This window comes from Spirochaetota bacterium, from assembly GCA_004297825.1.
GTDB lineage: Bacteria > Spirochaetota > UBA4802 > UBA4802 > UBA5368 > FW300-bin19.
Genome location: SCSX01000051.1, coordinates 1 through 57,671 on the forward strand (window position 1 = coordinate 1; position 57,671 = coordinate 57,671).

General features: G+C 59.9%; 38 protein-coding genes (1 of these 38 running past the window's edge). 23 read left to right on the top strand and 15 right to left on the bottom strand.

Annotated features, from left to right (window positions below; all coding sequences use genetic code 11):
• The first annotated feature begins 147 nt into the window (after positions 1-147).
• From EPN93_10490 to EPN93_10510, 5 genes are all read left to right on the top strand, one after another.
• Positions 148-528, top strand: coding sequence for a HEPN domain-containing protein (locus tag EPN93_10490; GenBank protein TAL35310.1), 381 nt, complete (start codon positions 148-150; stop codon positions 526-528).
• 29 nt (positions 529-557) lie between these two features.
• The gene (locus EPN93_10495; GenBank protein ID TAL35311.1) at positions 558-800 is read left to right on the top strand and encodes a nucleotidyltransferase domain-containing protein; all 243 of its coding nucleotides are present in this window, start codon (positions 558-560) and stop codon (positions 798-800) included.
• Between the two features lie 736 nt (positions 801-1,536).
• Complete coding sequence (gene tusE / locus EPN93_10500) at positions 1,537-1,854, top strand: TusE/DsrC/DsvC family sulfur relay protein (protein TAL35312.1); 318 nt, start codon at positions 1,537-1,539, stop codon at positions 1,852-1,854.
• Between the two features lie 27 nt (positions 1,855-1,881).
• Positions 1,882-3,297 (top strand): cobyrinate a,c-diamide synthase, encoded by a 1,416-nt coding sequence (locus EPN93_10505; protein TAL35313.1) that lies wholly within the window; start codon positions 1,882-1,884, stop codon positions 3,295-3,297.
• Positions 3,294-4,115, top strand: coding sequence for a nitrilase (locus EPN93_10510; GenBank protein ID TAL35314.1), 822 nt, complete (start codon positions 3,294-3,296; stop codon positions 4,113-4,115). Before EPN93_10505 ends, EPN93_10510 begins: the two co-directional genes overlap by 4 nt.
• 51 nt (positions 4,116-4,166) lie before the next feature.
• Here EPN93_10510 and dsrB read toward each other — a convergent pair whose 3' ends face one another.
• Together dsrB and dsrA are read right to left on the bottom strand one after the other, a co-directional pair.
• On the bottom strand, positions 4,167-5,225 hold the full coding sequence (dsrB, locus tag EPN93_10515; protein TAL35315.1) for a dissimilatory-type sulfite reductase subunit beta: 1,059 nt from the start codon (positions 5,223-5,225) through the stop codon (positions 4,167-4,169).
• A gap of 20 nt (positions 5,226-5,245) precedes the next feature.
• Positions 5,246-6,412, bottom strand: a complete 1,167-nt coding sequence (gene dsrA / locus EPN93_10520; GenBank protein ID TAL35316.1) for a dissimilatory-type sulfite reductase subunit alpha — start codon at positions 6,410-6,412, stop codon at positions 5,246-5,248.
• A 181-nt stretch (positions 6,413-6,593) separates the two neighbouring features.
• On the opposite strand from dsrA, the gene EPN93_10525 reads away from it, so the two are divergent.
• Genes EPN93_10525 through EPN93_10560 form a run of 8 tightly spaced genes read left to right on the top strand, consistent with a single transcriptional unit; the run spans position 6,594 to position 14,531 of the window.
• Positions 6,594-7,100, top strand: a complete 507-nt coding sequence (locus EPN93_10525; GenBank protein TAL35317.1) for a hypothetical protein — start codon at positions 6,594-6,596, stop codon at positions 7,098-7,100.
• Complete coding sequence (locus EPN93_10530) at positions 7,097-8,092, top strand: menaquinol oxidoreductase (GenBank protein ID TAL35318.1); 996 nt, start codon at positions 7,097-7,099, stop codon at positions 8,090-8,092. Before EPN93_10525 ends, EPN93_10530 begins: the two co-directional genes overlap by 4 nt.
• Positions 8,085-9,695, top strand: a complete 1,611-nt coding sequence (locus EPN93_10535) for a (Fe-S)-binding protein (protein ID TAL35319.1) — start codon at positions 8,085-8,087, stop codon at positions 9,693-9,695. Before EPN93_10530 ends, EPN93_10535 begins: the two co-directional genes overlap by 8 nt.
• Positions 9,682-10,074: a cytochrome C gene (locus EPN93_10540; GenBank protein TAL35320.1), complete on the top strand. Its 393-nt coding sequence runs from the start codon at positions 9,682-9,684 to the stop codon at positions 10,072-10,074. The genes EPN93_10535 and EPN93_10540 overlap by 14 nt, the downstream gene beginning before the upstream one ends.
• Complete coding sequence (locus EPN93_10545; GenBank protein ID TAL35321.1) at positions 10,071-10,847, top strand: 4Fe-4S dicluster domain-containing protein; 777 nt, start codon at positions 10,071-10,073, stop codon at positions 10,845-10,847. Before EPN93_10540 ends, EPN93_10545 begins: the two co-directional genes overlap by 4 nt.
• A gap of 7 nt (positions 10,848-10,854) precedes the next feature.
• A complete protein-coding gene (locus EPN93_10550; protein ID TAL35322.1) occupies positions 10,855-12,009 on the top strand; it encodes a menaquinol oxidoreductase in 1,155 nt (384 codons plus the stop codon).
• Between the two features lie 12 nt (positions 12,010-12,021).
• On the top strand, positions 12,022-12,918 hold the full coding sequence (locus tag EPN93_10555) for a hypothetical protein (protein ID TAL35323.1): 897 nt from the start codon (positions 12,022-12,024) through the stop codon (positions 12,916-12,918).
• A gap of 5 nt (positions 12,919-12,923) precedes the next feature.
• On the top strand, positions 12,924-14,531 hold the full coding sequence (locus tag EPN93_10560) for a (Fe-S)-binding protein (GenBank protein ID TAL35324.1): 1,608 nt from the start codon (positions 12,924-12,926) through the stop codon (positions 14,529-14,531).
• A 116-nt stretch (positions 14,532-14,647) separates the two neighbouring features.
• On the opposite strand, the gene EPN93_10565 is transcribed toward EPN93_10560, so the two are convergent.
• The 6 genes from EPN93_10565 to EPN93_10590 form a co-directional block, all read right to left on the bottom strand.
• Complete coding sequence (locus EPN93_10565; GenBank protein ID TAL35325.1) at positions 14,648-15,337, bottom strand: TetR/AcrR family transcriptional regulator; 690 nt, start codon at positions 15,335-15,337, stop codon at positions 14,648-14,650.
• A 139-nt stretch (positions 15,338-15,476) separates the two neighbouring features.
• Positions 15,477-16,766, bottom strand: coding sequence for an MFS transporter (locus EPN93_10570; protein ID TAL35326.1), 1,290 nt, complete (start codon positions 16,764-16,766; stop codon positions 15,477-15,479).
• An 89-nt stretch (positions 16,767-16,855) separates the two neighbouring features.
• On the bottom strand, positions 16,856-18,550 hold the full coding sequence (locus tag EPN93_10575) for a thiamine pyrophosphate-binding protein (protein TAL35327.1): 1,695 nt from the start codon (positions 18,548-18,550) through the stop codon (positions 16,856-16,858).
• Between the two features lie 48 nt (positions 18,551-18,598).
• A complete protein-coding gene (locus EPN93_10580) occupies positions 18,599-19,798 on the bottom strand; it encodes an acetate/propionate family kinase (GenBank protein TAL35328.1) in 1,200 nt (399 codons plus the stop codon).
• An 18-nt stretch (positions 19,799-19,816) separates the two neighbouring features.
• Positions 19,817-21,541 carry a sulfoacetaldehyde acetyltransferase gene (xsc, locus tag EPN93_10585; GenBank protein TAL35329.1) on the bottom strand — a complete coding sequence of 575 codons (1,725 nt, stop codon included), beginning with the start codon at positions 21,539-21,541 and terminating at the stop codon, positions 19,817-19,819.
• A gap of 245 nt (positions 21,542-21,786) precedes the next feature.
• The gene (locus EPN93_10590) at positions 21,787-22,689 is read right to left on the bottom strand and encodes a hypothetical protein (GenBank protein TAL35330.1); all 903 of its coding nucleotides are present in this window, start codon (positions 22,687-22,689) and stop codon (positions 21,787-21,789) included.
• 243 nt (positions 22,690-22,932) lie between these two features.
• Here EPN93_10590 and EPN93_10595 point away from each other — a divergent pair, with 243 nt between their 5' ends.
• The 4 genes from EPN93_10595 to EPN93_10610 all read left to right on the top strand — a co-directional run bounded on the left by EPN93_10595 (position 22,933) and on the right by EPN93_10610 (position 30,487).
• Positions 22,933-23,613: a hypothetical protein gene (locus tag EPN93_10595; protein TAL35331.1), complete on the top strand. Its 681-nt coding sequence runs from the start codon at positions 22,933-22,935 to the stop codon at positions 23,611-23,613.
• A 134-nt stretch (positions 23,614-23,747) separates the two neighbouring features.
• Entirely contained in the window at positions 23,748-25,982 is a 2,235-nt protein-coding gene (locus EPN93_10600) for a formylglycine-generating enzyme family protein (protein ID TAL35332.1), read from the top strand.
• Positions 25,983-26,085: 103 nt separating this feature from the next.
• Positions 26,086-28,194, top strand: a complete 2,109-nt coding sequence (locus EPN93_10605; protein TAL35333.1) for an acyltransferase — start codon at positions 26,086-26,088, stop codon at positions 28,192-28,194.
• Positions 28,195-28,585: 391 nt separating this feature from the next.
• The gene (locus EPN93_10610) at positions 28,586-30,487 is read left to right on the top strand and encodes an SDR family NAD(P)-dependent oxidoreductase (protein TAL35334.1); all 1,902 of its coding nucleotides are present in this window, start codon (positions 28,586-28,588) and stop codon (positions 30,485-30,487) included.
• Positions 30,488-30,588: 101 nt separating this feature from the next.
• On the opposite strand, the gene EPN93_10615 is transcribed toward EPN93_10610, so the two are convergent.
• The 3 genes from EPN93_10615 to EPN93_10625 form a co-directional block, all read right to left on the bottom strand.
• Entirely contained in the window at positions 30,589-32,124 is a 1,536-nt protein-coding gene (locus EPN93_10615) for a putative sulfate exporter family transporter (GenBank protein TAL35335.1), read from the bottom strand.
• An 869-nt stretch (positions 32,125-32,993) separates the two neighbouring features.
• A complete protein-coding gene (locus EPN93_10620; protein TAL35336.1) occupies positions 32,994-34,301 on the bottom strand; it encodes a HAMP domain-containing histidine kinase in 1,308 nt (435 codons plus the stop codon).
• Positions 34,294-34,995 carry a response regulator transcription factor gene (locus EPN93_10625; protein ID TAL35337.1) on the bottom strand — a complete coding sequence of 234 codons (702 nt, stop codon included), beginning with the start codon at positions 34,993-34,995 and terminating at the stop codon, positions 34,294-34,296. Before EPN93_10625 ends, EPN93_10620 begins: the two co-directional genes overlap by 8 nt.
• Before the next feature lie 244 nt (positions 34,996-35,239).
• On the opposite strand from EPN93_10625, the gene EPN93_10630 reads away from it, so the two are divergent.
• The 3 genes from EPN93_10630 (at position 35,240) to EPN93_10640 (ending at position 41,480) form a co-directional block, all read left to right on the top strand.
• Positions 35,240-38,008 (top strand): HAMP domain-containing protein, encoded by a 2,769-nt coding sequence (locus tag EPN93_10630; protein ID TAL35338.1) that lies wholly within the window; start codon positions 35,240-35,242, stop codon positions 38,006-38,008.
• Positions 37,992-40,133: a hypothetical protein gene (locus EPN93_10635; protein ID TAL35339.1), complete on the top strand. Its 2,142-nt coding sequence runs from the start codon at positions 37,992-37,994 to the stop codon at positions 40,131-40,133. Before EPN93_10630 ends, EPN93_10635 begins: the two co-directional genes overlap by 17 nt.
• A 285-nt stretch (positions 40,134-40,418) precedes the next feature.
• The gene (locus EPN93_10640) at positions 40,419-41,480 is read left to right on the top strand and encodes a hypothetical protein (GenBank protein TAL35340.1); all 1,062 of its coding nucleotides are present in this window, start codon (positions 40,419-40,421) and stop codon (positions 41,478-41,480) included.
• 7 nt (positions 41,481-41,487) lie between these two features.
• Here EPN93_10640 and EPN93_10645 read toward each other — a convergent pair whose 3' ends face one another.
• The 3 genes from EPN93_10645 to EPN93_10655 form a co-directional block, all read right to left on the bottom strand.
• Positions 41,488-44,424: a LamG domain-containing protein gene (locus tag EPN93_10645; protein ID TAL35341.1), complete on the bottom strand. Its 2,937-nt coding sequence runs from the start codon at positions 44,422-44,424 to the stop codon at positions 41,488-41,490.
• Positions 44,425-44,585: 161 nt separating this feature from the next.
• Positions 44,586-48,488, bottom strand: coding sequence for a hypothetical protein (locus EPN93_10650; protein TAL35342.1), 3,903 nt, complete (start codon positions 48,486-48,488; stop codon positions 44,586-44,588).
• A gap of 229 nt (positions 48,489-48,717) precedes the next feature.
• A complete protein-coding gene (locus EPN93_10655; protein TAL35343.1) occupies positions 48,718-49,149 on the bottom strand; it encodes a periplasmic heavy metal sensor in 432 nt (143 codons plus the stop codon).
• A gap of 2,500 nt (positions 49,150-51,649) precedes the next feature.
• Here EPN93_10655 and EPN93_10660 point away from each other — a divergent pair.
• Entirely contained in the window at positions 51,650-53,254 is a 1,605-nt protein-coding gene (locus EPN93_10660; protein ID TAL35352.1) for a hypothetical protein, read from the top strand.
• 38 nt (positions 53,255-53,292) lie between these two features.
• Here EPN93_10660 and EPN93_10665 read toward each other — a convergent pair whose 3' ends face one another.
• On the bottom strand, positions 53,293-54,084 hold the full coding sequence (locus EPN93_10665; protein TAL35344.1) for a class I SAM-dependent methyltransferase: 792 nt from the start codon (positions 54,082-54,084) through the stop codon (positions 53,293-53,295).
• 203 nt (positions 54,085-54,287) lie between these two features.
• Between EPN93_10665 and EPN93_10670 the strand changes: the two genes are divergently transcribed.
• Positions 54,288-55,880, top strand: a complete 1,593-nt coding sequence (locus EPN93_10670; protein ID TAL35345.1) for a hypothetical protein — start codon at positions 54,288-54,290, stop codon at positions 55,878-55,880.
• A 123-nt stretch (positions 55,881-56,003) separates the two neighbouring features.
• A protein-coding gene (locus EPN93_10675) for a PAS domain S-box protein (GenBank protein TAL35346.1) crosses the window boundary here: on the top strand, positions 56,004-57,671 show its beginning. It continues 1,725 nt past the right edge of the window; only the first 1,668 of its 3,393 coding nucleotides appear in the window; the start codon lies at positions 56,004-56,006; its stop codon lies beyond the right edge, outside the window.

The window sequence follows — 57,671 nt, forward strand, 5'->3', positions numbered from 1 at the left end:
CGTACTTCAACAGCTCTTAATGAGGCTATTTCAAGCGCATTTGCGTCAGTCTCGATTTCTGACATACTTTCATGGTTCGAATCTTGCGGCTACGTATTAATTAAATCGTGAAGTGCTATATAACTAATCATGGAAGTATAGCAAAAGATAGATTACTGGATGGATATGGCCGCGTATGATCTCGATACTGCCAGGGCCATGCTTGATGCAGGCAGATATCTTTATGTGGGATTCTTGTGCCATCAGACTGTTGAAAAAATGCTCAAGGCATATTATTGGAAATCGATTCACGATGAGCCTCCATATACGCATAACCTCCTGGTGCTCGCGGAAAAATCGAATCTAACACCGTTGCTACCCGGGGGAATGGACGGTCTTCTCAACCGATTGATGCCTCTCAATATTCAGGCGCGCTATCCGCAGGACAAGGATGAATTGCTGAAAATCCTTACATCGGAAGTTTGCGGCGAATTGCTAAAACGGACGGGGAAACTATCCGAGTGGATCAATCAGTTATTGAAAAAGTAACCCGGTATGCAGGCATTGTCAGGCAAACAATGCCGGTAAAAAAAATAATTCTTTACGGTTCATATGCTCGTGAAACCGAGCGTAAAGCCAGCGATATCGACATAGCCGTTATCGTTGACAGGATAGATAGGAATTTCCTTGAGTTGAGCGCGCGACTGTTTGAACTGGTCAGGGGAATCGATGTGCGCATTGAACCTGTCCTGCTTGACGAAAACCTGGATAAAAGCGGGTTTATAAAAAGTATATTGAAATATGGGGGAGAAATTAATTAGGGCGTGTAGTAGAAAACCCCCACCCGTCACGCTATCGCCCGGAAATAGTGAAAATGAAGTCCGTAGAAAAAACGTCTGAAAAAATCACACCCCATCATGGCGTCGGCCTGAATTAACGATACTGAACCCTTCCGAGTATTGACCTGGCTGGATTAACTAGAATATTATTCTCAAGAATCATCCTGTTTCATCGAGAATAGGCCGCAAAAAGCGTGATCGAAATGGAAAAATACCAATACGCGAGGGCAGGAGGCCCGAGCGGAAGGCTGCGCGCGAGTCACACAGGAAGTGTATCGCAGCGCGCGCACGCAGACGAGATCGTGAGCATAGACCCAGCCTCCCCGGTGCCTGAGGGGCGGGCTTCTTTGGCTACTTTCTTCCCCCGCAGGAAGAAAGTAGCGAAGCACGCACTCGCAGTGTGCGAACAAAACCCGCCGTGGGGCGTCACCTATGGCGCGTATTGGCGCATCAACCCGCCGTCATGCGAACCCGCCGGGAAATAAATGTATCAATCCCCCCGGATGTTTGAGGTGTACCCACAACGTTCGATGGCCGCTATTAATTATTCACCCGCACGCGCAAAAAAATATTTCGAATAAAAACATAACAGCGCTAAATTTATCCTGAAATAAATTTCCGCCGATACGTTTTTCTTTCCAATTGCTGTTGACATGGAGCGGAAATAAATTATCGTGGAATCAAGACGAGAGTACCATTAAGCGAGGAGGACGCACTTATGCCGCAGATAGATCTCAACGGAACGATGTACGACGTGGACGAGGACGGCTTTTTACAGGAGCCGGAAAAATGGAACGAAGCGGTGGCCAACGCCTTTGCGGCCATAGAAGGCGTAGGCGCGCTCACCGATGAGCACTGGAAGGTGATCAACTACCTGCGCACCTATTTTCAGGAAAACGGAATCGCGCCCATGGTGCGCAAGCTCACCAAGGACACCGGCGTGCAGTTGAAGCACATGTACGAACTTTTCCCGCAGGGGCCCGCGAACTCGGCATGTAAATGGGCCGGGCTTCCAAAACCCACCGGGTGCGTGTAGTCGGGCGACCATCGCGTATCGAATTCCATGGACGGTCACCCATTGAATTCGTTTCGTAAGGGAATAGCGATCGCCGGGCTCCGGGGCGGAAGCGGGAAGACCCTCATCTCCCTGGGTCTGCTCGCCGCGTTCGTCCGCAGGGGCCTGTCGATCGCTCCCTTTAAAAAAGGACCAGACTACATAGACCCGGCCTGGCTCTCGCTCGCCGCGGGCCGCGAGTGCCACAACCTCGACACCTACCTGCTCGATGAACGCACCGTAATTTCATCGTACCTGTCCCGCAACAATGAATGCACCTACGCGCTTGTCGAAGGAAACCGCGGTCTCTTCGATGGTTTCGATATCGAGGGCACCTATAGTTTCGCGAGCCTCGCAAAGGTGCTCGGAATTCCGGTCGTCATCGTGGTGGACAGCGCCAAGTCGAGCAGGACCGCCGCCGCGCTCGTGCGCGGCTGCCAGGTGTTCGACCCGGACCTGGCGGTGCGCGGCGTCATCCTCAACCGTGTGGCGGGCGAGCGGCACCGTTCCGTCGCGGCGGGGGCCATCGAGAAGTATTGCGGCATCCCGGTCCTGGGGGCCGTATCCCGGATCCCGGGCCTTGATCTCTCCGAGCGGCACCTGGGACTCTTCCCGGTCCAGGAGCACCCCGATCCGCGGCGCAGCATCGACATGGTCGTCTCCGCAATGGAGTCCGCGGTCGATATTGACGGCATCATCGCGCTCATGGACCGGTATGAATATCCCACTCGTTCCGTTGAGGCGGGCGCCCTTTCCATGGAGCGGCACGAACCGGAAACCTCCGCATCGGCGCCGGCGGTGGGCGTTATACGCGACAGCGCCTTCAATTTCTATTACCCTGAAAACCTTTCGGCGCTCACCGGCCACGGGGCGCGGCTCGTCTTTATCGACGCCCTGAAGGATAAAGCGCTTCCCGATGTGGGCGCCCTGTATATTGGCGGGGGCTTTCCCGAGACGCACGCCCGGGCGCTTGCCGATAACGAATCGCTGCGCAACGATATCCGCGCGGCGGTCGAGCGCGGACTGCCCGTCTACGCCGAGTGCGGCGGCCTCGAGTATCTTTCCGAAACGCTCGAGGTTGAGGGGACCCGCTACCCCATGGCGGGGGTGTTCCCGCTGCGGTTCAGCCTCTCGAAAAAACCGCAGGGCCACGGGTACACCGCCTTCACGGTGGACGCGGACAACCCGTATTTTCCCCGCGGTACCGCGGTGCGCGGGCACGAGTTCCGCTACTCGCGGCTCACCGAATCCCCTGCGGGAATTCGGACCGCGTTCAGGATGGATCGCGGCACGGGCCTGGCCGGCGGGCGCGACGGGATCATGCATAAAAACGTCCTCGCGACCTTCTGTCACACCCACGCGCTGGGCGCCAATGTCGCCTGGCCTGGAAATCTTGTCGCGCTGGCGCGGGAAAGAAAAAAGTGAGCGGCGCGATCCGAATCGCCATGGTGAGCTGCCGCGCGGTCGTGGGCGACACGGCGGGGAACGTCGCCGAGATGGAGCGCTGTCTCGATTTGCCGGACGCGCGCGGGGCCCATATCGTCTGCTTTCCCGAATGCTCGCTCACCGGGTACCTCGTCTCGGCGGACGCGGCGGACCTGGGCGAAACGATTCCGGGACCGCTCACCCGAAAGCTCGAAGCGGTTTGCGCGGCGCGGGGGATCGTGGTGATCGCCGGGATCGTCGAGCGCGCGAAGAGCGCGTGTTTCCTGACACAGGTTGTCGCGGGGCCCTCCGGCGTTATCGGCGCGTATCGAAAAATTCACCTGTCGGCGCGCGAGCTCGAATATTTTACGCCGGGCGGCGGCGTGCCGCTTTTTTCCTGGAAAGATTTTTCCTTCGGCATCGGCCTGTGCTACGACGCGCACTTCCCGGAGCTCGCCACGCTCTACGCACTCGCGGGGGCCGATATTATTTTTTATCCGCACGCCTCCCCGCCGCCGGAGACGCGGGATGAAAAACGCGCGCGCTGGCTTCGCTACCTGCCGGCCCGCGCCTATGACAACGGGGTGTACGCGGCGGCCTGCAACCAGTCCGGCGTCAACGGACGCGGCATGGCGTTCCAGGGCGTCAATCTCATCCTGGACCCGAAGGGACGGCTGGTGAGCGAGTCGAGCGGGGAGGGCGGAACGGTCGCGTCCGCAGAGCTGAGCCGCGAGGTTCTCCAGCGGGTACGGACCTCGGATCAGGGATTTTTCCTGGGGGGCCGGAGGCCCGATATTTACGGCGGGCTGGTCGAATAAAAATGAAAGCGCGGGAGACATGAGTCCCCCGCGCCCCTGGCCGCGTGTTACCTAAAAGCGAAACTGCATCGACGACCGGTACGACTCGGTCGCCATCGTGAAATCGTCGACATGGTCCTCGGTGAATTCGATTCCCGTGAGCGTGAAAAATCTTTCCCAGCCGATGCGCTCGATCCATTCACCGATACGCTCGTACTTGCGCGAATGGGCCATGAAGACCTCGATGATGTGCTTGAGCGTATCGGTCACCTCCGGCCAGCGCGGCGGGTTGTTGGGCAGGAACGATACCGCGAGCCGCGAGAACATGGGCGACTTGCGCGCGTTCGAGACCTTGCCGCCCACGAAAATGGCGAGCCCGTCGCCGTCGGCGTCCGAAAGCGGCATCGCCGGGCACACGGTATAGCAGTTGCCGCAGTACATGCACCGCTCGCGGTTCACGACGACCCCTTCGCCGTCAGGATTCTTGCGTATCGCGCCCGTGGGGCACGACTTGATTGTCGACGGGATCTCGCATATGCTGGGCACCCGGCTGTTGTCGACCTTGGGGGGCTTGGTGTGAACCCCCACCACGGCGAGGTCCGAGCAATGGACGGCGCCGCACATGTTGATGCAGCAGGCCACGGCGATGCGGATCTTCGACGAGAGCCTGAACTCCGTGAAGTATTCGTACAGCTCGTCCATGATCGCCTTGACGAGCCCGGAGGCGTCGGTCGCGGCGCTGTGGCAGTGGACCCAGCCCTGCGTGTGGATGACGTTAGAGATGCAGTCGCCGATACCGCCCACCGGCAGGCCCAGCTTTTTCGCCGCCGCGACGATGCCGTCGACATTCTCCTTTTTAGGGGTCATGAATTCCACGTTCGCGCGGCTCGTGAATCTTAAAAAACCGTCGCACCACTCGTCCGCGATGGTGCAGAGATCGCGGACGAAATCGACGCTTATGAGGCGGGGTGAGCCCACCCTCACGGTGTAGAGCGCGTCGCCGCCCAGCGCCGTATGGCGCATAACGCCCGGCCGCAGTATTTCGTGATGCTTCCACTGCCCGTAGTTCGCCTTGATCGTCTCCGGGAGCATCGTGCGGAAATCGGGGGGGCCTATATCGGTTCGTGCCATGTGTATGTCCTCCTGGATTATTATCGGTTGTAGAATACGAACGGGTTCGAGCGCGGATGCTTTACCATCTGCGGGACGGGTTTGATGCCCAGCGCCTTGAGGAATTCCTTGAGGCCCATGCGCGCGATCGTTTCGGCGATGCGCTCGCGGTTCCTGCCGTGCTCGTCCCACCATTCCCATATCTTCGCGAGAAGGTCCTTGATCTCGGTGTAGGGCGGCTTGATCTCGATGAACGGAACCAGCACCCAGGAAAGGAACGCGCCCTTGAGGATGGGCGCCTTGCCTCCCACCAGAATGGTCGCTCCCCGCTGCTTCCCGATCTTTATGGCCTTCGTGAGCTTGTTGACGCAGTGCATGCAGCGCACGCACTCCTCGGGGCGCACGGTGAGGGTCGTGGTCTTTTCGTCGAACGAGAGCGAGCTTCCCGGGCAGCGGTCGACGAAGTCCTTCTGCATGTCGATGCCCTTGGCAACGTACTTCTTGATCTCCTCGTTGTCGATGACGATGCTGTCGCGCCAGGTCCCTATGAGGGTGAAATCGGAGCGGGCAATCGCGGCCACGCAGTCGTTGGGGCAGCCGGACGCCTTGATCTTGAATTTATACGGCCACCGCGGACGGTGAAGCTCGTCCTGGAAGGCGTGCGTGACGTCGTTAATGAAATCGAGCGTATCGAAACAGGCCCATTCGCAGCGCGCGGGCCCTACGCATCCCGTGGGCGTCCGCAGGCAGGAGCCTGATCCGCCCAGGTCGAAGCCGGCGTCGGAGAGCTCGTTGAAGCAGGGCTGCACGTTTTCCGTCCTGGTCCCCAGCAGTATGATGTCGCCGGTGGAGCCGTGGAAGTTCGTGATGCCGCTTCCCTGTTTCTCCCATATGTCGCAGATCTTGCGGAGCGATTTCGTATCATAGAACCACCCGGCGGGGTGATTCACCCGCACGGTATGGAACTGTTCCGCGGCGGGGAAGGCGTTGGGAATATCGGAATAGCGCCCGATCACGCCCCCGCCGTATCCAATGACGCCGACGATCCCCCCATGCTTCCAGTGGGTTACTTTTTCCTTGTAGGACAGCTCGACGATTCCGAGCAAATCCCTGGCGGCGGGGCTTTTTTCGGCCGCCCGTTTGATCTCTTTAACGAAACTGGGCCACCTGCCTTGCTCCAGGTCGTCTAACAACGGGGTTGTAGACATGGGCACCCTCCATTTACGATATTTGGGTAAGCATAGCGCTGATTTATTGAATGTCAAGCTTTCGATAAGGGTAGCGCCGGCATAATGAATGTCAATTAAAAAATGAATGGTATTCATTTTTTTATTGACACAAGAAATATGTGCTATAAATGCTATACTCATGCTGGAACTTCACAATGATATGGCGGTGCGCGTCCGGGAATTGAGTGGTGTCGTGTCGGCACCGTGGCGGGCTATGCTCAATGCCTCCCCGGTTTCGTCCGCGGGCGGGGGTGAATCCGCGCGGTTTCTCAACCCGCGGGGGGCGATCGTGGACGCGGCCGTCGATTCGGTACTGGGCTGCCTCGCGGGGGTAACGGATCCCGAGGCGCTCGGCAATGCGCTCGAGCCCTATATGAAGCTCCAGGCGCTGGAGGCCCAATCCGATGTCAAGGCCACCGAGTTTCTCGTTACGCTGAAGGCGCTTTTTCGCGATGCGGTGGAAATCGTCGGGAGGGCGGATATGCAGGAAGCGGCGCGCGTAATCGAACGGAGCCTGGACGAAATGATCGCCCTCGCCGCCGGGATGTATTGGAAAAACAGGCGCCTGCTGGTCGAGTTGCGGAACGCCGAGGAGCGGCGTATCGCGGTTCGCAATTTGAAGAATGAGAATGAATCGTCGCAGCCCGATGGAGCGTCGTCCCGATGATGATAGCATTCGCCATAACCGTGGTTTCCGCAATCGCGTTCGCCGCCTGGATCGGCGCCGGGCAGGGGCTGCAATCGGTCATGGGAATCGCGCTGCCCTACGCGGGGCTGTCGCTGTTCCTGGCCGGAATGCTCTACCGGGTAATCCGCTGGGTGAAAACGCCGGTCCCCTTCAACATCTCCGTGACCTGCGGGCAGCAGCGCTCGCTTCCCTGGGTTCGCCCGGAACCGCTCGACAACCCGCACAATTCCCTGTATACCTCGGCGCGCATGCTCGTTGAGACGTTCCTGTTCCGCTCCCTGTTCCGCAACACGCGTGCCGGTCGAAACGGAGCCGTCATCGTCTACGGTTCGGATAAGTGGCTCTGGCTCGGGTCGATGGCGTTCCACTGGATGCTGCTGGTAATATCGGTCCGCCACCTGAGACTTTTCATCGAGCCGGTGCCGGCGTGGATCGACGCCTTCCAGCAGGTCGATGGAATTTTCAGCCTGGGGCTGCCCCCCCTGCTCATAAGCAATGTCATTATCGCCGCCGCGCTCGCGTACCTATTCATGCGCCGCGTCGTCAACCGTAAGATCGCGTCGCTGTCGCTCTTCCAGGATTATTTCCTGCTCGCGCTCGTCGCGGCGGTCGTGCTGTCGGGCATGTACGTGAGATATTTCGGCAGGGTCGATCTGCTCGCCGTGAAGCAATTCGCGATCGGCCTGCTTTCCTTCCAGCCGGTCCTGCCCGCGGGGGCGGCGCCGTTTTTCTACATGCATGTGGTCCTGGTTTCGGTCCTGGCCGCGGCGATCCCGGCAAGCAAGATCGTGCACCTGGCGGGGATATTCTTTTCGCCCACGCGCAACAGCGCCGCCGACAGCCGGCGCCGGCGCCACGTGAATCCCTGGAACCCGCCGGTCGCGGTGCACACCTACGAAGAATGGGAAGACGAGTTCAGGGACAGGCTCGTGAAATCAGGATACGCCGTGGAGCGTGACGAACATGGCTGAAAAATATCTCCCCGGGGATCTGCAAGTAATAGAAGCGCCCTCTTCGCGCGCGTGGTACGACCTTCCCGTCCCCATGAAGAAGGGAACCTACAGCCACGCGGGTACGCCAAAACACGCCGCGTACCTGGGCCTGCCGAACGTGCGTGAGTGGCAGCCGCACAACGAGGACTGGAAGCTGCCGGATGACTGGAAGGAAATTTTATTGAAGGGAATGCGGGAACGGCTCGGGAAATTCCGCTCATTCCGGCTCTTCATGGAGATGTGCGTGCGGTGCGGCGCCTGCGCCGACAAGTGCCATTTTTACCTGGGGACGGGCGATCCCCGCAACATGCCGGTCCTGCGCGCCGAGCTCCTGCGCTCCGTGTACCGGGGCGAGTTTACCCTGTCCGGGAGGCTGTTCGGCAGGCTCGTGGGGGCGCGCCGTCTCACCGAGAGCGTGGTCAAGGAATGGTTCTACTATTTCTACCAGTGCACCGAGTGCCGGCGCTGTGCGGTCTACTGCCCGTACGGCATCGACACCGCCGAGATCACCATGATGGGCCGCGAGCTCCTCAACCTCGTCGGCGTGAACATCAACTGGATCGTGGAACCTGCGTCCAATTGCTTCCGGACCGGAAATCACCTCGGGCTCCAGCCGCACACCATCCGCGACAATATCGAGTTCGCGGTCGATGAGATAAAAGGGATCACCGGCGTCACCGTCGAGCCTTCCATAAACCGCAAGGGCGCCGAGCTTCTCTTCGTCATCCCGTCCGCCGATATCTTCGCCGATCCGCATATCTACACCTTCTACGGGTACCTGATGCTCCTTCACGAGTTGGGGATCGACTACACGTTCAGCGCGTACGCGTCGGAGGGGGGGAATTTCGGGCTCTTCCATTCCAACGAGCTCATGAAGCGCCTGAACGCGAAGATCTACGCGGAGGCGCGCCGGCTGGGCGTGAAATGGATACTGGGCGGCGAGTGCGGGCACATGTGGCGCGTGCTGCACCAGTACATGGATACGATGAACGGCCCGGCGGATTTCCTCGAGGTGCCGGCGTCCCCGGTGACGGGGACGGTATTCGAAAACGCGCGCTCGACGAAGATGGTGCACGTATGCGAATTCACGGCGGATCTCATCCATCACGGGAAGGTGAGGCTCGATCCCTCCCGCAACGACCGCCTGCGGGTCACCTACCACGATTCATGCAATCCCGCGCGGTCGATGGGCCTCTTCGACGAACCGCGCGCGATCATACGCGCGAGCTGCAATAATTTTTTCGAGATGCCCGAACAAACCATCCGCGAGCACACCTTCTGCTGCGGCAGCGGGTCGGGCATAGGTACGGATGAAAACCTTGAAATCCGGCTCCGGGGAGGGCTTCCGCGTGCGCAGGCCGTCAGCCACGTGCGCGAGCGCCACGACGTCAACACGCTTGCCTGTATCTGCGCGATCGATAAGGCGACGCTCCCCACGCTCCTGAATTTCTGGGTCCCCGGCGTGGAGGTTTACGGCGTCCATGAGCTCGTGGGAGACGCCCTCGTGATGCGCGGGGAATCGCCGCGCGCGACGACGCTCCGGGGCGAACCCCTCGCGGAGGAAACCAATGCGGGGGAATGAGCGCGTGAAGAAAATCGCAATCGTATTTTTTTGGGCGTCGATACTCTCCGTTCCCCTCTGGTGGAATCTCGTCCGGGGAACCGTGCGGGAGCTTCCCCGGCCCGAGATGCCGGTCGACGTAAAGGAATGCGTACTCCCCGCCGCCGAAATGCGGGCAAACCATATGAATCTGCTGATCGCGTGGCGTGAGGACGCGGTCAGGCGCGGCGACCGCGCGCCGATCACGGTAAACGGCACGCTATTTGAAAAAAGCCTTACGGGAACATGCCTTGCCTGTCACCGGAAGAAGGACGCCTTCTGCGACCGCTGTCACAATGCGGTCGCGTCACATCCGGCATGTTTCGATTGTCACAGCGATTCCGCGGGGGCCCGGCCATGAACAGGACACGGAGGGAATTCATACGAACCGCGCTGGAGCGCGGGCTCGTCGTTATCGGCGGGACGGCGTTCGCGGCCCTTTCCTGCAAGGACATCTTCACGGACGACGGGCTCAAAACGCACACCGGAAAACGCTGGGGCATGGCCGTCGATCTCCTGAAGTGCATGAAAAAGGAATCCTGCGTCGATTGCATCGCGGCGTGCCACCTGGGTCACAATGTGCCCGATATAAAAGAAGTAAAGCACGCCATAACCTGGATATGGAAGGACGAATTCGAGCGCGTACTGCCGAACGTGCACGACGAATACTCCCCGCCCGCCGCGCGGCACGCCGGCACGATTCTCTTGTGCAACCACTGCGCGAATCCTCCCTGCGTGCGGGTGTGCCCGGCACGGGCCACGTGGAAGCGCGAGGATGGCATCGTCGTGATCGACCAGCATCGCTGTATCGGCTGCCGGTACTGCATGGCGGCATGCCCGTACGGCTCGCGCAGCTTCAACTGGAGCGATCCGCGTAAATTCCTGGCGAAGGAGCGCATCACACCCGCGTACCCCACCCGCACGAAGGGTACCGTCGAGAAGTGCGAATTTTGCGTCGAGCGCGTCGACCGGGGGCAGGGGCTTCTCTGCGTGGGCGCCTGCAAGGAAAAGGCGCTGCTCTTTGGCGACCTGAATGACCCGAAATCCGAAGTGCGCGCGGCGATGACGGGACGCACGGCGCTGCGCCGGAAATCCGAGCTGGGAACCGGCCCGGCCGTGTACTATCTCCTGTGAGGACGGAATGTTCGAAAAAGCGTTACACGGTTCACGACGATACTGGATGCTTCTTGCCACGCTGGGAATCATAATTACGGCGGGGGCGATCGCGTACCGATTCCAGCTCCGGGAGGGACTGGCGCTTACCGGCCTGTCGAGAAGCGTCTCGTGGGGACTCTACATCGCCCAGTTCACCTTTCTCGTCGGGGTCGCCGCATCCGCGGTGACGGTGGTTCTTCCTTATTACATTCACGATTACAAGACGTTCGGGAAAATCACCATCCTGGGGGAATTTCTCGCCGTGCCCTCGGTCATCATGTGCCTGGTATTCATCCTCGTGGACCTGGGACAGCCGTTCAGGGTTTTCCATGTGATCATGTACCCGTCGCTTTCGTCCCTCATGTTCTGGGACACCGTCGTGCTGGGCATGTACCTCGTGCTCAACATCGTCATCGGGTGGACGGTGATATCGGCGGAATATAAAAGAACGGCGCCTCCCGCCTGGGTGAAACCGCTCATATACCTCTCGATTCCCTGGGCGATCAGCATTCACACGGTGACCGCGTTTCTCTACGCCGGCCTGCCCGGCAGGGACCTCTGGCTCACCGCGATCACGGGGGCCCGCTTTCTCGCGTCGGCCTTTTCTTCCGGCCCCGCGCTCCTGGTGCTCCTGTGCGGCATGTCGCGCCGATTCACCGGTTTCGATCCGGGGGAGCGCGCGGAGCGGTCGCTTGCCGTGATAATCACCTACGCGTTCAGCGCGCACGTCTTTTTTATCGTCCTCGAGTTCTTCACCGCGTTCTACAGCGGGATCCCGGCGCAGCGGGCGTCGCTGGCCCACCTGTACTGGGGATGGGGCGATCCGGGCAGTCTCACGATCTTCACCTGGGTCTCGATCGCCCTCGGGTTTGGCGCGCTCGGCGTCCTGTATTCGCCCGCGCGGCGGCGGGACGGCTGGCTCCTGGCGGCGGTAACCGCGATTTTTATTTCGGTGTGGCTTGAAAAGGGGCTGGGTTTCGTCGTGGGCGGATTCATCCCCGATCCCTTGGAGCACGTCGCCGTGTATCGGCCCACGGCCGTCGAGTCGTTCATCGCGGCGGGGGTGTGGGCGGCGGGAATTCTCGTGCTGGTCATACTTTTTAAAATCACGTCAGGGGTACGCGCCCAGGCGCAGCGGTGACACGGAGGAAGCATGTCTGAATATATCTGGCTTATCGCCACGTACGCCTCAATCGGGATTTTCGCGCTGGGAATGGCGGTGCGCGTCGTGCGCATCGCCCGGCTGCCGCTGCATTTGCGCTGGGAGCTCGCGCCCGTGCCCCATGAGCGCGATAAACACGAATACGGCGGCTCCTTCCTGGAGGAGCCCGACTGGTGGATGAAGCCGCGGGAACGCTCCCGGATGAACGAGCTCCTGTTTATGCTCAAGGAAATATTTTTCCTGCACGCGGTAAGGAAGAACAACAGGCGGATATGGCCCTTCTCGCTGGCGTTCCACACCGGCCTGTATTGTCTCTTTTTCATGGCCTGCCTCCTCGTCGCGTCCGCGGCCATGAGCGCCGCCGGTTACGCCGCGCCGGCCGCCCTCATCGAAACGCCCGCCGGCATCCTGGGCGGGGCGGCCTATCTCCTGGGAAGCATGGGCGCGCTGGGGATGCTGGTCCTGCGCGGCCTCGACCGTGACCTGCGTTCCTACTCGGGGCTTCCCGCGTATCTGAACCTCGCGGTGCTCTTTGTCCTTTTCGCAAGCGGCGGGTTCGGCATGATCATCGAGGACGGGTTCATCGGCGAGATGCAGCGATTTATTAACGCCGCGATGCTGGCGCGTCCGGGCCTCGCCTTGTATCATGCGGCGGCGATTCACCTGGGGGCCGGGTTGTTTTTCCTCGCGCTGCTTCCATTCACCTCCATGGTGCATTTCGCGGCGAAATTCTTCACGTATCATACCGTCCTGTGGGACGACAGGCGGATGGACGCCGCCATGGAAAAGGAAGTGGGCGCGCTCCTGGGCCAGCCGGTCGGCTGGAAATCGAGCCACCTGGGCGCCGACGGAACTAAGAACTGGATCGACGTGGTGAAAGGGGAATAGCGCTTATGAAGCCGACACGCATAAAGAATATCTCGAAGATTACCAGGGAGCCGCTGAGCGCGAACGAGATCGACGATCTCGTTCCCCTGCCGCCGCCCTATGACCGGGTCGAGGACCAGCCCGGGTGGAAGCAGCTCACGGGCGAACAGCGCGAAGCGTATGCGTGCGACCTGGACGGCGTCGTCGCCCTGTCGCTCCCGAAACCAAAAAATGCGGAAGAAGAAAAGCAGGTCGTCGATTCGTTCGTTTCAGGGCTGCGCAAGCTCCTCTCAAAGGAAAACAACTGGACCTTCTTGCAGCCGCTTACGCTTACCCTCGATTACTGCGCCCGCTGCCAGACCTGCGCGCAGTCTTGCCCGGTATACCAGGAGAGCGGCGGAAACGAAATCTACAGGCCCACGTACCGGTCCGAGATATTCCGCCGCCTCGTGAAGAAGTATACCAAGAGAGGCGGCGCTCTCCTCGCGAAGCTCAAGCGGGAAGACATCGATCTCAACTGGACCACCATAAGCCGGCTGTACGAGCTCAGCTACCGGTGCACCATGTGCAGGCGATGCGCCCAGGCGTGCCCCATGGGACTCGACAACGGGCTGATAACCCATGAGTTGCGAAAGCTTTTCAGCCAGGAACTGGGCTGGGCCCCGCGCGAGCTTCACGAGAAGGGAACCGTCCAGCAGCTTACGGTCGGGTCCTCCACGGGCATGAAGCCCGCCGTGGTCAGGGACAATATTTCTTTCATGGACGAGGACCTGTCCGAAGAGTTGGGCATCAAGATAGAGACGCCGTGGGACGTGGAAGGGGCGGACGTGCTCCTCATCCACAACGCGGGCGAGATTCTCGCCTGGCCGGAGAACCCGGCGGCCTTCGCGATAATCCTGAACGCGGCGGGGGTGAAATGGACGCTCTCGAGTGAAGCGCCGGCGTACGACGGCGTGAACTACGGCCTCTTCTACGACGACTTCCAGCTCGCCCGCATCGTGACGCGGCACATGGAGGTCGCGAAAAAACTGGGGGTCAAAAAGGTGATCATGGGCGAGTGCGGCCACCAGCACAAGGCCATGATGACGATCGCGGACCGCATTCTTACGGGCAATCTCAACATACCCCGTGAAAGCTCCCTCACCTTCATCGAGGACATCGTCGCGAGCGGCAGGATCGCCCTCGATCCGTCCAGGAACGATTTCCCGGTAACGCTGCACGATCCCTGCAACATCGTCCGCAACCTGGGAATCGTGGAGCCGCAGCGCAGGATACTGCGAAAAATCTGCCCGCGGTTTCGCGAGATGGAGCCGCACGGCGTGAACAATTACTGCTGCGGGGGAGGCGGCGGCGCCGCGATCATGTCGCAGCATAACTTCAAGGATTGGCGCGTGAGTGTGTCGGGCAGGATGAAATTCAGGCAGATACTCGAAGCGTTCTCGGATTCACCCGGGCCCGAAATAAAGAAATACGTTTGCGCGCCCTGCTCGAACTGCAAGGGACAGATCAGGGACATCTTCGAGTACTACGGCGCGCAGGAGAAATCCGGTCTTACCTACGGCGGGTTGGTCGAGCTCATCGTCAACGCGATGCCGGAAATAAAGACTCCCTACATCAAGTGGGACGTCACGTAGGAATTAACAGGGATATACAGGATATTCAGGATTGGTATAATGATGGGACAGGCTAATCCCTGTCCATCCTGTCAATCCCTGTTAAAATGCCTTGGAGGGTGCGTGCAGGCGGGAGGTTACTTTTTGGCGACCAGCGTGTCCATGAAATTATCCAGGGCGTACTGGACGACCTTCCGGTAGCTCTCTTTCTGTAAAATAGTGGTTTCCATTTTCCTGAACTGGATGAGGCCGTTCAGCGCGCCCCAGAGCCACATGGTATGCTTCCTGGTGTCGACCTTTTTGAATTCCCCCGAATCTATCCCCGCCTCGATTACGCCGGCGCAATACTCGATAATCCTTGCCCCGATTTTATCTATCCTGTTTTTAAGGCGTTTCGGGAAAAACTGTTCGGATGTCGAGAGAAAGTAGGTGATGACGTCGTAATAATTGGCGTGCTTTTCGCTGAAATCGATATAGGCGCTGCTTATCGCCCTGACCCTTTCCTGGTGGGACGTGACGGCGGATACGGCGAGGGCGATCTGCTGGTTCAAAAGCTCCAGTCCTTCCTCCTGGAGGGCCGCGAAAATATCCTCCTTGTTCTCGAAGTAGAGATATATCGTGCCCACGCTCAATTCCGCGAGTTTTGCTATCTGGTTTACCGTGGTCGCGTGCAGGCCTTTTTTAAGCAGGAGCGTCCTGGCCACACCTAAAATATGCTCCTTTCGCGCCTCTTTTTCGCGTTCCCTTCTTTCCTGCGATCCCATATTCCGTGCCTTGAGTAATAGTGCTTCGATTTGAGGTCTGATATTTTCCGCGTATGGTTCCATTCCGGCAAGCCTTTTATCATGACCGGTTGCCGTCGCGATGCGGCGATGAAACCGGTTCTCGCATCCGCCGGGGACCGATACGCCGGTCGAAAAATCGGGCCGGGAGCAGCTAGACCCCCGGCCTTGTGCACGCCCGAAACTATTCTATTTCAAGCACGACCTTTTCCACCTTGGCAAAATCGCGCGTGTAGAAGAATGAACCGGCAAAAAAGAGCGCCGCCGCCACCAGGAGGAATCCCGGCAGTATCGTGAGCGCGAATTGTATGTCATACGCGTCCGATATCGAACCTATGACGATGGGGCCCAGGGACGATCCCAGCAGGTTCTGCACGATGGCGCAGATCGCGTAGGAAACCGCGCGAAGCCCCGGATGGACCACGTCCTGGGTGACGGCCGCTGCCGCAGGCAGGAACGCAACGATCACGAGGCCCGCGAAGAGAATGAACACGTACTGGATGTTTCCCTCGAACACGGAAAAGGCCAGGAACAGGATCACCGCGGTGATAATCGCCACTATGGCCGAAAATAAAAGCCTGGCATTGTGCCGTTTCTTCATCCACAAGTCCGCGAGCAGCCCGCCCAGCGGCGAACCGATAAGCGCAAGGAGCATCACGGATCCGCCCTTGATGCCCGCCTGGGACTCAGGCAATCCGTGCACGCGCTGGAAAAACGTCGGAAGCCAGACGATGAGCGAGGTGGTCACGAAGGTCATGCCCGCGAATCCGAAATACGTGAGCACGAGCGATGGCGTGTTGATGAATTCATGGAATATGTCCTTGAAGCCCATGCGTGCCTTCGCGTCCTTGTTCGCGTCGACGGTCTTGACCAGGTTTACGGTCTTGTAATCCTTCACGAAGAAGAACAGGATTGCCACGATGAGCCCGGGCAGGGCCACGATGCCGAAGGCGTGCCGCCAGCCCCAGTTCGTCGCGATTATGCCCCCCAGCGCGATGCCCACAGCGCTTCCCAGCGGAATGGACGCGTTCCATATCCCCATCATCCGCGAGCGCTTTTCCTCCGGGTAGAGGCCCGAGAGCATCGCCGTACCGCCGGGCGCGTACCCGGCTTCGCCAATGCCGATAATCGTGCGCGTCGCGAAAAGCTGGGTGAAGCTTTTGGTGAGCGCGCACACCGCGGTCGCGATGCTCCATACGACCGCCATGAGGCCAATGGTCTTTTTGCGGCTCCAGCGGTCGACGAGAATGGAAACGGGGATGGTGAAGATGATGATGGACCAGTAGACGGCCGACACCATCATGCCGCACTGGGCGTCGGAAAGCCCCCAGTCCGCCTTGAGGAACGGGAAGAGTGAGGTTACCACCATCCGGTCGACGTAGTCGAAAAAGTAGAGGAGAAACAGGAGAATGAAAACGTACGTCGTGTAGCCTTTTGAGAGCTTGTATTCACGGGACACCTGCTGATCGCTCATTCCGCCTCCTGTGAGTTTGGGTATCAAACCGCCCGGGTGCGCGCGGCGGTTTTCTTTTTCAAGTCAGCGCATGTTTCCGCACCCGCGTATTATGCCTTGTATCCCCCGAGGTTGGCCAGGGCGACGCTGCCGGGACTGATAACCGACGGGTCCACCATGACGTTGACGCATGCCGTCTTCCCCGACGCGAAGGCCGCCTCGATCGCCGGACGGATGTCTTCCGGTTTTTCGACATACGCGCCAAACCCTCCCAGGGCCTCGACCATCTTCTCGTAATGGACATGCCCCAGGTCCGTGCCGTCCTTGATCGCATGGCCCAGGCGAAGCTGCTGGCTGTGGGCGATCATGCCCCACAGGGTGTCGTTTGCCACGACCACCACGATGGGAAGATTGTTCCTGATCGCCGTATGAAATTCCATGAAGTTGAATCCCACCGAACCGTCGCCAATCACCAGGAGCACCCGCTTACCGGGATTGAGGAGCTTCGCGGCGTTGGCGTACGGCAGGCCCACCGCGAGACAGCCATAAAGGCCGTAGTCGAGATAATGGCCGGCCTTCCGCACCGTGCGGGTCATCCCCATCCAGGTGGCCGTGTCGCCGCCGTCCGATACGACGATGTCGTCTTCGCGGTCCATGTAATCGTCGATCTCGCGGGCGAGGCGCAGGGGATGTATGGGCATTTCCGCCTTTTCCCACATCGGTTGGGCCTGGGCCTTCCCCTCGGCATCGGATTTTTTAATGAACTCGAGCCAGGGCGTGTATTGCTGCTGCAGCGTCGGGCCGACCTTGCGTTCGTCCACGATGCGTACGAGCTCGGCAAGCATCGCCTTGACGTCGCTCACCACGCCCAGGTCCACGGAGCGGTTGCGGCCTATTTCCTCGGCCTCGATGTCCACCTGGATGAACTTGGCCGCCTTGCTGAAGATGTCGCCGAAAATATAGAAGAGCGAAAGCCGGGATCCCAGGAAAAGCACCAGGTCGGCCCCCATGTTACCCATGAGCGACGCGCCCGGACGGATTGCCAGGGACGATTCGAAGCACAGGGGATGCGTGTCGGGAATGACGCCCCGCCCGCCGCCCAGGGTGAACGCGGGAATGCCGGTTTTTTCCACGAAGGAGACGAGCTCCGGGCCGGCGTCGGAATACCATGCCCCGCTTCCCGCGATGATGATGGGATTCTTCGCGCCTTTAAGAAGGTCGATGATTTTCCCGGCGCTCTCGCAATCCACGCTGCGGGAGGTGACGGTGCTTTCGTATCTGCGTACCTTGGTCATGTCGGCGGTCGCGTTGAGCATGTCGCAGGGAAGCTCAAGGTAGACCGGCCCCGGCCTGCCCTGGGTCGCATAGCGGAACGCCATGTCGATGAATTCCGGAACCCTTTCGGCGTTATGGCAGACCAGGGCCTTCTTGACCATGGGCGCGATAACGGGGAGCTGGGTCATATCCTGAAGATCGAGTTTTTCCGCGGTTTCCAGTCCCACGCAGCCGGCGATGAGGATGATCGGCGCGTTCGAGAGGCGCGCGCTCGCGATCCCGGAAAGGGCGTTGGTGAAGCCCGGCCCCGCGGTGACCATCGCCACGGCCGGCTTCCGCGTCATGCGCGCGTAGGCCTCGGCCATGAAGACCGCCGCCTGTTCGTGCCGCGTGGCGAAGATTTTCACGCTGGTGTTTTCCAGGAACTGGTAAATGGGGGTGATATGACCGCCGCTGATCGAAAAAATGTGCTTCACGCCGCGATCGATGAGTGCTTCTGCCGCTAATTGTCCGCCGATGATTTTTTCCATGGGTATCTCCTGCACATTATTTTAAAACTTCATCGGATATGTAAACCACTATCCGCTCACGTTCACAATTGCCCTGGCCGTTTCGCGCGCGATCTGCCGTTCCTCGTTCGCCGGCACGACAAGCGCCCGTATGCTGCTTCCGGGCGCTGTAATGATTTCGTCTCCCCGTTCGTTCGCCGCGGCGTCGAGAATAAGGCCGCAATAGCCGAAATGCCCCAGGACCCGCCCGCGCAGATACGCGGAATTCTCGCCGATCCCGCCGGAAAAGACGATTGCGTCGACCCCGCCCATCTCCGCGGTGTAGGAGCCTATGAGACAGACGATGCGGTTGATCAGGATGTCGCTCGCGCGCCGCGCCGCCGCGTCGCCCGCCCGCGCCCGTTCCTCGATGATCTTGTAGTCGCTGCTTATCCCCGACACCCCGAGCAGGCCGGATTTCCTGTTGATCATGGCCTGGATCGCCTCGGGCGCGTAACCGCGCTTCATCAGGAAAAAAATTATTTCCGGATCGAACGAACCGCTCCGTGTCCCCATGGGCAGCCCTTCCAGGGGGGTGAACCCCATGGAGGTGTCGACGCTCTCTCCCTTCTTCACCGCGCACACGCTCTGGCCGTTTCCCAGGTGACAGGTGATGATATTGAGGTCGCCGGAATCGCGCCCCAGGATTTCGGACGCGCGCAGCGCGATATGGGCATGGTTCGAACCGTGGAATCCGTATTTCCTGATGCCGAATTTCGTATACAATTCGTAGGGAAGCCCGTACAGGTATACCGATTCGGGTATCGTCCGGTGAAAGGCCGTATCGAACACGGCGAAGTGCGGCACACGGGGGAGGGGGTCCGATAACGCCTTAATGCAGGTGAGCGCCACCGGGTTGTGAAGCGGGGCGAGCACGGAAATCTCCTCGATATATCCCAGCACCTCCGGCGTGATCAGTGTCGCGCCGGAGAACCGCTCGCCGCCGTGCACGATACGGTGCCCGATCGCGGCGATGTCCCCTTCATCCTTCACGAAACCGCGCTCCCTGAGTATGCCGAGCATGTCCATGATCGCTGCCCCGTGATCGGAGTTCGCGATCGTCGCGGTTTCATCCCGGCCGTCAACGCTGATCTTCCTTACGGTAGAAGGCTTCGCGGCGATATCACCGATCTCGAGGTAGTGGCCCCGGATGATGACATCGCCGGAATCGCCGTCATTGAGCTGGAATTTCAGCGAGCTGCTTCCCGCGTTGATGACCAGGATGTTCATCGCGAACAGTGCGTGTCCCTACACCATGCTCAGGTGCTTGTACTTGGGAAGATACCGCACCGCCGGCTTGAACGCGTCCCTGCGGAACGGCTCCGCGAGCACCTTCTCGCCTCCCTCTATGACGGCGTTGATGACGACCGGCTTGCCGCATTTCACGGCTTCCTTGACCACGTCCTTGACGTCGGCGTAGTTGTCGACCTTGAAGCCGACGGCGCCCATATCCTTCGCGATCTGGGCGTAATCGGGATTAGTCAATAAATCAGCCCCGACGAACCGGCTCTTGAAGAAGTCGATCTGGTTCTTTTTCTCGGCGCCCCACTCATGGTTGTTGAAGACGACGGCGATTACGGGGATGTTCTCCCTGACGGCCGTCATGACCTCGCTCAAACCGCTGATCCCGTACGCGCCGTCCCCCTGCAGGGCGAACACCGGCGAGGAGGGCGCTCCCATCTTCGCGCCCAGCGCGGCGCCGTAGGCGAAGCCGCAGTTTCCCCAGGAGAGGGCCGATAAATGCTGCCGCGATCCCGTGAATTTTAAATAGCTGTTGCAGATGGAGGAATTGTTGCCTATGTCCGTGGCGACGATTGACCCGGCCGGGATCGCGTCGGTCAGCTCCTTGATGAAACGCCGGGGGTGCATCAGCGCGCTGGTCGATGAGGACCAGGCGTCGAGCTCGTCCTTCCAGATCCCTTTTTCCTTTGTAATATCGGCGAGGCGCGCGGCGTCTTTCTGGCGTTTCTGGTCGATCGTTTTCAGGGCCGCCAGCAGTTCCTTCGCGAATTCGCGCGCGTCGGCGAGGATGCCCAGGTCGATCTTTTTCGAGATGCCCAGCTGCGTGCCATCGCAATCGACCTGGATGAGCGTCGCGTTTTTGGGCCAGTAGTCGATATCATACTGGGGCAGGGTGCCAAAGGGCCCCAGCCTCGTACCCAGCGCGAGGACGACATCGGCCTTCGCGATGCATCTCATGGCAGCCTTCGATCCGCAGTAGCCGATAGGCCCCACGGCGAGCTCGTGGCCGGCCGGGAAGGTGTCGTTGTGCAGGTAGGTGTTCACCACCGGGGCGGTCAGGTACTCGGCGAGCGCCCCCGTTTCCGCATGGGCATTGGCCATGGAAACGCCGCCGCCGGCGAGGATGACCGGGTATTTCGCCTTCGCGAGCATCTCGGCGGCCTTCTTTATCTGGTCGTCCGTACCGCTTCCGTAATGGACGTCATCGGTCTTGAAGATATCGCAGTTGATGTCCCCGTAGAAATAGTCCCGGGGGATGTTGAGCTGGGTGGGCCCGCACAGGAGCTTGGCCATATAGAAGCAGCGGCGCGTCAGTTCGGCCATGCGCTCCGGACGGTTCACGCGAACCTGGTACTTGGTGCATTTTTCGAACCAGGGCATCTGGTCGAGCTCCTGGAACCCTCCCGTGCCGATACCCATGCTCCCGGTCTCGGGCGTGATCGCGACGACGGGCGAATGCGCCCAGAACGCTGCCGTTACGGCCGAAATGAAATTTGCCGCGCCCGGCCCGTTCTGCCCGATGCAGGTCTGGGGTTTGCCGGTCACCCTCGCGTAGCCGTCCGCGGCATGGGCCGCCGCCTGTTCATGCGCTACGGATATAAAGCGAATGCCCGCCGCGGGAAAGAGGTCCAGGGCGTCCATGTAGGCGCTTCCAACGATACCGAAGATGTCTTTAATGCCTTCAGCGGCAAGGGTTTCTACAAAAGCCTCCGACGGGGTCATTTTTGTCATAAAGCCTCCAACTGGGGATCAAGTATTGAATAATATTCAATATGTGAACTATATTCAGTGGCCAATTGGTGTCAATGGTTTTTTTATAAAATTTTGGTCGAAATGGGGGGCGAGAGGCGATCGTTCGTATGACATTACAGGGTCCCGGGTAATCCGTGCGAAACAGCGGGAAAAATAAAAGAGAGAGGGTATGGCCTCTCTCTTTTCCGACAGGCAACCCCTTGCGAGGGCACGCCCAATCCACTCTATTTCTTCGTGATGATAAACTCCTCTTCCCCGCCGCTCGACTTCGTCTTCACCCGGTCGCTCGCGATCTCGATCATCACGCCGTTCATGTTGTCGTCATAATAAACGATCTTGTTGTTCGTCCGGACCATCGTAAAGACGTGCTCGGTGCCGAACCAGCCGGCGTATTTGAATACCACCTTGTTTCCCTCGTGACGGACTACGAGCGCTTCCCCGAGGTTGATCGAGCCGTCCTTGTTCTTGTTGATCATGGTGTCCTTCCAGAAGCCGGGGATGCTCGCGCCGGACCCCACGTTCACTATCTGTGATTTGGACCACCCCTCGAACATGCCGTGCGGATCGTAGGTGATCCTGTCGTTTTCGACGGTGATATCCTGGTCGCTCGAGAGTATCCCGCCCTTGAAGCGGGCGTTGTTATCCTTCATTTCGATCTCGGTCTTCGACGAGAAGAGGCCGCCGAAATCGATCGTGAGCTTCGATCCTTCCTTGATGAACTTCGTATCGGACGAGAAAAATCCGCGCCCCTTGCGTACGATCGTGAAGTCCTGGTCCTTCCTGATCCCCAGGAGCTGGAAAAGGTTGAGTGAAAGGTTCATGTTCGCGTCCAGGAAGAGGCCGTTGCCCATATCGACGCCCAAGTAATGATACGGCACGGGCACCTGGTAGGTTTCGGTGCGGGTCGTGGTTTGCCCCTTCGAGTCGGTCGAGCTGACGGTCCTCGTGTGCGAGGTAAACTGCCGCTGGAGATCCACCCTGAGCAGCATCACGTCGTAGGCGATGTCTATCTTCTGCGGTTCAAGCTTGACGAGATCGGCCGGTGCGGGAATGTCGCTTTTGCTGAGCGTGGCGCAGCCGGATACTATCAGCAATGCGGCGAAGAATAAGATTAATGCTTTCCTCATGATTAAACTCCTGAAAAGTGTTTGATTTTAATAAGTTGATATTCTATTCATTTCCGTATGTCAATTATTTTCCGGAAGGACGAGCGCCGTTTCCGGGAAAACGCGGCATCGGCTTCGTTCGAGGCGGTATCGGACACGGGAGTGAAGTCCGAATCGCGGAGTGCGTACGTCGCAGTATGCGCCGTGAAATCGCCGCGAGATGAATCGGCATCCATTCGCGCATAACGGCTTTGGGGAGACTCTATGAAAATATCGGACACGCTGATTAAATTAGTCGTTATCCTCTCTATCGCCTCGATGAACGCCTGCATGGCGACTTCGACGGCGGTGCCGCTCGATCGCCTGGACGAGGGCGCGTCGATCGAGGGAGTATGGCAGGACGTCAAGTGGGGCGACCTCGTCACGGTGCGCGCGGAAAACGGCGGGTACAGGGTCGCGGCGGTTATCGACAGCCAGAGCGCTGAGGAATTTTCCATCCAGTCCTCGTCGTGGGACGGCAAAACGCTCTCCTACATGTACACGATTCCCTCCAACAAGACCACCGTGATCGCCTCGATAGGGACGCTCAAGGGCGAATACCTCGCGGGAAAATGGAGGCTGGACGACAACACCAACTCCGGCGAATTCAAGTGCAAAAAGCTCATGACCGGCGTCGCGGCGGCCGCGCGCAGGGACGACGCGGGAAAGAAGGAGATCGACCGGCTCCTGGGAAAGATATACCAGGTCAAGGGGGATCTCGTCGTGATCGCCTCCGCATCCATGGCGCAGGTGAGGCCGCATGACATCGTGTACGTGTATATCGACGGACAGAAGGCCCGGCTCAAGGTGCTCTTTCCCATGATGACGATCGCGAAGTGCGCGCTCGATCCGGAGGACGCGCGGTTCAAGGACATGCTCGCGGCCGGAATGCCGGTGTACCGATAACACCCGCCGTATGACGGGGCGCGTTGCTTTTCATGCGGATTTAGAGGAGCGGTTTTATTCTTGATTTTCATTTTCTTTCATGAATTATATCGGTCAGCATAAAATATATTATCGATTGGAATGAGGATTCACTGATGAAATTGTCGTTGGGAACGAGTCCGCTGCCCGGAAGGCGTATGACTTCTTTTTGCCTGGTGCTATTACTATCTTTGCTCGCAGGGAGCGTGGAATATCGTAAAGCACATGCAGGAGACGCCAAGAAAAAACTGTATATTTCCACTGTAAAGACAGACGGGGTTCCATTGAAACTGGCGGCAGAGGTGCGCGAAGGCCTTAAACTCGCAATCATAGAGCGGTATGGGCATGAATATTATGTAATGGATGACGAAGCAGTGAAGGTGATGTACAAACAGGCCGAAAAAATCATGATCGCCGGCTGCGGCGCGGAGTCCTGTATTCAGCAGATTGCAGACGCAATCAACGCCGATGAAATCATTTACGGAGATTTACGCGGAGAGGGAGGGAATCTCACGCTCGTCCTGAACTGCCTCACACGCGATCCAAAGTCCTTTGCCATCAGCACGAAATCGATGGTTAAGGAGGGTTTTACAGAGAAGCTTCTTCCTCATTTTGTACGCGAGGCGGCGGCCAAACTTGTCGACCCTGCGTATACAATGAAGAAACCCCGCGAGGAGGTATTTAAGGGCGCAATTTCCTTAAAAGGGATCGAGGTGGATACGCAAAGGGGTGTTGATATCACCGTTCTAAATTTCAATTCTACCGATGAATCCGTACAAAAAATACTTGGCTACACGAAAGAACTCATGCAGGAAGGCGATATACTGTTTAAAGACGGTAACTACAAAAAAGCAGCCAAACAATACGTGTCAATACTCGATCGTATCCGTTCCAAGCTCACGGAAGAAAGCCAGAAGAAGATGGCGGAATTTACCGAAGGTGCGAAGCGACGTGCCGATGCATCGTACGCGATGCTTTATAAGGCGGAAATAGAAGAGGTCGATAGCGCATTACAATCCGAGATGAAAGCCGATGAATCGTTTCTTGAGAATATATTGGAAGAATACGGCAAGGTTCGCCAAAGAATAATTGCTGACATTCCGGCTTATGCACGGGGTGATGCGATTTCCGGAATATTGAAAACGATCGAGGGACGCGAAGATGCCGCGTGCAAAGCAATGGTAGTGCTGTTCGAAAAGCAGGGAGACGTCCATTATCACGAATACCGATTTGCAGACGCGCTGGAAAGTTATCAAAAGGGACGCTCATACGGAAATCGCGTTCGCGACGAGGCGGCTAAGTTGGAAATAACCGCAAAACTTTCTGAAAAAACCAGAACAGTCAATGGAACAGGTAGAAGCTTTGTTCAGAATCGAATAAAAACTCTCGCCGACCTGGCTGAATTCTATAACTTCAAAGATGAGACATCGGAAGCGAAGGGCGCGCTTAAAGAAGCGCGAAAACTTATTACCGGGACTTTTCAAGTTTTCGCAACACGCGAAGCCGTCGCCGCGTTTAACACTATTTCAAGGGTAATTGGAACGGATGAAATCACTCGCGATGATATGCCTGAAGCCTGGGATACCAATATTGCCGAGAAGCGATTGTCACGACAGTTACAAGCGGAAAAAACAAGCTCTGGAATACGCACGATAAATCCATTGAACATCAAAGTTAAAACGATCGGTGATATTGAGTTTGTGTTTATACCGGGAGGAATTTATATTATGGGGGGAGCTAATCTCAATGAAAAACCGCAGCACCGGGTTGCGGTAAAGGATTTCTGGATGAGTAAATTCGAACTGACCCAGAAGCAATACCGTTCAACCATTGGAGTCGACCCTTGTAACAATTCGAATTATGGAATAGGTGACGACTATCCAGTTCACTTTATCAACTGGAGCGACGCGAAGTCATTTTGCGATATATGGAGTGCAAAGTATAATATGGTCGTGAGGCTTCCGAGCGAGGCCGAATGGGAATACGCCTGTAATGCCGGTGGGCAGAATACGTACTTCTGGGGAAATGAGATGGACGGCGAGTACTGCTGGTATTCCGGAAACTCAGGCAGGCAAACACACCCCGTAGGTACCAGAAGGTCAAACATATGGGGACTCTACGACATGAACGGAAATGTTTGGGAATGGTGCGGTGACTGGTATGGTGACAAATACTACAGTGACAGTCCGGAACAAAATCCACAAGGTCCGGCTGATGGAAAATATAGAATTTTGCGTGGAGGCTCGTGGGGCAGCCACGACGTAATTACACGCTCGGCATATCGACACTGGAGCGATCCAAACAGCAAAGGTGGTGATATTGGTTTTCGAATCGTGAGTCCGGGCCCCTGATTGAATTCTATTTGACCTCGCCTCCGCTCTCTGAAATCCTTCCCAAGAACTTTTTTTCCGGAGCGCGCCGCGCCCCTTCGAATACCAGGGATGTGAATCCCGAATGGACCAGGATTTCAAGGAAAACTCGATGACTAAAACCGATGCGGACAAGGAATTCCGTCCCGAGCTCCAGGGCCTGCGCGGCGTCGCCGTCCTGCTCGTGCTCTTCTATCACATGTGGCCGTCCGCCCTGTCGGGGGGCCTCGTGGGCGTGGATGTCTTCTTCGTCCTTTCCGGGTTCCTGATAAGCGGACTGCTGCTCGACGAATCGGACCGTCGGGGGGCCATCGACCTGCCGGCATTCTGGGGCCGCCGTATCCGGCGCCTGGTCCCGGCCGCGGCGGTCGTGCTCATGATCATACTCCCGCTCGTTGTAAAGTTCCTCCCCCCCACGCGGTGGATCGCCACGGGATGGCAGATTATCGGCGCGGCGCTGTATGTCGTGAACTGGACGCTCGCCGCGCAGTCCGTCTCGTACGCCGAACGCGGGGCCGATCCCTCACCGGTGCAGCATTACTGGTCCCTTTCCATAGAGGGGCAGTTCTATCTCGTATGGCCCGTGCTGGCATTTCTCATAACGCGCATTTTCGAAAAACGGCGGCGCTTCGTATTCGGGCTTGCCGCGCTCATGGTGTTTCTGGGATCGCTGTTGCACTGCATCCTGTTCACCTACTCCGGCTCCGCGGCGGCGTACTTCGTGACGACGACGCGCGTCTGGGAGCTGGCCCTGGGAGGGGTGCTCGCCGCGATAATGCCCTCGGTTCGCCTTTCCAACCGGCTCCGCACGGCGTTTTCGTGGACCGGGCTGCTCGCCATCCTCGTCTCGGGCGTCGCGTTCACTCTGCACATGGCGTTTCCCGGCTGGATCGCCCTGGTACCCACCCTGGGCGCGTTCGCGGTGATCGCGGCCGGGCAGGGCGGAAGATATTCGCCCGCCCGTTTCCTCGCCTGGAAACCGGCGCAGTACCTGGGGGACATCTCGTATTCGGTTTACCTGTGGCATTGGCCCCTGATACTGTTTCTCCCGCTGTGGGCGGAGCATGCCGGTTCCGGCCTTGCCACCGCGCTCAAGGGCGGGGTAGTGCCCGTGCTGCTTTCCCTGCTTATCGGCGCGCTCTCCAAGCACGTGGTCGAGGATCCATTCCGGCGCGGGGCCGTGGCGCGCTTCCTGCGCCTTCATAAACGCCCGGTTCCCTATATACTGGCTGCGCTGTTCATCGTGCCCGTCGTGTTCTTCTCCTGTCATCGCATCGCGGTGCAGAATGAGACGGAACGCGCCGCGAAACAGGAGCTGGACGCGCTCCTCGTCGAGGACCCTGATTATCCCGGCGCGGCGGCGCTCGATCCCGCGCACCGGAGGCCCGGTCGTCCCGGCGCCGCGCTCCGTCCCGATCCCCTGGTCGCGAGGAAGGACGCGCCCTCCGTCTACGAGGACGGCTGCGACGCGCGCCAGACCATGACGGCGAGCCCGTGCGAATACGGAGAGCCGGGCGGGAAACGCACGATCGTGCTTCTGGGCGATTCTCACGCGGTCCAGTACCTTCCCGCGATGGAGCGGCTCGCCGACCGGAACCACTGGCGCATCGTGGTTCTCCAGAAATCGGCGTGCCTTCCCTGCGACGCGCCGACCAGCGTGCGCGCGACGGGGCTCGTGAAACCGGACTGCGAAAGCTGGAAGGCGGATGCGACCAGGCTCATTATCGAGCTTAAGCCCGACCTCGTCGTCACGACGGGCGGCATGCCCAACATCTACAACGAAGTCTACATGGTGCCGGGGACGCAGGAAATAGTCGCGGGATACCGTTCGTTTTGGGGACGAATCACCGCAAAGGGAATCCGCGTACTCGTGATCCGCGACAACCCGCGTCCGATCTATGACGTCCCCTCGTGTGTGGCGATGAACCGTGATACTACGGGCAGATGCGACCACACCCGGGAGTGGGCGCTTGACCGCCACGACGACCCGCTCATCGAGGCGTCGCGCATGCCGCTTGTGGAGCTTTTGGATCTCACCGAGTTTTTCTGTGAAGGCGGAAACTGCCCGGTCGTGATCGGGAACGTGCTCGTCTACCGCGACGGCGATCATATTACGGGGAGCTATGCGCGGACCCTGGCGCCGTATATTGGGAAGAGGATGGAGGAAGTATTCCAGATTAAACAAGAACGGTGATACAACTGGTTCTTACTCTTATTCCATTCTCTTGGCGTATCTTTGACATTATTAAAAAAGATTTGAAAAACAATGCCTTTATTCGTATATATAGATATAGGAGACGGTGAATGAACAAATATACGGTCACGGTGCCTGCGGATAGACTGAAAGGAATAATTTCCATCCCCCCGGAATTCGAGCATCAGCAGCTTGAAATCGCGATATCCTTGAAAAAACATAAGGAATTCGATCCCAGGAAATTTCGAGGCGCGGCGCGAGGATCTAAAAAGCAAATCGATGAAGAACTAGGCGTCATCAGGCGGGAATGGGCGGCCCGCTAAACTAATTTCCCGCCCGCGTATTCGATAGAATCATGACAGCCTCGACCAACCGCATGACGTAAGGATTCATGAGAAAAAAATTCGACTATAATGACAAGATCGTACTCCTGACCGGCGCAACCGGCGGGCTGGGGTCCTCGCTCGCGCGCATGCTCGCACAGGCCGGGGCGCGCCTCGTGTTTTCCGCGCGGTCCCGCACGGCGCTCGAAGAGTTGCGTGCAGCGCTCGCCAACCCGGAGCGCGCGGAGATCGTTATGGCGGATCTTTCCGTCACCGGGGAAGGGCCTCGCCTCGCGCGCGAGGCCGAATCGATCTACGGGCGCATCGATGTCGTGGTGAACAACGCCGGTCTCGGTTATTTCGCGACGATGGATGAGGCGGACGAGGAGCGCCTGCGGTATCTTTTCGAAGTCAACATGTTCGCCCCGCTCGCGATTGCGCGCGCGCTGATTCCCGGCATGAAGGCGCGGGGCTCCGGCCGAATCGTGAACGTCGTGAGCTTCGCCGGACGGGTGCCCATAGTCACGAACGGGTCGTACGGCGGGAGCAAGTCGGCGCTCGCCATCATGATGAACACCATGCGCCTTGAGCTGGCCGGAACGGGCGTCGATGTCATAAATATCTACCCGGGAACGGCGGCCACGGCGTTCGAGGAGAACGCGCTCAGGGAGCCGGGCCGGGACCGGATTTGTCCGCGGGAAACCTGTGGCGATCCGCGGGACGAGGTGGCGCGCGAGGTTTTCGAAGCGTCAAAAGGAATGCCCGGCGAAAAATGGCTCGACCGGAGCGGCCGTGCCATGGCGGTACTCTCGCTCCTGTGGCCGCGCAGGGTGGAGCGCAGGCTCGAACCGCTCAGGAAAAGGGTGTTGGACGGGGAAGGGGGAGGAGGTACTTTCCGCGCGCGGCGCTGGCGTCTCTGGCAGGTCGAGACCTCGATCGCGTGCAACCTAAGCTGCATCATGTGCCCGTGGGACCAGGTCCGCGCCGCGGCGGGAAGCGAGGGCCTCATGAAGGAGGAGGTGTGGGCCGCGCTCCGCCCCCACCTGGGCGACGTCGCGTCGATCGACTTTTCGGGAGGCGGCGAGGCGCTCATGAATCCCCATCTCCCTTCGTGGATCGCGGAGGCGCACGGCGCGGGCTGCGTGACGGGATTCCTGTCAAACGGCAGCCTCCTTACGGCAGAGCGCGCCCGGGGCATCGTCGATGCCGGCGTGGACTGGATCGCGCTGTCGATCGACGGTGCGACCGGTGCGGTGTATGATTCGATCCGAAAAGGCGCGCGCTTCGACCGTCTCATCGAAAACATGGAAGCACTCGCGTCGCTGAAAAAACGAGGCCGCCCGCGTCTTGTCATCATTTTCGTCATGATGAACGACAACATCCACCAGCTCGACGACATGGTGCGGCTTGCCGCACGGTACTCGTTCGACCGGATCACCTTCAAGCAGTGCGACGTCATCCGCGGCGAGTCGGGCAGGGGATTCGGGCTGTTCGGCGGCACGCGAAACCGGGAGGTCCGGCGCTACGAGAAGATGGTGTCGAAAGCCCGCAGGCTTGGAAAGCGCCTGGAGGTGGAGGTATCCGGATTTTCGTTCGTTCCCGAGGAGCAGCCGGTCTGCGCGCAGGACCCGCGGTCGTCGGTGTTCGTGCGCTATGACGGGCGCGTTTCGCCGTGCATCAACCTCGCGTACGGCGGTGCGACGACCTGGCTCGGGAAGGAGGTCGTAATGCCGTCTGTCCACTACGGCGCGCTTCCCGCCGACGAGCTCGATTCGCTGTGGGAAACGCCTTCGTGCATATTGTACCGGACACGCTTCGAGGAGAGGTACGAATCATTCAATCGCAGGATCGCCGGGTATGACCGCGAACCCTCGCTCCAGTACCTCAGGCAGATCATGGAAGAGGCGAGGAAAGGCATGCCGGAGCCGCTGGAAGGCTGCAAGGTATGCCCGTACCTGTACGGAATTTGATCGTCGGTACCGGCACGAATTGCCCTTCAGTAGTATCGGAACCATAAATAAAAACGGCGGACAACTCGTGTCCGCCGTTTTCTGTTTCAAATAAGCGATGCCTACAGGGGAACCGGGAAAAGTATTCCGCCGAAGATCAGGTAGGCGATTATCAGCGTCCAGACGATGTTGAAGAGCTGCGCCACCGAGAACGCGAGCGCCGGCTTGCCCCCGCCCATCGCGACAAGCTCCTTGAACTTGGTTTCGAGGCCGATACACAGGAACGCGAGGGTAAACCACCATACCCGGATTTCCTTCGTGATATCCGTGACGGCTTTCGCGCTGGCCTCGGTCATGAAGAATGAGAAGAAAACCGATGCGATGATGAAACCCAGGACGAATTTTGGGAAGCGGGACCATATCTCCCTGATCCCGGGTTTCTCACCGGTGGCGGATCCCTGCTTCATGGAGAACCACACGGCGAGCCCGAACGCGGCGACGCCGATGAGCACGTTCTGCGCCATCTTGACGACGATCGCGACCGACATGGCCTTATCGCCCGCTATCGCCCCGGCGGCGACCACCGCCCCGGTGGTGTCGATCGTTCCCCCGATCCACGCCCCGGCGACCGCGGGTGACATCCCGACCCACTTGGCTATGAGGGGCTGAAGGATCAGCATGGGTACGGCCATAAGGAGCACGAGGGAAATGGTGTGACTTACTTTCTTGGAGTCGCCCTTGACCGCGCCGCCTGCGGCGATCGCTGCCGAAACGCCGCAGATCGATACCGCGGAGGCAAGGATGGAGGCAAATTCATCGTCGAGCCCGAGCTTCTTGGCGAGCCAGTAGCAGACGTAGAACACCGCCGCGATGACCACCACGGCCTGGATCATGCCGTATGCGCCGACCGTGACGATCGTCGTGAACAGGACCTCGGCCCCGAGCATGACCAGGCCGATCTTGATGAAGAACTCGGTCTTGACCGCGGTCTTGAGCCACTCGGGCACGCCGATCGTGTTGCTTATAAGCAATCCGAAGATAAGAGCCCAGAAAACGACCTCGAGGCCGTAATAGCTGATAATATCATTGCCGGCGATGAAAAAGGCGAGCGCCGACAGAATGAAGATTATGGGGAAACCTCCGGCGAACTTTCCGGCCGGCAGGCCCATCAGGAGCATGCCGATCATGCCGAGCACCCAGAGTCCGGCCAGCAGATACAGGGCAGGCAGCATGTTCTGCGCCGAGAATACCTTGCTCACCGTCGCACCGGCCGTTCCGGCGATATCCTTGCCGAGCTTTTCGCCCTTCTTCTTGAGATCGCCGTCCTTCGCGCCCTTCGCGGCCGCTTCGAATTTCTTCGCGGCTTCGCCGATGGCCTTCCGGTCCTTGGCGTCAAGCGCCGTTTTCAACGCTTTGGCTTCGGTTGCCAGCGCATCCTCTTTCTTGGTGTCGGCATCTTTTGCCAGCCCGTCCGCCTTGGGCGCCCACTTCTCGATTTTTTCCTGGAAAGACCCGTCGGTCACCCATTTCCACTTTGGAGACTGGAACGTGAGACCGACCATGAAGACGATCAGGACCAGGAATCCGATCCAGACCGACATCCAATCGTCGGATTTGATAAGGTTTTTCCACCGACTTTCGACTTTCTTATCGTCCATAAAGTACCCTCCTGGAATAGTTGAGCTTCATGAATACGAGTGTATGAGACTTGTTTGAGTCGTTGATTGACGTGATAAGCATGCTTATTTAATAGAACCCTCACCGGGAAATGCAAGTACTATTCACACGCAGCATCCTCCCGGGAATACGGCTACCCATTACCCACAAGTTAAAAACGCCCCCTATACCCCCGGCGGGGGGCAACGACATCTGCCAATGGTAGAAAATTGCATATTTTGCCGATTGCTGGAGTCCCCCTTCGGGGGATTTAGGGGGGCTCCTGAGGCAGTTTTTGTGATAGGGGTAATGGTCAAGGGAATACGGAGGGGCCGGGCCGGCGCCGATACGCTCCGTTCAGGCGCGGGGCAGGTACAGGCAGGATTAAATGTTGACACGTGTCCTTGGCGGCGGCGATAAATAGGGCCTGGACAATCATGATCATGAATGACGCCGCAGGAGCCTTGACCGGATCGATGGCCATCATTGCGAACAAGAAGCCGGGACCTGTACGGGACGTCACGGGCGGTCTTCACGGTTTATGTGGCTGCCCGGCGGGGAAAGCAGGTCCCGGGACATGATTCGATTCCGGCGCGGTTCGTTCGAAAAACCGTTATTGGAATTAATTCGTCATCCGTTTATTTCGCCGGTTCACTCGAGTCCTGTCCCGTAAATTCCTCAATGAACCGCAGGTGGTTGACGCAGCGTATTCCGCCAAAGTCGGGCGCGTCGTCGCCGCGAAAAATGAGCATCCCGGAAACGTTCCACGCCGCGGAGCGGGGCGACTCACGTTCGAGGGCGATGAGCTTCTTCAATCCCCTACAGATATATACTGTCAATATAAAATTGTAGATAATACCTCATTAACAACTCACCCCGCCGGAAGGCTCACCCTGATCGCCGTCCCCTTGCCCGGCGCGCTCGTCGCCTCGATGCTCCCCCCGTGCGCCTCGACGATCCGCTTGCACAGGTACAGGCCCAGGCCGTAGCCGCCGCGCTCGTGAGAGCGGGCCCGGTCGGCGCGGTAGAAGGGCTCGAAAATGAAGGGGAGGTCTTCCGGGCCGATGCCCGGGCCGCCGTCGCGCACCTCCACGACGATGGAATCCTCGTTATGCGAGATCGCGATCGAGATCGGGGGCCCGTCCGCCGGGGTGAACTTCACGGCGTTCTCGATGACGTTCCGGAACACGATGCCCAGGCGCTCCCTGTCGCCACGTACCGCGGGGGGAGGTGCGCCCTCCTGGCCCAACGCGTATCGGCCCCCCGCCGCCGTCGCCGCGGCCTCGCGGACCAGGGCGGAGATATCCACCGGTTCGCGCATAACGGCACCCGCCGGGTGGTCGAGCCGTTCGCTTTCAAGGAGCTCGCGGACCATGCCCTCGAGCACGTTCACATCATCGAGGATGCCGGCGCGCGCATTTGGATCGTCGATAAGTTCGCAGGCGAGGCGCAGCCGCGTGAGCGGCGAGCGGAGCTCGTGGCTCACGTCCAGGAGGAGCTGCTCACGTGAGCGGAGCATCCGCGCAATGGTCGTGTTCATGGAATTGAAGGAATCCGAGAGCGCGGCGAGCTCGTCGGCGCCGCGGACGGGGAGGGCATTGTCGAAATTTCCGCGCGCGGTTTCGCGCACCCCCCGGGCGATGAGCGTGAGGGGACCCAGGATGCGGCGTATCGCGAACCAGGTCCCGGCGAGCGCCGCGCACAGGAGCGCGATGAGCAGCAAGAGCGAGGCGTCGAACTCGTCGGGGGCGGCGTCCCCGCGCGGGACGAACACGAAGGTGTAGCCCTCCTTCTCGACGACGTAGACCATCCGACCGAGGTGAACGCCCGCCTTTCCCTCGCCGAACGGGCGCAGGCGTTCCAGGGTGCGCCGGTCGGCGGGGGTGCCGCCGGGGCTCGTCCACTCGACGCCCCTGCCGGAGATGCTTATATATAGAAGAAGATCGGATGCGCGCTTCTCGGCGACGCCCAGGTCGGGCGGGAGGCCGATATCGCGGACGAGGTACCCGATGTACGCGCTCATGTTGCGCGCGAAGACGGCACGGCCGCGGTAGGCGAAATGCGTGCGGAAGAACGCCCCCACGGCGAGGTTGATGACGACGCCCAGGAGCACGATGACGGCGAGTAGCCGCGCGAAGAGCGAGCCGCGGAGCTTTCGGAAGACGCCCTTTCTATCCATGTGCGCCCCCGTCCTCCCCGCCGATAAACATGTAGCCCGTGCCGCGCAGGGTCCGGAGAAAGCGCGGGGCCTTAGGATCGTCGCCCAGCTTCTGGCGCAGCCTGCTCACGAGCACATCGATGGACCGGTCGTAGGAATCGTCGTCCAATCCCTTCAACAGCTCGAATATGCGGTCGCGGTCGAGCGCGATCCCGGAATTGCGCGTAAAGACCGCGAGCGCGCCGAACTCCATGGCCGTGAGCTCCACGGGGTTACCGTCCACGTGCACCGCGCGGCTGTGGTAGTCGATCTCGAGCCCGGCGAAGCGCGCGATGCGCGATGATGCGCGGGGGGAGCTGCGCCGGAGCACGGACTGGATGCGCGCCACGAGCTCGCGCGGCTCGAAGGGCTTGGGAAGATAGTCGTCGGCGCCCATCTCGAGACCCACGACGCGGTCGGCGAGCTCGCCGCGGGCGGTGAGCATGATGACGGGGACGGTATGGGAGGCGCGTATCCGCCGGCACACCTCGAAGCCGTCCATGCCGGGAAGCATCACGTCGAGTATCACGAGGTCCGGGACGGCGTGCGCGATCTGGGCGAGCCCGTCCCCGGCGGTGTGGGCCGCGCGGCAGCGGAGCTCGAATTTCGCGAGGTACTCGGTGAGGAGACCGGCGAGCTTCTTGTCGTCGTCTATGATGAGAATGTCCCTGGGCATGGTCCCCCGGCGGCGTAAGAGTATCGGACCCCTCCCCGCCGTGAAAAGACAGCCGGAGGAGGGAGTCGTACCTTTCACGGGAATATAGGCATGTCCGGCGCGGGCTTCAAGGACTTTTTCGGGGGCCGGGGCGCGCGGGCGGGGCGAACCGTTACAAATAATATTGAAGATTCCTTGACACTAAGCGATATTAGTATTAATCGATGATCGACCCGGGCGGCACAATGAGCGCCCCGAAGAGGACATGCCCATAATGAGCACCGTCGCCATTTCCCGCGCCCGCCGCATACTGTACTTCGAATTCCCCATGGCGGACGATCCGTCCACGCCCGCGGGGCTTCCGCGGACCGTGCTGGAGCGCGCGCACGCGGCCGGGGCGCGCAACGCCGTGATCATTACCTCCGCGCCCGTCCATGCCGACCGCTACCGGGCGCTCACGGCCCTCCTGCGCCAGGAGGGGATCGCGGCATACTCCGACCATATCGAGGCGCTCGATATCGGCGGGTTCACCTCCATGCGCAACGCCGCCGACGACCTTCTCGCGTCCCTTCGGGATTCCAATACGCTCCTCATTTCCTACGGCCGCAGCCACGCGCCCACCGTGGTCGCCTGCGCCTACGTGGCCGCGGGGGTCGACGCACCGGGGGCGATCGACATGGCGCACTGCCTGCGCGGGGGCCGGAGGGCCCCGGACGAGGAGGGGGGGTATGTCTACCATTTCGGGGACTACCTGAACCTGAACCGGGGCGGGGAGGAGGCATGGGGGTCCGATACCCTTCGCGAAGTGACGCTCGATGTGCTCCAGGCGCCCGCACTGGGAGAGGAGCGTCTCACCCCCATCCTGGACGCGCTTCCGGCTGCACGAAGGCTCGTCCGCAAGGAGACGCCGGGCACCGATAAGGCGCCCGCGGGTAAAGAGGCTCTGACCCCTGTACCGGCGCCCGTCGTGGATGGGGCTCTGACCCCTGCGCCGGCACCCACCGCGCAAGAGGCTCTGACCCCTGCGGAAACCGCACTGTCATCCGCGGATGAGGGCATCCCCGAGGTACAGGCGGAGGAGGTGCCCGCCCCAAAGCGCAGGAAAGAGCGCCGGGTAAAGCAGGTGAAGCCTGCACGTCCGGTATCCCCGGCGCCGCTCCCGGCGAACGGGGCAGCGCATGCCGCACCCTTTTACCGCTCACTCCAGTTCAAGCTCATTTCAATCATCTCGATCATCATCGCGGTCTCGCTCTCGGGCATGATCTTCGTCGCGACCTACTTCTTCAGCCGTTACAACCGGATCCAGGTCGACGAGGCGAGCGTCAAACTCGCGGAGGTCCTCGCGCTCAAGGTCTCCTCGGACTTCGAGTCGATCATCAAGCGCGCGCGCCTCATCGACATCTCGGCCGCGCGCCCCGGCGCGGACCCGGCCGACTCGCCCATCCGCGGGGACCAGGACATCATGTTCGCCTCCACGGCGCAACGCTCCCCGGAGGGCGAGGGCGTGCGTTTCGACCGGCAGCTTTCCAACGACGATCTCCTCGCCCGGCTCCAGGTGACGCGTCCGGCGATCGAGGCGGCCGCGGCCGCGAACGGGAAGACCCTCGCGCGCTCGTTCACGGGTGAGCTTATCATACACAACGTCTCGCAGTCCTTCTCGGCGCCGGTGATGGCGCTGTGCATGCCCGAGGAGCGCGACCCGGCGGGGCGCGTGAATTCCATCATGATCTGTTTCGTGTCCCTCGCGAACATCCAGAAGGCGTTCGAGACCAGGGGCGACGTGACGCAGGCCTTCATGGTGAACGACCAGGGCGATATCATCGCGCACCCGGACGTGAACATCGTGGTCTCGGGCGGGAACTTCATAGACCTGCCCATCGTCAAGATGATGATGACCGGCAATTCCGTGAACGGCAAGACGCGCTACCGCGACGAGAACGGGGTGTTCCACATCGGGTCCTTCCAGAAGACGGGGATCGGGGCCTGCGGCGTCATCACCACGGTGGAGGAGCAGCGCGCGCTCGAAGAGGTCTACAACATCCAGCGCAGGAACATCTACCTCATGATCATCGTCCTCACCGTGGGGGTCATGGTCATATTCTATTTCGGGAAGTCGATCACGACCCCCATCGTGCGCCTGGTCGACGCGACCAAGCTTATCCGCGACGGGAACTACCAGGTGGACATACGCCCCACGACGCGCGACGAGATAGGCGAGCTCACGAGCTCCTTCATCGAGATGGGGCGGGGCCTGGAGGAGCGCGAGAAGATCAAGGCCGCGTTCGGGAAGTTCGTGAACAAGGAGATCGCCGAGGCGGCCATGCGCGGGGACCTGGCGCTGGGGGGCGAGCGCAAGAACGTCGCGGTGCTCTTTAGCGACATCCGGAGATTCACCGCGATCTCGGAAACGCTCGAGCCGGAGGAGGTCGTGGAATTCCTGAACGAGTACCTTTCGCGCATGGTGGGCTGCGTGAACGGGACGCACGGGGTCGTGGACAAGTTTATCGGCGACGCCATCATGGCCATCTGGGGCACGCCTGTGTCCCACGGGAACGACACCGTGAACGCGCTCGACTGCGCGCTCATGATGCGCCGCGAGCTCATCGAGTACAATCTGACGCGCGGCACGGACCACAAGCCCATCATTTCGATCGGCTGCGGCATCAACACGGGTCCGGTGCTCGCGGGGCAGATAGGCTCCCAGGACCGCATGGAATACACGGTGATAGGCGACACCGTGAATCTCGCCTCGCGCATCGAGGCGCTCAACAAGCCCTTCGGCACCGACATCCTGGTCTCCCAGGACGCTTATGAGATAGTAAAGGACACCTACGCCGTGGAGCGCATGCAGAAGATCCGCGTGAAGGGAAAAGAGGAACCGCAGCAGATATACGCCGTGCTCGGCAGGCTGGACGATCCCGCGCGGCCCCAATCGGTTCTCGATCTCAGGGCGCTCCTTTCCATTAAACCCTACGCGGGCGGGCAGGGGCACGGCACGGACGAGGGCGAAGTGAAATATGAAATTCTTGAGTAGCACATTCCTGGTCCCCGCCGTGGGGCTCACGATCGTCGCGACCTTCTCGACGCTCTTCTACGTGGACCTCACCCGCGCCGTAACGTCCGGCGGCCAGGAGGAGGTGGGCACCATCACCTTCAAGCAGCGCGTCGCCCAGCGCAAGTACTCCACCCGCGTCGTGTGGGAGGAGGTCCAGCAGGCGAGCCCCGTGTACAACTACGACACCATTCGCACGGCCGACCTCTCCGAGGCCGTCGTGAAACTCAGGGACGGCACCGAGATCATGCTCGCCGAAAACAGCATGATCATGATCGCGATCGCGAAGGAATCCGTGAGCGTGGATTTCAACCAGGGGTCCATCAAGGCATCGCGCGGGGAGGGACTCTCCAAGTTGAACATCAAGAGCGCCGATTCCAATCTCACGCTCTCCGACGGGGACGTGAACCTCTTCAAGGGCCAGGGCAAGGAGCTCAACGTAGTTCTAAACAAGGGATCCGCGCTCCTGGCCGCGGGCGGAAAGGAAAGCACGATAGGCGAGAACCAGCGCGTGGTCGCCACGGACGAGGGCGTGCAGGTGTACAACCTCTCGATCCGGCTCGTAGCCCCCGCGCCGCAGAAGTACCTCTTCTCCGCCGCCGATTTCCAGAACGTCGTGTTCACCTGGGAGGCGGTGCCCCAGGGTTTCGACGTCTTCCTGGAGACCTCGCGGGACGCCGCGTTCGCCGTCCCGCTCGTCTCGCAGCCGGCGTTCGGGAACGCCGCGGCCCTCACGCTCCAGACGGGTTCATTCTACTGGCGCGTGCGCGCGGTGAACCGCGCGAACCGGAAGATGGAATATTCCGAGACCAGGAGGCTTTCCCTTATCAAGAATGAGCCGCTCTTCGTGATCATGCCCCAGGACGGCGCGCGCCTCAGCTACGTGAGCGTGCCCCCGCTCGTGAGCTTTAAGTGGACCAGGGGCGAGAACGATTCCGGGTACACCCTCGTCATGGGAAACGACCCGGCCCTCTCCGCGCCCCTGAAGACCATGAAGCTCGACGAGCCCGGGATCGCCGTCGACAAGCTCGCAGCGGGCGCCTGGTACTGGCGCGTTACGCGCAAGATCAATGTGGGCGGGGAGGGCTATGCGGACGACAGCCCCGTGCGCTCGTTCGTGATCGAGCGCTCGGAGAAGATGCCCGCGGTCGAGCTCATCTACCCGCCGGACGGCATGACGATGAACAAGATCGCGCTCGACCAGGAGCCCGTCACCTTCACCTGGCGCAAGAGCGGGGAGATACCCGAGTACATGGTCACGGTCGCGGAGGACCGTGAATTCAGCGACGTCGTGTTCACGGCGGCCAGTAAGGCCAATTTCCTCAAGATGCCCAGGGCGCTCGGCAAGGGGGCCTACTTCTGGCGCGTCGCGGGCGTATCGGGCGTGGACTCGGTGACCGCCCCCTCGCAGCCGCGCTCCCTGCAGGTCTCCGATTCGAACGTGATCGAGCTCGTGAGCCCGGCGGCGGGTCAGCGCATTCCGCCGCGCGAGAACGAGAACATCGCCTCCGCGAGCTTCATCTGGAAGAAGACCGACGTGCGGGGACGCTTCGCCCTGGAGATCGCGCGGGACGACGACTTCACCGCGAAATACCGGGAGGCGTCCGTGGACGGCTTCGCCGCGGTGTTCGCGGACCTTGAGCCGGGGGATTACTACTGGCGCGTGAAGCTTATCGACGAGGCGGGACGCGAGCTCATGAAGAGCGCCGCGCCGCCCTTCAAGGTGCTCGCCCAGCTCGCGGTCCCGGTCGCGGACTCGCCCAAGGGCGGCGACACCGTGGATATGAGCGATTCGGACAGCCTCGCCTTCAAGTGGCGCCCCATAGACGGCGCGACCGTCTACCGTGTCGCGCTCTTCCAGAGAAAGGCGGGGGCGCTCCAGAATATCTATGAAAAGGAGCTCTGGGCCCTGGAAACCAGCTTCACCGAGCTCGACAAGCTCGACGTGGGCGAGTTCTACTGGACCATCCAGGCCTTCGACGCGCCCGGCGGCATGCAGAATATTTTGCGCAAGAGCGTGATTTCGGGGTATAACTTCAAGATAACGCTCGCTAAGATGGAGACGATACCGAAGATCGAGGTTCCTAAGACGCTTTATACGGAATGAAGAGCCCCCTCCCCCTTGATGGGGGAGGACGGGTGGGGGTGGAAAGTTGTGTAGTGCAGAAAGCGCCTCACCCTCCCCCGGCCCCTCCCCTCAAGGGAGGGGCGAAAAGGAGGAGAGGCGGGGAATGAAGAGCCCCCTCCCCCTTGATGGGGGAGGACGGGTGGGGGTGGAAAGTTGTATAGTGCAGAAAGCGCCTTCACCCTCCCCCAGCCCCTCCCCTCAAGGGAGGGGGGTTGCGGCATTTGACGAATTGCATATCGATAACAGCATATATACATTATTAATATGAATATAAAGTCCAAATTCACACGCAGCCTCCTCCCGCTCATGATCGCCTTCGCGTTCATGCTGGTTCCCCACGCCTGGCCGGAGAGCGCGGCCGATATCGACCGGAAGACCGATGAGCTTGTCGCGAAAAAGGATTACGCGGCGGCGTACGCCCTGCTGAACGGCGTTTTGGAGAGGGACCCCGAAAACCGCGCGGTAAAGGAGAAGCTCGACGGCCTCTACAGGGAAAAATACATCACCGAACAGGAATACCAGACCGCGCTCAGGAGCAGGAAGTTCACCACAACCGGCAACGCGCCCAAGCTGCTTAAGCTTGAATGGAACGGAGTCCCCGGGGCGAAGAAATACTCGGTGCAGATCCAGGACCAGTCGGGAAAGACGCTCTTCGACGGCACCGTCAACGAGAGCGCCGTGGAGCGCGCGTTTGACCCGGGGCAGTACCGCATGCGTATCGGCGCGATAAACAAGTTCAACAAGATCGCCGGGTGGTCCGACTGGCAGGACGTCTCCGTCGTGAAGGGGCGTCCCCCGGGGATCGGTTTCTGGGGGAACCTGCATATCAGCGTCGCGGCCGGCATGCCGTATTATCGGCTCACGGGCGATTTCAGCAAATACCTGGGAAACAGCTACTCGGGGGCCAACCTGACCGGCCGCTTCGAAGGGGGAAAGGGCTTCTGGAAATACACGGGCCTCGAATTGGAAGGGGCCTACGTGACCATGAAGTACGCCGGCGCGCAGAAGAAGGTCCCCGACAACGGGACGCTCATGATGGGCGGGGGCGCGCTCCTCGTCCGCACGGCGTTCGACTTTCCCGTTAACCTTATCGCGCGCATGGGCGGCGGCATGTGCTCGTCCTCCTACGAGTACACGACGCTCATCATGCAGAAACAAACCTACACCTCGATGGACCCGTACCTCCGCGCGGGGGTATCGATAGAATACGCCTTCTACAGGCCGTTCTTCTGCGAGCTGGGGGCCGATTATCTCTCGGTGATGTACAAAGCCTCGAGCCTGGATTCCACGCGGTTCTATTTCATGGCGGGGATGAGGGTGAAGTAAACGCCGGCTACCAGAGACTGTACTTGTCTTTCAGGTATTCCTGCACGCGTAAGAGCTCGGGCTCGCCCAGCGCGTTGTCGTAGATGATGATTTCCGCGATATAGCCGTTGAAAAATTCTGCCGAGGCGAAGTCGCGGGCGCCGATACGCACGACAGTGGACGCGAAGCTGAAGACCCCGACATCGAACAGCGCATCGCTAGGACTCGCACCGAACAAGGTGATCGACGAATCGTTGAAGTAGAGACTGGTGATCCCGGTTGTCGACTGCCGGAAGCGCTGCGCGGCGAAATTCCATTTGAGGGGTAACGTGATTGCAGTACCTGAGGCCGCACCCACTGTAACGCCGAGGGTTTTACGATCAACGCTGTAAAAGTCGCTCGCAGAAATAAAGGCCGGCCGGATATACGAAGATCCCGCATCGCCGATCGCGTACAGGGATTGCGCGGTCCCTAGGATTTCGGTCTGGAATACGATTATAAACGTAAAGTCGTTGTCGTCGCCGTTGAAAAGGTCGGAGAACCCCGGCTTCGCATACATGCTCTTTGTGTTGGTGCCGTCAAAATACAGGGCCGGTTTTCCGTTTTGTACATTGGTGCGAAATTTAGGCTGTTCTCCTGCAGACGTCTGCTCCGCATAATTTCCCAGGCCGGATGAGTCGAGCCATAGCCCGTTCGGATTTTGCCCGACGCCGTCCAGGTTGGCCATGTTAAGGATGGAATCCGCCTTGAGCCACTGGATGAGTCCATTCAGGCTGGAAGGAGCAAATACCGATGTGATGGAAGCATACGCTACATATCCGTCCGCATCCGTGACACGAAGCGTGTCGATATAAAACTGAGACCCGTCATCGACCGCGGTATAGAGCCCGCTTCCATCGACCGTACCGTCAAAAGTGCCGCCTGGAATGATTGTATAGGCATAGGGTCCCGTTCCGCCGTACCCGCTGAACTGCTGCGTCTTGTTGAAAGGCACTATTCCAGCCGCGGGGGTCACCCCAATCTTGAGCCCCCTTGAATCCAGGTACCGCTTATTAATTTCAGTAGCCGTGAGCGCCCGATTGTAGAGCGCTACATCATCGATAGCGCCTGTGAAGAAGTTGTTGCTCGTTGCGCCGCTGACAGCCATTGCACCGATGCACAGGGTGTCCCACGAACCGGTAGTAGTGAGCGTTGCCGGCGTTACGAGCTTTGCCGTCCCGTTTATATAAATTTGCAGATCGGTCCCCGCGTGGGTCACTACGACATGATACCAGAATCCAGGGAGCACCCTGACGCCGCTGTAGACCCAGACGCCGCTCGCCGCCCGGAACCCGATCTGGTCGTTGGTCGCCGCATCCACTGCGATGTAGCCCAGATAATCAGTATATGCCGAATCCGCCTGGCTGAAGGCGATGAGCGGCTTGTTAACCTGTAGGTCGGCTTCGTTGTTGACCCTGATCCATGCCTCCGCGGTGAAGTCCGTGGCGGAGGGGTCAAGCGCCGGAGCATTCGCTAGTAGTATGCTCGCGCTCCCATTAAAATTACCGGCCCAGGATGTTGAATCGACCTGGATTGCGCCTGGAGTGACTGCGGTAACCGTTCCAACAGGGGAGCCGGCAGCATGCTGCATGGTCTTGTCGGCCAGAATGGACCCGTTCTCCAGCATCCAGTAGCCCAGCAGACCGGAAACGTTCTCCACGGATTGAGCGTAGGAAATGACATTGATTGTTGTCGAATCGGAATGAAGGAGTGCGTCGGTCACAGAGACCGTAACGGTTTCCGGCAAAATGACCGCCGCGTTCTTGTAATAGCCCGTTACCGGATCGATGGTCCCCGAACCGGAGAGGACGGAGTAGGTGAAGGGGGCCGTCCCGTGTGCTGTCTTGAAGACCTGCTCCCCGTCCGGCGCCATGGTGACATTGCGCGGGTAGAGAATAAGCAGCGAGTACTGGGTGCTCTGGAAGTACTCCTCCAGTTCGACCACGGTAAGGGCGCGCTTATAGAGGATGACCTCGTCGATGGAACCGTTGAACAATTGCGTGACGGACGGTGAAGAGTCGATAAGTCCCCCGATCGCCATGTCACGCGTGGTGGAGGCAATGTTCATCGCAGCCGTCTTCACCGGCACGCCGTTTATATAAAACACAGTAGAGGTGCCGGATTTTACGAGCGCCGCGTGGAACCACTGCCCCGGGGTCGCGTATACGCCCGAATCGATCCACACCCGGCCGCCCGCCACCGTGTCGTAATACCAGCACCCGATCGTGTCGGTCGTTTCGGAGCGGATCGCGATGTATGCCGTTTCCCTGCCTACGATAGGATCGGCCTGGCTGAAGGCGACCATGGGCCAGGTGCTGTCCAGGTCCGCGGGCTTGATCCAGGCCATGATGGTAAAATCGGCAGCCGTGGGATTGAAGAGGCGTCCGGTGTTGTCGATAGTGATACAACCCCACGTTCCGTCGAATGCCGCGGCCTGGTTGGCAGGATCCTGAGCGATGTTAATGGGTCCGGCGGAATCTGTCGTCACGCCGACATAGACGGTGTTATTCAGGTAATGCCCGGTTTCGTCAACATTCTCCGCTAAGGCCTCCAGCCTCCATAGGCCTTCGATGCCCGGGCTTGCCAGTATGAAATCCTCGTAGGTGGAGACCTGGATGGTCGTTTCGTCGGTGTTCCCGGCGGCATCATCGACGCGGACGGTTACCGTTTCCGGGGCGGCGATGCTTGCGTTCAGGTAGTAGCCCGTTGCCGGGTCGATCGTTCCCGAGCCCGCGGAAAGCGAATAGGTGTAGGGGGGGGTGCCGCCGGTCGTGCTGAAAGTCTGCTCGCCGTTCCGCATCATGTTGATGTTCCTGGGGGTGACCATTATCCCCAGAAGGTTATAGTCGAGCGGGTCGGGCATCCTGGTGCATGCCGTCACGACCGCGAAAACAAGAAACGATATTAATAAACCCTTCATAGCCATCCATACGACTCGTCAATAGTCGTGTTCGAAGCAATGGCATGGGGTACGGAACAATATACATATAATACAGAGATTGAGGGGAAGGGTAATTATTTTATTCCGATTCGAAGAATTTTTCTTCTATGGAAGTTGATTTGCGGAGGGGTCCGGGGGGGGGGGGCCTAAAAACCGTATTTTTCCCTTACGTAGTCATAAACCCGGATGAGCTCGGTCGTTTCGTCCAAGTCGTGGTCGTAGACGATAATTTCCGCTATATAGCCGTTAAAGAACTCGAAGGGTGCGCCGTTGTCGCGTGCGCCTATATACGTGAGATCGGTCCCGATAAAAGGTAGTGTGGGGACGGTGGCAAAAAGCTGCCCCGACGGCAGCGCGGTGAGCACGGGGTCGTTCGTATTATTCAGGTAGAGCGAGGTAGTGGAAACAGGCGTACCGTAAAAAACCTGTGCGGCGAAATTCCAGTCCGCGGCGGTGAACGATGTGCCGTACGTGACGCTCTCGCTTGTCCCATCATAGCGCGAAACGAACGCGTCGATAGGGGAGCCAGGCTGCAGCCCCAGCGGAATAATTTCCCTCCCGGAGCTAAAGCTTCCAATGCTGTAGGCGGACTGGACGGCGGTGGAATTTGGCTTGAACACGATAATAAAGGTAAAATTATTTCCGGATGGTGCAAAATAGGTGTTCGCAAAGCTGTTCGCCACCGTCATATAATGGGCGGTACCGTTGAATTCAAGTGCCGGTTTCCCGTTGATTGCATTCGTCCTGTAGATCGGCTGCGTGGCGCCAACCGAGACCGCGGAGTTTCCCATGGAGCTTAAATCCAACCATAACGCAACCGGATTCGAATCCGCATAGCCCGGTGTCATAAAACCTGCGTTCAGCCACTGGATGAGTCCGGTCAACTGGCCAGGGCTGAAAACGGATAACACGGTTGCCTCAGCGGTGTACCCGTCGGCATCCGTAACGCGGATGGTGTCCGTCTCAAATGCGTGTGCCGCGTCATCGGGCGCGGTATACAAGCCGGAGGCGTTGATTGTGCCATCCATGGTGGGGATTTCAGCAGGATTCGGCACTATGGAGTAGGTATACGGGGCTGTACCCCCGAATCCCTGGAACGTTCTGGTGCCGAGATAGGGGACAATCGTCGCGGCCGGGGACAGGCCTATCTTGAGCCCCTTCGAAGTGAGGTAGCGTGCTGCGACTTCATCATCCGACAGGGCGCGGTTGTAGAGCGCCACATCGTCGATGTCGCCTTCGAAGTAATCGATCAGGGTAGGCGTATTGTCGGTGATCATCCCGCCGATCGCCAGGTTGCCCACCGCAGGAAGTACGGTGACACTGCCCTGGGTTTTTTTAAGATAGCCGTTCACGTAAATCTTTACTTCTGTACCCGATTTCGTGACGACTACATGATACCAGTTGTTTGGTCCGGGCACCACGGGAACGGTGCTGTCGATCCAGCTCCCCCCGATCCAGCTTCCTATTGAGTCGGTACCGGCGGAATTGATGCCTATGAACGCGATATCGTTGAACCCGGCGTCATCTGCCAGGCTGAATACCACGCGTGCATTGGATCCAGAAGTCGCGAGGGCTTTTTCATCGTTTACACGGAACCAGGCGGCAACGGTGAAATCGAGTGTCGGGTCGAAGACGGTCACAGGGGGGGGCGCCGGGACGTTGTCAATGACTATGTTCGATGCGATGCCGTCAAAATTTGCGGCTTCGCTTGAAGCGTCTATCTGAATCGCGCCCGGTCCGAACGTGAATGGTCCTCCGGGTGTGGCTGCCGTAAAATTCCCCACCTTGTCCGCCGTAAGACTTCCGCTCTCAAGCTGCCAGTAACCCAGCAGTTCTGAAACGTTTTGCATGGATTGTGTGTATGAAATGACATCTATCGTCGTAGAATCGGAGTGTCCGACGCTGTCTGTGACCGTGACAGTGACGGATTCGGGCGCCGCGGCGTTCTTGTAGAGGCCATTCACGCTATTGTAATTCATCGTCCCCGTACCGGTGACGGAGTATAAATAGGGGGCGATACCCCCCGCTACTTTAAATATCTGCTGTCCCTCGGGTGCCAGGGTGATAATGCGCGGATACAGGATGAGCTTTGTCCCCTGCGTGCTCTTGAAATAGGTTGCTATGTCGTTCGCGGAGAGGGCGCGTGTATAGAGGATCGCCTCGTCGATCGAGCCGTTGAAAAGCTGTGTGACGGATACGCCTCCCGCGGGGCTGTCAATCTTTCCCCCTATCGCCATGTCGCCCGTGGTTGGGCCCAGGTTCATCGGCGCGGTCTTCGCAAGCACTCCGTCCACGTAAAGGGACGCCGTCGTCCCCGACTTGACGAGCGCCGCATGATGCCATTGGTTCACAGTGGCGTATGCCCCGCTGTCGATCCACACTCGTCCGAGAGATATCGAATCGTAATACCAGCAGCCTATGGTGTCGGTCGTGTCCGTGCGTACGGCGATGAATGCGGATTCGAGTCCATCGGTCAAAGAATCCGCCTGGCTGAATATGATCATGGGTTCATTACTAGCTGCCACAAGGCTCGCGGGCTTGATCCAGGCCATGACGGTGAAGTCGCCGGCCGCGGGATTGAACAGTCTTACCGAGTTATCGATTATGATTTGTGACAATGATCCGTTAAACACAGCAGCCTCAGTGACAGGCTCCTGCACAATTGCAATGGGTCCCGCAACGTCCGTCGTGGGAAACGATGAAGAAGTATTGTTGCCGTAATGAAGGGCGCTGTCCGTCATCAGGGTTGCCGACTCCAGCCTCCAGAATCCCTCGAGGCCGGGGGTGGCGAGAATGTAATCGCTGTAATACACCACGTTTATCGTCGCGTCCGCCGATCTTCCCTGTGAGTCGACGACGTGTACGGTAACCATTTCCGGAGCCGCAGACGTGTTCTCGTACTGCCCGGCGGCGTTGACGGTCCCGGCCCCCGCGGTTATGGAATAGGTATAGGGGGCGACCCCGCCCGTGACCGTAAACGATTGCTCCCCCCGGAGGGCCATGGTAAGGGCGGCAGGATCGAGAATGAGGGTCATGCCTTTGGTCTTCATCACGTAATCGCCGATTTCTGCCGCGTCAAGCGGGCGCGTATAGATGAGGACCTCGTCGATCGAGCCGTTGAAATTGTCGGTAACAACGGACGTATTGTCGATCAGCCCTCCGATCGCCAGGTCGGTCAACGGTGATGAATTGAAGTTGGCTGTTGTAGTCTGCTTTTTTAGTATCGCGTCCACATACAGGTTGACCGTGGTGCCGGATTTTACCAGCGCCACGTGGTACCACTGTCCCGGTGCCGCATATACGCCGCTGTCGATCCAAGTGCTGCCCAGGCCCGTGTCCCAGTACCAGCACCCGATCGTGTCGGTCGAATCGGAGCGTACCGCGATGTATGCCGTTTCCTGGCCCGTGGTCGGGTCGGCCTGGCTGAAGGCGACCACGGGAGTCGCGGAGGCCAGGCTCGCCGTCTTGATCCAGGCCATGACGGTGTAATCGCCCGCGGGATCGAATCCGCGCGAATTGGTAATCGTGACATATCCGCCGCCCGAAAAATCCGCGGCTGTGTTGATTGGATCCTGGGTGGCGCTTATGGGCTGGTCGACGGCGTCTTGTGAAATGGGAACCGCGAATGCAGTGAGATTATAATTGGTGGTTTCGTCGTAGTCCCAATTGGGGTCAGTCATTCTCCACATGCCCTCCAGGCCGGGAATGCTGAGCAGGTAGTCCTCGTATGATCCCACGGTGATCGTGGCCTCGTCGGAATTCCCCGCGGCGTCCTTGACGCGGATTACCGCCGTGTCGGGTGCCGTCGCCGAGGCATTCACGTAAAGGCCGTTTGCCGTGATGCTTCCCGAACCGGAAACGACTGTGTAGCTGTAGGGAAGGGTGCCGCCCGTCGTGGAGAAAAGCAGATTGCCGCTCTGGACAATCGTGCCGGTGCGCGGGGAAATGGCAATACCAAGGTTGTTATGGTCCAGCGGATTCCCAAACCGATCACACGCGGTTAATGCCGCTATGGCTAAAAAAATTGCTGCAAGACCCCACTTCTTCATAATGTCAGCCTAGCACTCTCCGTCAGGAATGGCAACAATGTTTAAGATTTGGGAGAAATATATAATATCTACACAAGTGGAAGGGAAACGGGTAATTATTTTAGAACCGGAGTGCATAAATTTAATGTAAAGACTGTCGATGATGAAGGAATTGAGATTCACTAAGCATTCTAACAACCGGGACCGGGAGGGAGGGGCTCTGACCCCTCCCTCCCGGTCCCCCATGACGCTATTCCATCTTCTTCTGGAACTCTTCCATAAGCTCGGCCGCCTTCGCGCGCTGTTCGGGCGTGAGGATCGCGTGGAACTCGATAATCTTGTCGATGATGAAGGGCCGCAGCCGCTTCATGTGTTCCTCGCGCTCGCTGAAAAGCTTCTCAACCTCGGCCCGTTCGACCTTGTCCTTTTTCACCAGCGCTATCGCCTCGGCGCGCATCGCCTTGTGGCCGGCGCGCTCCTCCTTGAATTTCGCGACCGCCTCGTCCTTGATCGCGTAGAGTTTCGCCTTCTGCTCGTCGTTCAGGTCCAGCTTGGACGCAATCTTCTTCGCCATGTAATCGGCCCTCTTCTCGGGGCTCCAGTGGTGGGCGCATCCCGCGAACGCGAGGCCCGCGACCGCGATGACCGATGCGACGGCGATAAAACGTGTGCTTCTCTTCATGATGATTCACCTCTATCGAGTGTAGTGATTTAATATATGCATGATCGGGGGCGCGTGTGTAGCCTTGATTTCGGGAATGTAACGAATTGTAACGCCGGGCGGTTTTTTTTCAAAAATCGGAAAATTTTTATTAGCACGGGAATGCCGGTTTTCATGGGCGCAGGGGGAGGGAGAGGTGGGGATTGAAGAGATGGAAATGAAATTGACACGCGGCTTTTCGCGTGCTTGGGTGGAGGCCGCGTCTTGAACCCGAACATGAGCGAGGGCCCGTGATGACCGAATTCCTGCTGTTTGTCGCCTTCATCCTGATAACCCTGATCTGGGCGCGCATGCGCAGGCTCGAGAAGAGGATATCGTGGCTGGAGGACGAGCGCATTCCCGCACCGGCGCCGGTCACCCGGAAGGAGGAACCGCGGGCGGAAAAGCCTGCATTGCGCGAGACAGCCGCGGAAAAGGCCGGGCTGGCGCCGATATCGCATGAACCCGCAACAGCGCCGCAGGCGCCAGGCGGCGAGGCCGCGCCGGGTCGCGCGACAGGGCGCATCCTCCCACCCCGGAACGAGCTGCTCCGCGGCTTCGAGAAACAATTCGCCGAGAACTGGACGGGAATCGTGGGCGCGATCGTGCTCGTCATGGGGGTGAGCTTCCTCGCCATCTATGCCGCGCTTACGCTTTCCGCGTTCGTGCGCTTCCTGCTCATTACCGCGGCTTCGGGCGGACTTTACGCGGTGTACTTCGCGTTCAGGAACTCCCCCCGGCTCGGGCGTTTCGCGCTCTGGGTCCGGAGCGCCGCGGGCGCGCTGTTCCTTTTCGGGTGCCTGGGGTCGAGCGAGATCCCGGGCATCAAATGGATCGACGATTCGCGGGCGGCGCTGGGGCTCCTGGGCGCAGGCGTGCTCGCGAATATATGGTGCGGATTCGCCGGTAGATCGCAGGCGACGGCTTCGCTGCACGTCGTACTCTGCCTTGTATCTCTAGGCGTCGCGCCGCAGTCGCCGCTCACCCTGGGGATCACGGGGCTTGTCGCGCTTACCGGTGTCGCTTTCGCATACCGCGAACGCTGGGAATATCACCTGCTCGCAACCATCACGGGTTTCCTCGCGTATCATATCTACTGGTATTATGCGGTGGGTGCGCCGGCGGCGGTTGTAGAGACGCGATTAATCGCGTCTCTACAATGGACCGGTATATCGGTCACCGCAATTATCGGGGTCGCGGCGTGCCTGGTCCACTACCGCGACCGATACCGCACGGAGGGTTTCGATCCCGTACCCTTCCTCGCGCACCTTGGCAATTGGATATACATGCTCGTGGGCTACCTGATGTACTCCTCGGGTTCAAAATGGAACACGCTCGTACTCGCGGGCGCGTCGCTCGCGGCGTTCCTGCTCGCGCGGCGCGCGAAGGCGATACCCGTCCGCTGGCTCGAAACGACCGACACGCTGGTAGGCCAGGCGCTCGCCGTCGCCGCGATCCTGACCCTTCGCCGCTGGGGATGGGACTGGCTTCCCGTGTGCGCCGCGCTCTACTTCCAGTCGCTCTTTTTCATCGTGTACATGGCGAAAGAAGGAACACGATTGCTCGAGCGGGCGGGAATATTCCTGCATTACGCCGCGGCGCTCCTCCTCGTCGTGGTCGCGCTCGACGAGGTCCGGCCGGAAGAGGGCGCACACGTGATCACAAGCGCGCTCATCCTCGCGGGGGCGCTCCTGGGGGAAAGCGCCCTCCACCTTGCCACGCTCCGCGGCATGGGGAAGGGGCTTGACGCCGTTCCCGTACGCCCCGGTGCGCCCGACGGGTACGTCTTCGCGCCGGGCGGCGTGCTCATGGGCCTCTTCCTATGCGCGCTCTACGCTATCCTCCAGCCCTATCCCTGGGCGCCGTGGGCGCTCTCGGCGGCGGGGTGCGGATTTATCGTTATGCGGCATTTCACCGGTTCCGCGGGGCTCTGGGCGGGCATGCTCTTCTTCGCCGTTGTCGCCCACATGATCGCCTGGGCGAAGATCGCGCTCCTCCGGGCGGACCCGGCCGCGGCGGCGCTCTACGGCGCCCCGCTCCTCGCGCTGGACGTCATGCTCGCGGTGCTGCCGCATCGCTGGGGCGGGGGGAAGCCGCTGGTATGGCCGGGCATTTACCTTATGGCAGTGCACCTCGCGGTGGTCGGGTATTACGCGACCGTTGACGTATCGGCCCTCATCCCGGGTGTGCTGTGGCTCCTCACGTCGGTCGGGTACCGCGAGGCGGCCTCGTGGGCGGGGCGCAGGACGGGGCCCGCGCACGCGGGCGCCCTTGCGCATCTGGTGAACGCGGGAGCGCTCTTCCTCGCGCTCTTTCTCGCGCGTCACGTACTCGTGCACATGCAGTCCGAGATGTATATCGGCCCCGTGCGCGTGCGCCTGCTCATCGAGCTTTTCGCGCTCGCCGTGTTCCTCTACTGGGCGCTCTGGGGCCTCCCCAGAATCAAGGATGAGCCCCCCGGCTGGAAGTTCGGGGAGCTGGCATGGGAGCTTTTCCTTGGATTCCTCGCGTTTACGATCGCGCTCGAGGTGCCCGTCGTCTGGCATCCGCCGGCATGGGCGCTCCTGGCCGCGGCGCTTTTCCTCGCGGGCGCGGACGCGCGAGTCTCGCGCATGCGCTTCTATTCGCTCCCGTTCTACTGGGCGTCCGCGATCCACGTCGCCTTCGTATCGAGCTCCCACGTCACCCCGTCCCTGGTGTGGACGGACCAGGCCTGGGTGGGCGGCGTGTGCGCGATGGCGGTGCAGGTCGGGTACATCGTGCTCTTCTACCTGCGCGGGGGCATCGCGGGGATCGCGTTCCCGTACCCCGTGCGGCGCATCGCCGCGCTGGCGGGCGCCGTCGAGCGGCGCCGGAACCTCTGGGTATACTATCCCGTGTTCGTCTCGGCGGCGCTCTTCCTCTACTGGACCTTCGACAGCTCGGTGCTCACCCTGCTGTGGGTCGCCGAGACCTTCGCGATCTTCGTGCTCGCGCTCTTCCTCAGGGAGGGGCATTTCCGCCTGGTTTCGATGCTGGGGCTCGCGGGCTGCCTGGTGCGCCTGGTATTCTTCGATCTCGCGCAGTCGGGAACGCTCGCGCGCGCGCTGGTGTTCGTGGGGGTGGGGGCGATAATGCTTTTCATGAACATGCTGTACGGCAAGTACCGGGACCGGTTTTAATCGTGGCGCGGGCGAGGATCCTCATCGCCGTGTTCCTGCTCACGGGCGGCGCCGCGCTGGCCTGGCTCCTCGCGGACCGCGCGGCCGATGCGCCGCGCGACGCGAGCTTCAAGCCTGCCTTCGAGCTCCTTGGCCGGGGCGCGAAAACGCTCGACAGGGCGCTTTCGCGCGCGGTGCCGGTGAACGAGCTTGACGAGAAGGAGTTCGGTGACGCGATCGCGCTGCGCTACGGGAGGAATTCCGACGTGACGGACGCCGACCACCGTTACGTAAACGGCATTGTCGCGTACCTTGCCGGGCGCGCGAGGCGTCCCTTCCTCTACCGCGCTTTCATCGTAAAATCCGATACGCCCAACGCCTTCGCACTCCCCGGGGGGATCGTCCTCGTGACCAGGGGATTGCTCGCCGCGCTTGGAAGCGAATCGGAGCTCGCCGCCATAGTCGCCCACGAGATGGGACACATCGAGCGCGGGCACTGTTTCGACGCGGTGCGCTTCGAGCTCCTCGCCCGCAAGACAGGCACGGAACCCCTGGGGAAGCTCGCCGATTTCGCGATGAACCTGATGCTGCGCCACGGGTTCAGCAAGAGCCAGGAGGCCGAGTCCGACGAGTACGCCTTCGAGATGCTCTGCGCGCGCGCTTACGACCCCGGCGGCGTCGCCGGGGCGTTTGGCTCCCTTATCCGTTACGCGGAAGCGCGCGGTCCCCGTGCGGAAAGCGGCGCCCTCAACCCGTTCCGGGATTATTTCGCGACGCACCCGGACACCGCGCAAAGGCGCGAACGCTACGAGGCGCGCGCCCGCGGATGGCGGGCCGCCCATTACGAGGAGCGGCGTTATACCGGCGTGCGCAACCTCGCCGAAAGAAGGGCGTTCCCGGGGGATGATTTTCCCGGCGAATGGAACATCGTCGCGCAGCAGGAATGAGGACAATGCTTTGTTCCGCGGGGGCGGGGCGCATTCATCTACTCCACAGGCTTGAATATGTTGAACGACTGCCCTTCCAGGAAGGTGTGGCGTTCAACGGCGATGTAACCCGCGTCCTTCATGACGGCGAGGATCTCGCCCTCCTCGATGAAATGCCCGTGGAGCCGCGCGAGGACCCCCGCGGGCAGGTAATCGATAATCGCGACCCGCCCCCCGGGTTTCAGCACTCCTTTCAGCCGGGCGAAGTAGGCGACGCGGTCTCCCATGTCGTGGAACACGTTCCGTAAAAACGCAAGGTCTGCGCTCTTCGCGGCGAGTCCCGATTCGGTGAAGCTCGCCCTGACGTACCCGATATTCCCGATTCCCTCTGCGGTCGCGCGCTCCTTTATAAAATCCAGGAAATCGGGGTTGATATCGACGGCCCACACCCTGCCGTCGCTTCCCACCGCGCGGGCGAGGAGCAGGGTGAAGTGGCCCCCGCCGGCGCCGATATCGGCGACGGAGTCCCCGGGCTTGAGCGACAGGTTCTGAATCACGCGAGGGGCCTGGCTCGATTCGTCCGAGGCGCTCTTGTTGAAGTGGTCCGCAAGGTATCTCGACGAGCACTGCGCCGTCATAAGCGTGCACAGGAACGGGACGATCAGCACCCCCGCGCGCAGGGTCTTAATGGAAAACAACATGGTGTCACCTCGCACATCTGGTTTGTCCGGTCCGGGAAACCGGCGAATCACGCGGGCCGGAGTGCGAATCGGCGCCCCCCCGGCCGTGATGCGCAAGACCTGGACGCGGCATCCGGCTTTACCCCGGGAAATCCTGAATTGGTTGAACATTCAGATTAAATCGGCGCCACTCCCCGATGCCTTGCCCGCGGCACCCATGACGGTTCCCGGAAGTCAATGATCATTCCCTGAACGCAAATAAGTCAAATATGTTTGAAATCGGTTGACCATAATGCTATAATTTTTTACGCTGACCGGGTACACGGGGAGCGGCTGTCCCCTTCGATGATCTGAATGGACTGGCAGGGTACACTATGATAGAAATGCGTCATACCGCGTGGGAAGTACTGGAGATCAAGGGGAGCTTCATGTACTTCATTTTTCTCTGCATCATCACGGCGGTGGCGACAGGTTTCCTCGTCATCGCGAAGATGGACATCGGCTCGATCCTGCGCCCCTTCCTCGTGATTGGAACGGGGGGCGGCCTCGCGTACCTGATTTACCTCAAAAAGAAGGCGGGGAAAAAATCCACGGTGCTGCCCTGGATCGTGGCGACCCTGACGACGATGATCCCCGTGGCGCAGAAATACCTGTATGCCGCCAACGGGAACTGGACCGCCGACGCGTGGACCTTCGCGGCCGAATCGTATAATTCGTCCATTATGATCGTCATGATGGTCATCCTCCTCTACCTCTATTATAACAAGACGCTTTACGCGGTGTTCGCGTTCATAGGGTTCGCGAACTGGGCGCTCTTTTATTTCATCGCGTATCGGAGCGGGGCGGCCATGCACGTCGACGCCACGGTGAACGGAGAATATGTTCACGGAATGATAATCGCCCGGGAGGCGTTTTTCTACATCGCGTCGCTCATGATCGCGTTCATCGCCTACCGCAATATTCCGATAGTCGAGGAATACGAGGCGCGCAGCGCGCACCAGCGCGAGCTCATCGAGCGGCAGGCCGACGCGCGTGCCGCGATGACCCGGGAGATCAAGGAGAAAATGGGAAACCTCGCCGTGCAGGTGGACGGCCAGAACAGTTTCATCTCCGAGTTCAACCAGAAGATGGAGGCGCAGGCGGCGACCTTCGAGGAGATGTCGGCCACGATGGAGGAGCTGCTCTCGTCCGCCGAGAACATTCACGTATCGTCCGTGAACCAGCTGGACGGCAATATCAACATGGAGACCATCGTCACCGAGTTCAAGAACATCAAGCAGGAGACTAAAAAGAACCTGGACGTGACCTTCGCCGAGATCGAGACGGTGGTCGCGCAGACGAACGTTACCAATGAGAAGCTCCAGGCCGTGGAGAACACGATCGCCTCCATCAAGGAACAGAGCGGGAAGATGTCCGAGACCGTGTCCATCATCGTCGAAATCGCCGACAAGATAAACCTGCTCTCGCTTAATGCGTCGATCGAAGCGGCCCGCGCAGGGGATTACGGGCGCGGATTCGCCGTCGTCGCCGACGAGATCGGCAAGCTCGCCGCCCAGACGACCGACAGCATCAAGGAGATAGAGCGCGTGCTCTCGGTGAGCGCGAAGACGACCACCGACGGTGTGGAGGTTATCCGCTCGTCGGCCCAGAACATAAAGGGGCTTATCTCGAACATGAGCGAGAGCTCCAACAAGATCAAGCTCCTTCAAGACTCCATCCTGGTCGAGGAAAAATTCATCAAGGTCATCATCGAGCAGATGTTCAAGAACATCGACCTCGCGAAAAATATCGGCATGGGCACCGAGGAGCAGAAGCGCGCGATTCAGAGCACCTCGGAGGCGATCGAGCATGTGAACGAGCTTGTCGCCATCATGGTGAAGGAGATCCACGAGCTCGCCAAATCGTCCGCCGTGATACTCGACCACTCCAAGGCGCTCATCGCGAAGGCAGAGGAAGCCGTGTCATAATCCCTTCATCGAAACATCCCGGCCCGAAAATGTCTTGAACAAACCGCCGAAGCGGCATACATTCCTGGTATACGGCAGCGGAGGTTTCTCCTTCCCCGGGAACACCGGCGCCGATCGGCGATCATGCTTGATCGAAGCACGCATCCAACCCCCGCGAAAATCCTGGTCGTCGAAGACGAACAGATAATCGCGCAATTCGTGACCGAAGCGCTGGAGCGCCTGGGCTACCTCCCCGTGGGCTCGGTGGATAACGGCGAGGCGGCGATAGCCGCCGCCCGCGACCGCCGGCCCGACATCATCCTCATGGACATCAGGCTCAGGGGCGGGATGGACGGCATCGAGGCCGCCCGGCGAATCCGCGCCGAGCGCGACGTGCCCATCATCTATGTGACCTCGAACGCGGACCAGGATACGGTCGAGGCCGCCCGCGATACCGAGCCCTCGGGATATCTCAACAAGCCCATCAACGAGCGCGACCTTCTCACGAACGTCGATTCCGCCCTCTACAAGCATTCCATGGAGCGAAGGCTCAGGGAAAGCGAGGAGAAATATCGGAACCTCCTCGCCAATATCAACGACATCATCTATTCCCTGGACGCGGAAGGCGCGATCACCTTCATGAGCCCGCCCTTCATCCTTCTCTCGGGCTACGCGCCGGAAGAGGTAACGGGAAGGCCGCTCGCCGATTTTGTCCATGCCGACGACGCCGCCGCGCTGAACGCGGCATGGCGGGGGGAGAAGGTGGGCGATACGGTGAGCGCGGAATTCCGCATGATCACCGGGAGCGGCAGGGCCGTGTGGGTGCGCACCTCCGCCCGCCGGGTCCTGGAAGAGGGCCGGTATGCGGGGCTGAACGGCGTCCTCACCGATATCGACGCCCGCAAACGCGCGGAGATGGAGCTCGAGAAATTCAAGTTCATGGTGGAGGGGGCGGGCGAGGAGATATACCTGGCCCATCCGGACGGATCGCTCGCCTACGTGAACGAGGCGGCGGCGCGCAGCCTGGGATACGCCGGGGAGGAAATGCTCGGCATGGGATTCCGCGGATTCGATCCTGCGTTTGGCGAGAATTATTCCGGACATTTCCTGGAGCTCAAGCGGGGCGGCGTCCCCCCATTCGAAACCGTCCACCGCACCCGTGACGGGCGGGCCGTCGTAAAGGAGATGCGGTCAGTGTATCTGAAAATCGGCGAGGACGAATACGCGTGCGGGTTCGGTCACGATATCACCCCGCGCAAGCGCATCGAGGAAAAACTGCGGGAAAGCGAGCGGCGGTACCGGTTCTTCCTGGATAACTTCCCGGGCATCGCCTACCAGTTTTACGTGGATAACGGCGAGATGCTCTTCATCCACGGGGCGATCGAGCGGATCACCGGCTACACCGGCGAAGACTTCCTCGCGGGCGCCGTCTCCCATGCCGCCATCGTACACCCGGACGACGCCGCGCGCGTCGAGGCGGAAAGGCAGGCGCTGTACGGGGCCTCCGGGTACGCCTCGTTCATTGAATATCGCATAACGCGCCGTGACGGCGGGCTCCGCTGGGTGCTCCACAGCGCGCTCAATTTTTCCGACGCCGGCGCCCGTCCCTTCGTTCAGGGAGTCATTTACGACATTACGGAGCGCCGGGAATACGCGATGCTCCTCGAATCCGTGTTCCGGGAAATGCCGGTGAGTATCGGCATCACCGAGGCCTCGAACGGGAAATTCGTGATGGTGAACGAGGAATTCCTGAGGGTGTCCGGGTACGCCCGGGAGGAGGTGATCGGCCGCACCACCGCGGACCTGGGGCTT

What these genes read in the sequence shown, in the direction of transcription:
- EPN93_10495 (TAL35311.1), top strand. Translation starts at nt 558, where the DNA reads ATGCCGGTAAAAAAAATAATTCTTTACGGTTCATATGCTCGTGAAACC.
- tusE (TAL35312.1), top strand. Translation starts at nt 1,537, where the DNA reads ATGCCGCAGATAGATCTCAACGGAACGATGTACGACGTGGACGAGGAC.
- EPN93_10505 (TAL35313.1), top strand. Translation starts at nt 1,882, where the DNA reads ATGGACGGTCACCCATTGAATTCGTTTCGTAAGGGAATAGCGATCGCC.
- dsrB (TAL35315.1), bottom strand. Translation starts at nt 5,225, where the DNA reads ATGGCACGAACCGATATAGGCCCCCCCGATTTCCGCACGATGCTCCCG.
- dsrA (TAL35316.1), bottom strand. Translation starts at nt 6,412, where the DNA reads ATGTCTACAACCCCGTTGTTAGACGACCTGGAGCAAGGCAGGTGGCCC.
- EPN93_10525 (TAL35317.1), top strand. Translation starts at nt 6,594, where the DNA reads ATGGCGGTGCGCGTCCGGGAATTGAGTGGTGTCGTGTCGGCACCGTGG.
- EPN93_10530 (TAL35318.1), top strand. Translation starts at nt 7,097, where the DNA reads ATGATGATAGCATTCGCCATAACCGTGGTTTCCGCAATCGCGTTCGCC.
- EPN93_10535 (TAL35319.1), top strand. Translation starts at nt 8,085, where the DNA reads ATGGCTGAAAAATATCTCCCCGGGGATCTGCAAGTAATAGAAGCGCCC.
- EPN93_10540 (TAL35320.1), top strand. Translation starts at nt 9,682, where the DNA reads ATGCGGGGGAATGAGCGCGTGAAGAAAATCGCAATCGTATTTTTTTGG.
- EPN93_10545 (TAL35321.1), top strand. Translation starts at nt 10,071, where the DNA reads ATGAACAGGACACGGAGGGAATTCATACGAACCGCGCTGGAGCGCGGG.
- EPN93_10550 (TAL35322.1), top strand. Translation starts at nt 10,855, where the DNA reads ATGTTCGAAAAAGCGTTACACGGTTCACGACGATACTGGATGCTTCTT.
- EPN93_10555 (TAL35323.1), top strand. Translation starts at nt 12,022, where the DNA reads ATGTCTGAATATATCTGGCTTATCGCCACGTACGCCTCAATCGGGATT.
- EPN93_10560 (TAL35324.1), top strand. Translation starts at nt 12,924, where the DNA reads ATGAAGCCGACACGCATAAAGAATATCTCGAAGATTACCAGGGAGCCG.
- EPN93_10565 (TAL35325.1), bottom strand. Translation starts at nt 15,337, where the DNA reads ATGGAACCATACGCGGAAAATATCAGACCTCAAATCGAAGCACTATTA.
- EPN93_10570 (TAL35326.1), bottom strand. Translation starts at nt 16,766, where the DNA reads ATGAGCGATCAGCAGGTGTCCCGTGAATACAAGCTCTCAAAAGGCTAC.
- EPN93_10575 (TAL35327.1), bottom strand. Translation starts at nt 18,550, where the DNA reads ATGGAAAAAATCATCGGCGGACAATTAGCGGCAGAAGCACTCATCGAT.
- EPN93_10580 (TAL35328.1), bottom strand. Translation starts at nt 19,798, where the DNA reads ATGAACATCCTGGTCATCAACGCGGGAAGCAGCTCGCTGAAATTCCAG.
- xsc (TAL35329.1), bottom strand. Translation starts at nt 21,541, where the DNA reads ATGACAAAAATGACCCCGTCGGAGGCTTTTGTAGAAACCCTTGCCGCT.
- EPN93_10590 (TAL35330.1), bottom strand. Translation starts at nt 22,689, where the DNA reads ATGAGGAAAGCATTAATCTTATTCTTCGCCGCATTGCTGATAGTATCC.
- EPN93_10595 (TAL35331.1), top strand. Translation starts at nt 22,933, where the DNA reads ATGAAAATATCGGACACGCTGATTAAATTAGTCGTTATCCTCTCTATC.
- EPN93_10600 (TAL35332.1), top strand. Translation starts at nt 23,748, where the DNA reads ATGAAATTGTCGTTGGGAACGAGTCCGCTGCCCGGAAGGCGTATGACT.
- EPN93_10605 (TAL35333.1), top strand. Translation starts at nt 26,086, where the DNA reads ATGGACCAGGATTTCAAGGAAAACTCGATGACTAAAACCGATGCGGAC.
- EPN93_10610 (TAL35334.1), top strand. Translation starts at nt 28,586, where the DNA reads ATGAGAAAAAAATTCGACTATAATGACAAGATCGTACTCCTGACCGGC.
- EPN93_10615 (TAL35335.1), bottom strand. Translation starts at nt 32,124, where the DNA reads ATGGACGATAAGAAAGTCGAAAGTCGGTGGAAAAACCTTATCAAATCC.
- EPN93_10620 (TAL35336.1), bottom strand. Translation starts at nt 34,301, where the DNA reads ATGGATAGAAAGGGCGTCTTCCGAAAGCTCCGCGGCTCGCTCTTCGCG.
- EPN93_10625 (TAL35337.1), bottom strand. Translation starts at nt 34,995, where the DNA reads ATGCCCAGGGACATTCTCATCATAGACGACGACAAGAAGCTCGCCGGT.
- EPN93_10630 (TAL35338.1), top strand. Translation starts at nt 35,240, where the DNA reads ATGCCCATAATGAGCACCGTCGCCATTTCCCGCGCCCGCCGCATACTG.
- EPN93_10635 (TAL35339.1), top strand. Translation starts at nt 37,992, where the DNA reads ATGAAATTCTTGAGTAGCACATTCCTGGTCCCCGCCGTGGGGCTCACG.
- EPN93_10640 (TAL35340.1), top strand. Translation starts at nt 40,419, where the DNA reads ATGAATATAAAGTCCAAATTCACACGCAGCCTCCTCCCGCTCATGATC.
- EPN93_10645 (TAL35341.1), bottom strand. Translation starts at nt 44,424, where the DNA reads ATGGCTATGAAGGGTTTATTAATATCGTTTCTTGTTTTCGCGGTCGTG.
- EPN93_10650 (TAL35342.1), bottom strand. Translation starts at nt 48,488, where the DNA reads ATGAAGAAGTGGGGTCTTGCAGCAATTTTTTTAGCCATAGCGGCATTA.
- EPN93_10655 (TAL35343.1), bottom strand. Translation starts at nt 49,149, where the DNA reads ATGAAGAGAAGCACACGTTTTATCGCCGTCGCATCGGTCATCGCGGTC.
- EPN93_10660 (TAL35352.1), top strand. Translation starts at nt 51,650, where the DNA reads ATGGGAGCTTTTCCTTGGATTCCTCGCGTTTACGATCGCGCTCGAGGT.
- EPN93_10665 (TAL35344.1), bottom strand. Translation starts at nt 54,084, where the DNA reads ATGTTCAACCAATTCAGGATTTCCCGGGGTAAAGCCGGATGCCGCGTC.
- EPN93_10670 (TAL35345.1), top strand. Translation starts at nt 54,288, where the DNA reads ATGATAGAAATGCGTCATACCGCGTGGGAAGTACTGGAGATCAAGGGG.